Source organism: Limnohabitans parvus II-B4, from assembly GCF_003063455.1.
In the GTDB taxonomy this organism is placed as follows: domain Bacteria; phylum Pseudomonadota; class Gammaproteobacteria; order Burkholderiales; family Burkholderiaceae_C; genus Limnohabitans_A; species Limnohabitans_A parvus.
This window is the reverse complement of the sequence record NZ_NESN01000003.1, coordinates 1-55,216: the sequence shown is the minus strand read 5'-3', so window position 1 is coordinate 55,216 and position 55,216 is coordinate 1. Positions and strand designations below refer to the sequence as shown.

The 55,216-nt window shown below is 60.6% G+C and carries 55 protein-coding genes and 2 pseudogenes (1 of these 57 cut by a window edge); 27 read left to right on the top strand and 30 right to left on the bottom strand.

Annotation, left to right across the window (positions count from 1 at the left end; genetic code table 11):
• From B9Z37_RS08720 to B9Z37_RS08680, 9 genes are all read left to right on the top strand, one after another.
• A protein-coding gene (locus B9Z37_RS08720) for an alpha/beta hydrolase family protein (protein WP_167394354.1) crosses the window boundary here: on the top strand, positions 1-89 show its 3' portion. The gene continues 1,942 nt to the left of window position 1, outside the view; 89 of the gene's 2,031 nt are visible here — the last part of the coding sequence; the start codon falls outside the window, past its left edge; its stop codon occupies positions 87-89.
• A 33-nt stretch (positions 90-122) separates the two neighbouring features.
• The gene (locus B9Z37_RS08715) at positions 123-1,286 is read left to right on the top strand and encodes an acyl-CoA dehydrogenase family protein (protein WP_108312648.1); all 1,164 of its coding nucleotides are present in this window, start codon (positions 123-125) and stop codon (positions 1,284-1,286) included.
• Positions 1,287-1,498: 212 nt separating this feature from the next.
• Entirely contained in the window at positions 1,499-2,173 is a 675-nt protein-coding gene (locus B9Z37_RS08710) for a TetR/AcrR family transcriptional regulator (protein ID WP_108312647.1), read from the top strand.
• Positions 2,170-3,063 carry an SDR family oxidoreductase gene (locus tag B9Z37_RS08705; protein ID WP_108312646.1) on the top strand — a complete coding sequence of 298 codons (894 nt, stop codon included), beginning with the start codon at positions 2,170-2,172 and terminating at the stop codon, positions 3,061-3,063. The genes B9Z37_RS08710 and B9Z37_RS08705 overlap by 4 nt, the downstream gene beginning before the upstream one ends.
• Positions 3,060-4,670 (top strand): acyl-CoA carboxylase subunit beta, encoded by a 1,611-nt coding sequence (locus tag B9Z37_RS08700; protein ID WP_108312645.1) that lies wholly within the window; start codon positions 3,060-3,062, stop codon positions 4,668-4,670. Before B9Z37_RS08705 ends, B9Z37_RS08700 begins: the two co-directional genes overlap by 4 nt.
• Positions 4,671-4,935: 265 nt before the next feature.
• Positions 4,936-6,108 (top strand): acyl-CoA dehydrogenase family protein, encoded by a 1,173-nt coding sequence (locus B9Z37_RS08695; RefSeq protein ID WP_108312644.1) that lies wholly within the window; start codon positions 4,936-4,938, stop codon positions 6,106-6,108.
• A complete protein-coding gene (locus tag B9Z37_RS08690) occupies positions 6,105-6,911 on the top strand; it encodes an enoyl-CoA hydratase/isomerase family protein (protein WP_108312643.1) in 807 nt (268 codons plus the stop codon). Before B9Z37_RS08695 ends, B9Z37_RS08690 begins: the two co-directional genes overlap by 4 nt.
• Entirely contained in the window at positions 6,908-8,923 is a 2,016-nt protein-coding gene (locus B9Z37_RS08685; protein ID WP_108312642.1) for an ATP-binding protein, read from the top strand. The genes B9Z37_RS08690 and B9Z37_RS08685 overlap by 4 nt, the downstream gene beginning before the upstream one ends.
• A complete protein-coding gene (locus B9Z37_RS08680; protein ID WP_108312641.1) occupies positions 8,920-10,089 on the top strand; it encodes an acyl-CoA dehydrogenase family protein in 1,170 nt (389 codons plus the stop codon). The genes B9Z37_RS08685 and B9Z37_RS08680 overlap by 4 nt, the downstream gene beginning before the upstream one ends.
• Positions 10,090-10,162: 73 nt before the next feature.
• Here B9Z37_RS08680 and B9Z37_RS08675 read toward each other — a convergent pair whose 3' ends face one another.
• The 6 genes from B9Z37_RS08675 to B9Z37_RS08650 are packed head-to-tail and all read right to left on the bottom strand — an operon-like array spanning position 10,163 to position 16,808.
• Positions 10,163-11,332: an ABC transporter substrate-binding protein gene (locus B9Z37_RS08675; protein ID WP_108312640.1), complete on the bottom strand. Its 1,170-nt coding sequence runs from the start codon at positions 11,330-11,332 to the stop codon at positions 10,163-10,165.
• Between the two features lie 39 nt (positions 11,333-11,371).
• Positions 11,372-13,228, bottom strand: a complete 1,857-nt coding sequence (locus B9Z37_RS08670) for an AMP-dependent synthetase/ligase (RefSeq protein WP_108312639.1) — start codon at positions 13,226-13,228, stop codon at positions 11,372-11,374.
• 3 nt (positions 13,229-13,231) lie between these two features.
• On the bottom strand, positions 13,232-14,023 hold the full coding sequence (locus B9Z37_RS08665) for an ABC transporter ATP-binding protein (RefSeq protein WP_108312638.1): 792 nt from the start codon (positions 14,021-14,023) through the stop codon (positions 13,232-13,234).
• Entirely contained in the window at positions 14,020-14,850 is an 831-nt protein-coding gene (locus B9Z37_RS08660; protein WP_108312637.1) for an ABC transporter ATP-binding protein, read from the bottom strand. The genes B9Z37_RS08665 and B9Z37_RS08660 overlap by 4 nt, the downstream gene beginning before the upstream one ends.
• Positions 14,847-15,923 carry a branched-chain amino acid ABC transporter permease gene (locus tag B9Z37_RS08655; protein WP_108312636.1) on the bottom strand — a complete coding sequence of 359 codons (1,077 nt, stop codon included), beginning with the start codon at positions 15,921-15,923 and terminating at the stop codon, positions 14,847-14,849. The genes B9Z37_RS08660 and B9Z37_RS08655 overlap by 4 nt, the downstream gene beginning before the upstream one ends.
• A gap of 9 nt (positions 15,924-15,932) precedes the next feature.
• Positions 15,933-16,808, bottom strand: coding sequence for a branched-chain amino acid ABC transporter permease (locus B9Z37_RS08650; protein WP_108312635.1), 876 nt, complete (start codon positions 16,806-16,808; stop codon positions 15,933-15,935).
• Between the two features lie 166 nt (positions 16,809-16,974).
• Here B9Z37_RS08650 and B9Z37_RS08645 point away from each other — a divergent pair, with 166 nt between their 5' ends.
• On the top strand, positions 16,975-18,366 hold the full coding sequence (locus tag B9Z37_RS08645) for an acyclic terpene utilization AtuA family protein (RefSeq protein ID WP_108312634.1): 1,392 nt from the start codon (positions 16,975-16,977) through the stop codon (positions 18,364-18,366).
• On the top strand, positions 18,363-18,761 hold the full coding sequence (locus B9Z37_RS08640) for an AtuA-related protein (protein ID WP_108312633.1): 399 nt from the start codon (positions 18,363-18,365) through the stop codon (positions 18,759-18,761). The genes B9Z37_RS08645 and B9Z37_RS08640 overlap by 4 nt, the downstream gene beginning before the upstream one ends.
• A 15-nt stretch (positions 18,762-18,776) precedes the next feature.
• Here the strand turns inward: B9Z37_RS08640 and pcaF are convergent, their stop codons facing one another.
• On the bottom strand, positions 18,777-19,979 hold the full coding sequence (pcaF, locus tag B9Z37_RS08635; protein ID WP_108312632.1) for a 3-oxoadipyl-CoA thiolase: 1,203 nt from the start codon (positions 19,977-19,979) through the stop codon (positions 18,777-18,779).
• A gap of 145 nt (positions 19,980-20,124) precedes the next feature.
• Between pcaF and B9Z37_RS08630 the strand changes: the two genes are divergently transcribed.
• Complete coding sequence (locus B9Z37_RS08630) at positions 20,125-20,559, top strand: DUF1841 family protein (RefSeq protein ID WP_205872582.1); 435 nt, start codon at positions 20,125-20,127, stop codon at positions 20,557-20,559.
• A gap of 5 nt (positions 20,560-20,564) precedes the next feature.
• On the opposite strand, the gene B9Z37_RS08625 is transcribed toward B9Z37_RS08630, so the two are convergent.
• Positions 20,565-22,310: a proline--tRNA ligase gene (locus tag B9Z37_RS08625; protein ID WP_108312630.1), complete on the bottom strand. Its 1,746-nt coding sequence runs from the start codon at positions 22,308-22,310 to the stop codon at positions 20,565-20,567.
• Between the two features lie 99 nt (positions 22,311-22,409).
• Between B9Z37_RS08625 and B9Z37_RS08620 the strand changes: the two genes are divergently transcribed.
• Positions 22,410-23,027 (top strand): RNA pyrophosphohydrolase, encoded by a 618-nt coding sequence (locus B9Z37_RS08620; protein ID WP_108287734.1) that lies wholly within the window; start codon positions 22,410-22,412, stop codon positions 23,025-23,027.
• Between the two features lie 80 nt (positions 23,028-23,107).
• Here the strand turns inward: B9Z37_RS08620 and proB are convergent, their stop codons facing one another.
• The 4 genes from proB to rplU all read right to left on the bottom strand — a co-directional run bounded on the left by proB (position 23,108) and on the right by rplU (position 26,117).
• A complete protein-coding gene (proB, locus tag B9Z37_RS08615) occupies positions 23,108-24,244 on the bottom strand; it encodes a glutamate 5-kinase (protein ID WP_108312629.1) in 1,137 nt (378 codons plus the stop codon).
• A gap of 60 nt (positions 24,245-24,304) precedes the next feature.
• Positions 24,305-25,429, bottom strand: coding sequence for an Obg family GTPase CgtA (gene cgtA, locus B9Z37_RS08610; RefSeq protein ID WP_108312628.1), 1,125 nt, complete (start codon positions 25,427-25,429; stop codon positions 24,305-24,307).
• Between the two features lie 103 nt (positions 25,430-25,532).
• Positions 25,533-25,793 carry a 50S ribosomal protein L27 gene (gene rpmA, locus B9Z37_RS08605; RefSeq protein ID WP_108312627.1) on the bottom strand — a complete coding sequence of 87 codons (261 nt, stop codon included), beginning with the start codon at positions 25,791-25,793 and terminating at the stop codon, positions 25,533-25,535.
• A 12-nt stretch (positions 25,794-25,805) separates the two neighbouring features.
• Positions 25,806-26,117, bottom strand: a complete 312-nt coding sequence (rplU, locus tag B9Z37_RS08600) for a 50S ribosomal protein L21 (RefSeq protein ID WP_019426390.1) — start codon at positions 26,115-26,117, stop codon at positions 25,806-25,808.
• A 216-nt stretch (positions 26,118-26,333) separates the two neighbouring features.
• Here rplU and B9Z37_RS08595 point away from each other — a divergent pair, with 216 nt between their 5' ends.
• Complete coding sequence (locus B9Z37_RS08595) at positions 26,334-27,317, top strand: polyprenyl synthetase family protein (protein WP_108312626.1); 984 nt, start codon at positions 26,334-26,336, stop codon at positions 27,315-27,317.
• Positions 27,318-27,376: 59 nt separating this feature from the next.
• Positions 27,377-27,684 (top strand): annotated as a pseudogene (locus tag B9Z37_RS14740) (surface-adhesin E family protein).
• Between the two features lie 30 nt (positions 27,685-27,714).
• Here the strand turns inward: B9Z37_RS14740 and B9Z37_RS08590 are convergent.
• From B9Z37_RS08590 to B9Z37_RS08565, 6 genes are read right to left on the bottom strand one after another with little or no spacing between them, the layout of a single operon-like run.
• Entirely contained in the window at positions 27,715-28,458 is a 744-nt protein-coding gene (locus tag B9Z37_RS08590) for a lysophospholipid acyltransferase family protein (protein ID WP_108312625.1), read from the bottom strand.
• A gap of 27 nt (positions 28,459-28,485) precedes the next feature.
• The gene (locus tag B9Z37_RS08585) at positions 28,486-29,781 is read right to left on the bottom strand and encodes a dihydroorotase (protein ID WP_108312624.1); all 1,296 of its coding nucleotides are present in this window, start codon (positions 29,779-29,781) and stop codon (positions 28,486-28,488) included.
• 10 nt (positions 29,782-29,791) lie between these two features.
• Positions 29,792-30,757, bottom strand: coding sequence for an aspartate carbamoyltransferase catalytic subunit (locus B9Z37_RS08580; protein ID WP_108312623.1), 966 nt, complete (start codon positions 30,755-30,757; stop codon positions 29,792-29,794).
• A gap of 16 nt (positions 30,758-30,773) precedes the next feature.
• The gene (gene pyrR, locus B9Z37_RS08575) at positions 30,774-31,274 is read right to left on the bottom strand and encodes a bifunctional pyr operon transcriptional regulator/uracil phosphoribosyltransferase PyrR (protein WP_108312622.1); all 501 of its coding nucleotides are present in this window, start codon (positions 31,272-31,274) and stop codon (positions 30,774-30,776) included.
• Entirely contained in the window at positions 31,271-31,687 is a 417-nt protein-coding gene (ruvX, locus tag B9Z37_RS08570) for a Holliday junction resolvase RuvX (RefSeq protein WP_108312621.1), read from the bottom strand. Before ruvX ends, pyrR begins: the two co-directional genes overlap by 4 nt.
• The gene (locus B9Z37_RS08565) at positions 31,684-32,283 is read right to left on the bottom strand and encodes a YqgE/AlgH family protein (protein ID WP_108312620.1); all 600 of its coding nucleotides are present in this window, start codon (positions 32,281-32,283) and stop codon (positions 31,684-31,686) included. The genes ruvX and B9Z37_RS08565 overlap by 4 nt, the downstream gene beginning before the upstream one ends.
• Before the next feature lie 74 nt (positions 32,284-32,357).
• On the opposite strand from B9Z37_RS08565, the gene B9Z37_RS08560 reads away from it, so the two are divergent.
• Positions 32,358-33,836, top strand: coding sequence for a cryptochrome/photolyase family protein (locus B9Z37_RS08560; protein ID WP_108312619.1), 1,479 nt, complete (start codon positions 32,358-32,360; stop codon positions 33,834-33,836).
• A 32-nt stretch (positions 33,837-33,868) separates the two neighbouring features.
• On the opposite strand, the gene B9Z37_RS08555 is transcribed toward B9Z37_RS08560, so the two are convergent.
• Positions 33,869-34,039 carry a rubredoxin gene (locus B9Z37_RS08555; protein ID WP_019427587.1) on the bottom strand — a complete coding sequence of 57 codons (171 nt, stop codon included), beginning with the start codon at positions 34,037-34,039 and terminating at the stop codon, positions 33,869-33,871.
• Positions 34,040-34,142: 103 nt separating this feature from the next.
• Here B9Z37_RS08555 and thiD point away from each other — a divergent pair, with 103 nt between their 5' ends.
• Genes thiD through B9Z37_RS14475 form a run of 3 tightly spaced genes read left to right on the top strand, consistent with a single transcriptional unit; the run spans position 34,143 to position 36,553 of the window.
• The gene (gene thiD, locus B9Z37_RS08550) at positions 34,143-35,090 is read left to right on the top strand and encodes a bifunctional hydroxymethylpyrimidine kinase/phosphomethylpyrimidine kinase (RefSeq protein ID WP_108312618.1); all 948 of its coding nucleotides are present in this window, start codon (positions 34,143-34,145) and stop codon (positions 35,088-35,090) included.
• A gap of 15 nt (positions 35,091-35,105) precedes the next feature.
• Positions 35,106-36,401, top strand: coding sequence for a glutamate-1-semialdehyde 2,1-aminomutase (gene hemL / locus B9Z37_RS08545; protein ID WP_108312617.1), 1,296 nt, complete (start codon positions 35,106-35,108; stop codon positions 36,399-36,401).
• Positions 36,402-36,409: 8 nt separating this feature from the next.
• Positions 36,410-36,553 carry a hypothetical protein gene (locus B9Z37_RS14475; RefSeq protein WP_167394352.1) on the top strand — a complete coding sequence of 48 codons (144 nt, stop codon included), beginning with the start codon at positions 36,410-36,412 and terminating at the stop codon, positions 36,551-36,553.
• Between the two features lie 19 nt (positions 36,554-36,572).
• Here the strand turns inward: B9Z37_RS14475 and B9Z37_RS08540 are convergent, their stop codons facing one another.
• Positions 36,573-37,076 carry a TA system VapC family ribonuclease toxin gene (locus B9Z37_RS08540; RefSeq protein WP_108312616.1) on the bottom strand — a complete coding sequence of 168 codons (504 nt, stop codon included), beginning with the start codon at positions 37,074-37,076 and terminating at the stop codon, positions 36,573-36,575.
• Entirely contained in the window at positions 37,042-37,326 is a 285-nt protein-coding gene (locus B9Z37_RS08535; protein ID WP_108312615.1) for a hypothetical protein, read from the bottom strand. The genes B9Z37_RS08540 and B9Z37_RS08535 overlap by 35 nt, the downstream gene beginning before the upstream one ends.
• Before the next feature lie 138 nt (positions 37,327-37,464).
• Between B9Z37_RS08535 and B9Z37_RS08530 the strand changes: the two genes are divergently transcribed.
• Positions 37,465-37,800 carry a DUF6172 family protein gene (locus tag B9Z37_RS08530; RefSeq protein ID WP_108312614.1) on the top strand — a complete coding sequence of 112 codons (336 nt, stop codon included), beginning with the start codon at positions 37,465-37,467 and terminating at the stop codon, positions 37,798-37,800.
• A 239-nt stretch (positions 37,801-38,039) separates the two neighbouring features.
• Here B9Z37_RS08530 and B9Z37_RS08525 read toward each other — a convergent pair whose 3' ends face one another.
• Genes B9Z37_RS08525 through dusB form a run of 4 tightly spaced genes read right to left on the bottom strand, consistent with a single transcriptional unit; the run spans position 38,040 to position 42,191 of the window.
• Positions 38,040-39,293, bottom strand: a complete 1,254-nt coding sequence (locus B9Z37_RS08525) for a DEAD/DEAH box helicase (protein WP_108312613.1) — start codon at positions 39,291-39,293, stop codon at positions 38,040-38,042.
• A gap of 23 nt (positions 39,294-39,316) precedes the next feature.
• Positions 39,317-40,903, bottom strand: a complete 1,587-nt coding sequence (gene purH, locus B9Z37_RS08520) for a bifunctional phosphoribosylaminoimidazolecarboxamide formyltransferase/IMP cyclohydrolase (RefSeq protein WP_108312976.1) — start codon at positions 40,901-40,903, stop codon at positions 39,317-39,319.
• 20 nt (positions 40,904-40,923) lie between these two features.
• Entirely contained in the window at positions 40,924-41,163 is a 240-nt protein-coding gene (locus B9Z37_RS08515; protein ID WP_108312612.1) for a Fis family transcriptional regulator, read from the bottom strand.
• Positions 41,160-42,191 (bottom strand): tRNA dihydrouridine synthase DusB, encoded by a 1,032-nt coding sequence (gene dusB, locus B9Z37_RS08510; RefSeq protein ID WP_108312611.1) that lies wholly within the window; start codon positions 42,189-42,191, stop codon positions 41,160-41,162. Before dusB ends, B9Z37_RS08515 begins: the two co-directional genes overlap by 4 nt.
• 155 nt (positions 42,192-42,346) lie before the next feature.
• Here dusB and B9Z37_RS08505 point away from each other — a divergent pair, with 155 nt between their 5' ends.
• The gene (locus B9Z37_RS08505) at positions 42,347-42,829 is read left to right on the top strand and encodes a YqaA family protein (RefSeq protein WP_108312610.1); all 483 of its coding nucleotides are present in this window, start codon (positions 42,347-42,349) and stop codon (positions 42,827-42,829) included.
• A complete protein-coding gene (locus tag B9Z37_RS08500) occupies positions 42,826-43,770 on the top strand; it encodes an alpha/beta fold hydrolase (protein WP_108312609.1) in 945 nt (314 codons plus the stop codon). Before B9Z37_RS08505 ends, B9Z37_RS08500 begins: the two co-directional genes overlap by 4 nt.
• 100 nt (positions 43,771-43,870) lie before the next feature.
• On the opposite strand, the gene ychF is transcribed toward B9Z37_RS08500, so the two are convergent.
• Positions 43,871-44,962, bottom strand: a complete 1,092-nt coding sequence (gene ychF / locus B9Z37_RS08495; protein ID WP_108312608.1) for a redox-regulated ATPase YchF — start codon at positions 44,960-44,962, stop codon at positions 43,871-43,873.
• A gap of 263 nt (positions 44,963-45,225) precedes the next feature.
• On the opposite strand from ychF, the gene B9Z37_RS08490 reads away from it, so the two are divergent.
• The 4 genes from B9Z37_RS08490 to B9Z37_RS08475 are packed head-to-tail and all read left to right on the top strand — an operon-like array spanning position 45,226 to position 49,397.
• Positions 45,226-46,389, top strand: a complete 1,164-nt coding sequence (locus B9Z37_RS08490) for an FAD-dependent monooxygenase (RefSeq protein WP_108312607.1) — start codon at positions 45,226-45,228, stop codon at positions 46,387-46,389.
• A 42-nt stretch (positions 46,390-46,431) separates the two neighbouring features.
• A complete protein-coding gene (locus tag B9Z37_RS08485; RefSeq protein WP_108312606.1) occupies positions 46,432-47,148 on the top strand; it encodes a DsbC family protein in 717 nt (238 codons plus the stop codon).
• Positions 47,145-47,603 carry a DUF3429 domain-containing protein gene (locus tag B9Z37_RS08480; RefSeq protein ID WP_108312605.1) on the top strand — a complete coding sequence of 153 codons (459 nt, stop codon included), beginning with the start codon at positions 47,145-47,147 and terminating at the stop codon, positions 47,601-47,603. The genes B9Z37_RS08485 and B9Z37_RS08480 overlap by 4 nt, the downstream gene beginning before the upstream one ends.
• A 12-nt stretch (positions 47,604-47,615) precedes the next feature.
• Positions 47,616-49,397, top strand: coding sequence for a M61 family metallopeptidase (locus tag B9Z37_RS08475; RefSeq protein ID WP_108312604.1), 1,782 nt, complete (start codon positions 47,616-47,618; stop codon positions 49,395-49,397).
• Positions 49,398-49,436: 39 nt separating this feature from the next.
• Here the strand turns inward: B9Z37_RS08475 and paaK are convergent, their stop codons facing one another.
• The 3 genes from paaK to B9Z37_RS08460 all read right to left on the bottom strand — a co-directional run bounded on the left by paaK (position 49,437) and on the right by B9Z37_RS08460 (position 52,152).
• The gene (paaK, locus tag B9Z37_RS08470; protein WP_108312603.1) at positions 49,437-50,738 is read right to left on the bottom strand and encodes a phenylacetate--CoA ligase PaaK; all 1,302 of its coding nucleotides are present in this window, start codon (positions 50,736-50,738) and stop codon (positions 49,437-49,439) included.
• A gap of 173 nt (positions 50,739-50,911) precedes the next feature.
• Positions 50,912-51,349 (bottom strand): hydroxyphenylacetyl-CoA thioesterase PaaI, encoded by a 438-nt coding sequence (gene paaI, locus B9Z37_RS08465; protein ID WP_407067230.1) that lies wholly within the window; start codon positions 51,347-51,349, stop codon positions 50,912-50,914.
• Positions 51,349-52,152 carry an enoyl-CoA hydratase-related protein gene (locus tag B9Z37_RS08460; protein ID WP_108312601.1) on the bottom strand — a complete coding sequence of 268 codons (804 nt, stop codon included), beginning with the start codon at positions 52,150-52,152 and terminating at the stop codon, positions 51,349-51,351. Before B9Z37_RS08460 ends, paaI begins: the two co-directional genes overlap by 1 nt.
• 152 nt (positions 52,153-52,304) lie before the next feature.
• Here B9Z37_RS08460 and B9Z37_RS08455 point away from each other — a divergent pair, with 152 nt between their 5' ends.
• The gene (locus tag B9Z37_RS08455) at positions 52,305-53,084 is read left to right on the top strand and encodes an enoyl-CoA hydratase (protein WP_108312600.1); all 780 of its coding nucleotides are present in this window, start codon (positions 52,305-52,307) and stop codon (positions 53,082-53,084) included.
• On the opposite strand, the pseudogene B9Z37_RS08450 reads toward B9Z37_RS08455, so the two are convergent.
• Positions 53,074-55,216: pseudogene (locus tag B9Z37_RS08450) on the bottom strand (hypothetical protein); the annotation flags it as partial. The gene B9Z37_RS08455 and the pseudogene B9Z37_RS08450 overlap by 11 nt on opposite strands.

The window sequence follows — 55,216 nt, the reverse complement described above, 5'->3', positions numbered from 1 at the left end:
CCATGTGGCGCGAGATCGAGGACTTCTTTGCCGATTGCCTGGGCGGTCAAAGCGCCGGTTTTGACTATTACCAACTCATGCCCCGCTGAACCACTTTCACACTGACTTTGACCGGAGAAACCATGATTGAACGCACACTCTTCACCGCCGACCACGAAGCTTTTCGCGACAGCTTTCGCCGCTTCATGGACAAAGAAATCGCCCCCCACCACGACGCCTGGGAAGAGCAGGGCTTCGTGGACCGCGCCGTGTGGGACAAGGCCGGTGAAAACGGCTTTTTGTGCATGACCCTGCCCGAGGCCTATGGCGGCTCGGACGCGGACAAGCTGTATTCGGTGGTGCAGATGGAGGAACTTGCACGCGCCGGTTTCAGCGGCATCGGCTACGGCTTACACAGCGAGATCGTGGCCCCTTACATCTTGCATTACGGCACCGAGGCACAAAAGCAAAAGTACCTGCCCAAGCTGGCCAGCGGCGAGATGGTGGGCGCGATTGCCATGAGCGAACCCGCAGCGGGCTCGGACCTGCAAGGCGTCAAAACGACAGCGATGCTCCAGCCAGATGGCACTTACCTCATCAACGGCAGCAAGACCTTCATCACCAACGGCTGGCACGCCGACTTGGTCATCCTGGTGGCCAAGACCGACCCAGCCGCTGGCGCCAAAGGCACCAGCTTGTTCCTCATTGAACGCGGCATGCCCGGCTTTGAAAAAGGCAAGCGCTTGAAAAAGCTGGGCCTCAAAGCGCAAGACACCTCGGAGCTGTTTTTTGACAACGTCAAGGTCAGCGCCGACCAACTGCTGGGCGGCACCGCCATGCAGGGCAAGGGCTTCATTTGCCTGATGGAGCAGCTGCCTTGGGAGCGCCTGCAAATTGCGATTGGCGGCATTGCGGCTGCGCAAGCGGCGATCGACTGGACCGTGCAGTATGTGAAAGACCGCAAGGTGTTTGGCCAGGCTGTGGGCAATTACCAAAACACCCGCTACACCCTGGCCGAGTTGCAGACCGAGGTGCAGGTGGCGCGCGTGTTTGTGGATAAATGTTCAGAGCTGTTGCTGCAAGACAAGCTCGACACTGCGACCGCCAGCATGGCCAAGTACTGGTGCTCGGATTTGCAATGCAAGGTGATGGACGAATGCGTGCAGCTGCACGGCGGCTACGGCTACATGTGGGAATACCCCATCACCCGCGCCTATGCCGACGCGCGTGTGCAACGCATTTATGGCGGCACCAACGAGATCATGAAAGAAGTGATCTCGCGCAGCATGGGTTTGGCGGGGCGCTGAAGCGCGTACACCGTGTCACACCCCTCATATGTCACTCCGGCCGTGACTCTTCCCTTTGTCACCCCGGGCTTGACCCGGGGTCCATTCTTGTTCACCCATGGATGCCGGATCAAGTCCGGCATGACAAGTCACAGCGTCACCCCGGGCTTGACCCGGGGTCCATCCCCCTTCGCACATGGATGCCGGATCAAGTCCGGCATGACAGCTAAAAAATGATCAGCTCTCCCACCCACGTTGCGCCCAAGCGCACACGCGGCCGCCCCCGCAAGACCGAGGGCGAGCGCGACGATGGCAACCGCCGCCAGGCGCTGATTGCAGCCGCTGCGCAGCTCTTCCACCGCAAAGGTTACGACGCCACCAGCACCCGCGAAATCGCAGCGCAAGTGGGCATGCAGCCCGGCTCGCCCTTCTACCATTTCGGCAACAAGCAAGACCTGTTGTTGGCCGTGATGGTCGAGGGCATGAGGCAAGCCGCCGTGCGACAAAACGCTGCCATCGCTACGCTGAGTGCACAAAAAACTGACCGCGACCGTTTGCGCGTGCTGATCCGCAACCAGTTCGATGTGCTGCTGGGACCAGACAGCGATTTCATCCCGGTGATGCTGTACGAGTGGCGATCGCTTAGCGCAGAACAGCGGCAGACCATCACGCAGATCAAGGACGACTACGAAGCCGTCTGGATACCGGTGCTGCAAGCCCTGCACGACAGCGGTCAACTGCAAGCGCCGGTCGGTCTGGCGCGGCTGATGATTTTTGGCGCACTCAATTGGTCGGTGCAGTGGTACCAGCCACCGTCCCCAAAAACATCCGCCAAAAAAAACCAACGCGCCACCTTGGATGACCTGACCGAGGCCGCGCTGGCCTTGTTTTTGAGAGACCCCGCATGAGCACACACACACATTACCAATCCGTATTCACCCCCGGCCTGCTGAAGGGGCAAGTGATCATGGTCACCGGCGGTGGCTCTGGCATTGGCCGCTGCACTGCGCACGAGCTGGCCAGCCTGGGCGCACATGTGGTGCTGGTGGGCCGCAACCCCGACAAGCTGAGCGCCACCTCGCAAGAGATCATCGGCGACGGCGGCCAAGCCAGCTGGCACAGCACCGACATCCGACGCGAAGACGATGTGAAAGCCATGGTCGCGCAAGTGCAGCAGCAGCACGGCCGCATCCACGGATTGGTCAACAACGCGGGCGGGCAATACATCTCGCCCTTAGCCAGCACCAGTGCCAAGGGCTGGCAGGCGGTCATCGACACCAACCTCACCGGCGGCTTTTTGGTGGCACGCGAGTGCTTCAACCAAAGCATGCAACAGCATGGCGGCGCGGTGGTCAATATCGTGGCCGACATGTGGGGCTCGATGCCCGGCATGGGCCACAGCGGCGCAGCGCGGGCGGGCATGGTCAGCTTCACGGAAACCGCGGCACTGGAGTGGGCAGCAGAGGGTGTGCGCGTCAACGCCGTGGCTCCGGGCTACATCGCCAGCAGCGGCATGGACCACTACCCGCCCGAGGCAGGCCCGATGTTGCGCGAGATGCGCAACACGGTTCCCCAAGGCCGCTTTGGCACCGAGGCCGAAACCTCAGCAGCCATTGTGTTTTTGTTGTCACCCGCTGCCAGTTTCATCAGCGGCAGCGTGCTGCGTGTGGACGGTGCCCGCCCGCAAATGCGCATGGGCTGGCAACAAGGTGTGGCCCAAGCCGATGTGCAAGAACGCGACGCCGTCAAACCTTTTAACGGCTTTCACCGCGCCGTGACCCCCAAGGTTTTCCAATGAATTTCGAATCCACCTGGAACCCGCACAGCCCTGTGGCCCAGCAACGGCGCGACGCAGCACTGTCCCGCTTGGCGCAGTGGCAGGCCCTGCAAGACCGCGCAGCGCTTGCCTCGGCCCAGTCCAAACCCGTGTTTGACAAGCGCGGCCAGTTGCTGCCGCGTGAACGCGTGGCTTTGCTGCTCGACCCCGGTGCGCCCTTCTTGCCGCTGTGCGCCTTGGCGGGCTTCATGCAAGACACGCCTGACCCGGCCAAGTCGGTGCCCGGCGGCGGCATGATCGCGGGCATCGGCTTCATCAGTGGCGTGCGCTGCATGGTGGTGGCCAGTGACTCGGGCATCGAGGCCGGGGCCATTCAGGCTCGGGGCTTGGAAAAGATTTTGCGGGTGCAAGAACTCGCCCTCGAAAACAAACTGCCTTTTGTGCACCTGGTCGAAAGCGCCGGGGCCAATCTGATGCAGTACAAGGTCGAGGGCTTTGTACTGGGGGGCAGCCTGTTTCGCAACCTCGCCCGTTTGTCAGCCGCAGGCTTGCCGGTGCTCACAGTACAACACGGCTCGGGCACCGCAGGCGGGGCCTACATGCCGGGCCTGAGTGACACGGTCATCATGGTACGCGGCAGGTCGCGGGCTTTTCTGGCCGGGCCGCCTTTGCTCAAAGCGGCCACGGGCGAAGTGGCCACCGAAGAAGAGCTGGGCGGTGCCGAGATGCACACCAGTGTGTCGGGCCTGGGCGAATACCTGTGCGAAGACGACCGCCACGCGCTGGGCACGGCACGCGATGTGGTGGCGCGTTGGGACTGGGCCGCGCACTCAACACAAAGACAAGCCAAGCCTCCGCGCTGGGATGCCGAAGAACTGCTGGGCCTGATGCCCGCCCACCACCGCGAACCGATCGACATGCGCGAGGTCATCTTGCGGCTGGTGGACGATTCGGATTTTCTGGAATTCAAGCCATTGTTCGGCGCGGCCACCGTGTGTGCGCAGGCGCGCATCGGCGGCCATGCGGTGGGCATCATCAGCAACAACGGCCCCATCGATGTGGCCGGGGCCAACAAGGCCACGCACTTCATCCAGTGGATGTGCCAGCTGGGCCACCCCATCATTTACTTGCAAAACACCACCGGCTACATGGTGGGCAAAGACAGCGAGCAAGGCGGCATGATCAAACACGGCTCCAAGATGATCCAGGCCGTGACCAGTGCCACGGTGCCGCAAATCACCATCCAATGCGGGGCATCATTTGGAGCGGGCAACTACGGCATGTGCGGCCGGGGTTATGCGCCACGCTTTTTGTTCAGCTGGCCGGGGGCCAAGACGGCGGTGATGGGCGGCGAGCAAGCCGCCCGCACCATGCAGATCGTGGCCGAAGCCGGCATGGCACGCAAAGGCATCACGCCCGACCCCGACAAACTGCAGGCGCAGTTCGACAAGATCGTGGCCTTGTTTGAAGCGCAAGCCGATGCCTTCTACACCAGCGGCCTGGTGCTGGATGACGGCGTGATCGACCCGCGTGACACGCGCAGCGTGCTATCTTTTTGCCTCGACACCTGTACCGAGAGTGCAGCCCGCCAACCCCGCGCCACGAGTTTTGGCGTGGCGCGAATGTGAGCGCCATGACCATTCACAAGCACATTCCGCTTTGTCACCTCCGGCTTGACCAGACTCCCTGTCACCAGGAGCTTGACCACCTTCTCTGTCACCCCGGGCTTGACCACCTTCTCTGTCACCCCGGGCTTGACCCGGGGTCCATGCCTGTTCACACATGGATGCCGGATCAAGTCCGGCATGACAAGCTTTTGCATCATGCGCGGCATGACAAGCCTTTGCGTCAGCCGACATAACAGAAACCCAACAAAGTACCAGGAGACAAGCCATGCAATACACCCACGAGCACCGCGAAATCCAGAACACGCTCAAGCGTTTCATAGAGACCGAGATCAACCCCCATGTGGACGAATGGGAAGCGGCCGAGATTTTTCCAGCGCACGAGGTCTTTAAAAAGATGGGCGACTTAGGGCTGCTGGGCCTGACCAAGCCTGAGGCTTACGGCGGTGCGGGCTTGGATTATTCGTACAGCATGGCCATGGCCGAAGCGCTGGGCCACATCGACTGCGGCGGCATCCCCATGGCCATTGGCGTACAGACCGACATGGCCACGCCCGCCTTGGCGCGTTTTGGCAGCGACGAGTTGCGCGCACAGTTTTTGGCCCCGGCCATTGCGGGCGACATGGTGGGCTGCATTGGCGTGAGCGAGCCGGGTGCAGGCAGCGATGTGGCGGGCATCAAAACCGTGGCCCGCAAGGACGGTGACGACTACGTGATCAGCGGCCAAAAAATGTGGATCACCAACAGCCTGCAGGCCGACTGGATGTGCATGCTGGTCAACACCGGCGAGGGGCCAATCCACAAAAACAAGAGTCTCATCATGGTGCCGATGCGCGAGAACGGCAAGCTGTTGCCCGGCATCGAGGTGGGCAAAAAGATCAAAAAAATCGGCATGAACAGCAGCGACACGGGCCTGATTTATTTTGACGAGGTGCGTGTGCCGCAGCGCTACCGCATCGGTGCCGAGGGCCAGGGCTTCATCTACCAGATGCAGCAGTTTCAGGAGGAACGCCTGTGGTGCGCGGCCAGCACGCTGCAGTCGTTGACCAACTGCATTCAGTGGACCGTGGACTGGGCACAAGATCGCAAGCTGTTTGGCAGCACACTGGCCGACCAGCAGTGGGTGCAGTTCAAGCTGGCCGAACTCAAAGCCGACGTGGAGTGCCTTCGCGCCCTGACCTACCAAGCTTGTGAGCACTACATCGCAGGCGAAGACGTGACCGAATGGGCGACCATGGCCAAACTCAAAGCCGGACGCCTGAACCGCACAGTGCCCGACACCTGCCTGCAGTTCTGGGGCGGCATGGGTTTCACTTGGGAGAACAAGGTTTCACGCATGTACCGCGATGGCCGACTGGCGTCCATTGGCGGCGGGGCGGACGAGGTGATGCTGGGCATCTTGTCCAAGATGATGGGTATTGCCAAACGGCCCCAGAAATGAGCAGCACTTTATTGATCGAGCGCCAGGGTGCGGTCGAGACCTGGACGATGAACGACCCGGCCACACGCAACGCTTTGAGCGATGCCGTGGTGGACGGCTTGCTGCAAGCCTGTGCGCGGGCGGCACAAGACGCCTCGCTGCGCATTGTGGTGCTGACCGGCGCAGGCGGTGCCTTTTGCGCGGGCGGCAGTTTGGGCGGCTTTGCCAGCCTGATTGGCCAACCCTTGCAAGAGGGGCAAACCGACCCGCTGCTGGCCATGAACCGTGGATTCGGTGACCTGCTGCATGCCTTGAGCGCCCTGCCCCAGTTGCTGGTGTGCCGGGTGGATGGCGCGGCCATGGGTGGCGGCTTTGGCCTGGTGTGCTGCGCCGACCATGTGGTGGCCACAAAACGTTCGGTGCTGGGCACGCCCGAGGTCACGCTGGGCCTGCCGCCTGCGCAGATTGCGCCATTTGTGTGGCAACGCCTGGGCGAGAGCGCGGCATGCCAGTGCCTGCTGCAAGGCCTGAGCTACTCCGCTGCCCAAGCGCACCAAGTGGGCTTGGTGAACGAAGTCTTCGAAGAGGACAGCGATGAAGCCTGGCAACAAACAATCACGCGCCTGATGCGTGCAGCACCCGGCGCAGTGGCCAGCACCAAACAACTGCTGCGCAGCTTGCGCGGCCCTGTGCCCGATTTGCGCGATGCCGCTGCGCAGGCCTTTGCACACAGCCTGCGCAGCGCCGAGGCAGCCCAAGGCTTGGCCGCGTTTGCACGCAAACAGCCCGCGCCCTGGACATTGAGCCAAGAGAAACACCCATGAGCAGCACCCTCCCCAACAGTGTCACCCGCCTGCTGATCGCCAACCGAGGCGAGATCGCCCTCCGGGTGATCCGCACTGCACGCCACATGGGCATCCAGACGGTGGCCGTTTATTCAGACGCCGACCGCGACGCCTTGCATGTGCACGAAGCCGATACCTCGTTCGCCTTGAGCGGGACGCTCTCGGCCGATTCGTATTTGCGCATCGACAAACTGCTGGCGGCAGCCCTGGCCACCGGGGCCGATGCGGTGCATCCGGGTTATGGTTTTTTGAGCGAGAACGCCGACTTTGCACAAGCCGTGATCGACGCGGGCCTGACCTGGGTCGGGCCGCCGCCTGCGGCCATTCGCGCCCTGGGCAGCAAGTCGGCCGCCAAAGCACTGGCCCTGCAGCACGGCGTGCCTTGTCTGCCGGGCTACTTTGGTGCGGACCAAAGCGATGCCACCTTCACCGCACAAGCTGAGCAGTTGGGACTGCCGCTGATGGTCAAGGCCGTGGCCGGGGGTGGCGGGCGCGGCATGCGCTTGGTGACCGACATGGCCCAGCTGCTGCCCGCCCTGCACAGCGCCCGCTCCGAAGCACTGGCCGGTTTTGGCAACGGCGACTTGCTGATGGAGCGCGCCTTGCTGCGCCCCCGCCACATCGAAGTGCAGATCATGGCCGACACACAAGGCCACTGCATACACTTGGGCGAGCGCGATTGCTCGGTGCAGCGCCGTCACCAAAAAATCATTGAAGAATCACCCAGCCCGGCCGTGAGCGCTGCGCTGCGCGAGCAACTTGGGCAAGCAGCCATCGCACTCGCACAATCGGCGGGCTATGTGGGCGCGGGCACGGTGGAGTTTTTGCTGGACGAAGCCCAAGCGGACAAACCGTTTTATCTGATGGAGATGAACACCCGGCTGCAGGTGGAGCATCCGGTGACCGAGATGCTCACGGGGCTCGACTTGGTCGAGTGGCAACTGCGCATCGCACGCGGTGAGCCGCTGCCGCTGGCACAAGCCGATGTGCGCATGCAAGGCCACGCCATCGAGGTGCGGCTGTGCGCCGAAGACGAACACTTCACACCGCAGACTGGCACGGTGTTGGCCTTTGCAGAGCCAACAGGTTTGCGCTTTGACCATGCGCTGCATGCAAGGGCCGTGGTCACGCCGCATTACGACTCGATGCTCGGCAAGCTGATCGCGCATGCGCCCACCCGCCTTGAAGCCATTGAACGCCTGAGCGCTGGCCTGCAGCGCACCACCCTGCTGGGCCTGCCCACCAACCGCGCTTTTTTGGCTGCATGTTTGCAGCACCCGGTTTTCTGCGTGGGTGATGCCTTGATTCCTTTCCTGGCCGAGCAGGCCGACACCGTGCGTGAACGCTTGCAAGCCAGCGCCGATGCACACACCGTGGCCGCGCTCGCGGTGCTGTACGCCCAAAACCCGCCCGCGCAGCACATGGCCAGCCCCTTTGCGCGTCCGGTGCGCATGGGCTTTTCGGGCCAGGCCAACGCTTGGCAAGCGGCAGTGCATGAACTTGGACACGGCCTGGTGCGGGTGCGGGTGCACCAAGGCGATGACACACACACAGCACAGATCCAACATGCCCCCAACAAACACACCAGCGGTTCCCATCACCACACGCTCTTGATCACCCTGAACGGTGTGCATTGGCAAGCGCAGGCAGTCAACACAGGCGGCACGCCAGCGCGTTGGCATGTGCAAATGCAAGGCCCACACCACGCGGAGCTCTGGCTGAGCGACCAAAGCCACAGCGCCCCTGCCAGCGGCCCCAACGCACAAGCGGCCACAATGCTGCGGGCGCCCTTCAATGGCAAGCTCATCGCGCTGCATGTGCGTGAGGGGGACAGCGTCAAACAAGGTGACGCGCTGTTGGTCATTGAATCCATGAAGCTCGAACACACCCTGACCGCCACACGCGACGCCGTGGTACACAGCGTGCCGGTGTCAACAGGCCAACAAGTGAGCCCCGGTCAGGTGCTGGTGCAATGGAAGGACGCAGCATGAACACCGCCGATATCACTCTCCCATTCACTGCAGACGACCTGCAAAGCCTGCACACCACAGTCGAGCGTTTTGCCAAGCAGGCCATCGCGCCCCATGTGGCCGCTTGGGAAGAATCCGGTCAGTTTGACCGTTCGCTGTACACCCAGGCCGCGCAGTTGGGCTTGCTGGGCCTGGGCTACCCCGAGCACTTGGACGGTACACCCGCGCCTTGGCGCGCGCGCAACCTGCTGTCGCAAACTCTGGCGCGTTACGGTGGCAGCGGTGGCGTGATGGCCAGCTTGTTTTCACACAACATCGGCCTGCCGCCGCTCATGGCGCACGGCAGTGCCGAGCTGCAGGCCGAAGTGGTGCCGCCGGTGTTGCGCGGCGAGCGCATCGCGGCACTCGCCATCACCGAGCCCGGCGGCGGCTCGGACGTGGCCAGCCTGCGGACCACGGCCCGTGCCGACGGAGCCGACTATGTGATCGACGGTGAAAAGATCTTCATCACCTCGGGCCTGCGTGCCGACTGGATCACGTTGGCCGTGCGCACTGACCCGGCCAGCAAAGGGGCCAGCGGCATCTCGATGGTCGTGGTGCCGGGTGACACGCCGGGCATCACGCGCACGCGCCTGCACAAGATGGGCTGGCACAGCTCGGACACCGCGCAGCTGCACTTTGATGGCGTGCGCGTGCCGCAGCGTTACCGCCTGGGCGAAGAAGGCGCGGGCTTCAAGATGATCATGGGCAACTTCAACGGCGAGCGACTGGCCATGTCGGCCATGGCGCTGGGTTTTGCAGAGGCTTGTTTTGACGAAGCGCTGGACTGGGCACGCCAGCGCCAGACCTTTGGCGCGGCTTTGATTGAACGCCAGGCGATTCGCCACAAGTTGATGGACATGCAAATGCGCATCTCGTCCACCCAAGCCTGGGTGGACGCCGTCACGCAGCAAGCCGATGCGGGCCAGACCGGTGCCGAGTGGGTGGCGCAGGTGTGTTTGCTCAAAAACCACGCCACCCAGACGATGCAGTTTTGCACCGATGCCGCCGTGCAAATGCTGGGCGGCATGGGCTACATGAGAGGCACCGTGAGCGAGCGGGTTTACCGCGAAGTGAAAGTGATGATGATCGGCGGCGGCGCCGAAGAAATCATGAAAGAGCTGGCGGCCAAGCAATTGGGGATTTGATCCAATCCAAGAAAAAACCGCCAAGCCCTTTCGGGCATTGGCGGTTTTTTTCATGCAGCCGAAGCTGCATGGGTCACTTGGCTTTGGGGTAGTCGGCAACGACTTTCCAACGACCATCCTGGATCTGCGACATGCGCGAGATGTTGCTACCAAGGCGCTTGGTCGGGCTGAAGGTCATTTCAGGGCTGCCGAACATGTCGGTCGGGATCTTCATGGTGTCCATGGCCTTGATGAAGGTTTCGGTGGTCAGGTTGGCACCGGCTTTTTCAACCGCACGCAAGTAGGCATCCAGGGCGTTGTAGCCATAGACCGAGAACACGGTGGGGTCTTCGTTGAACTTGGTCTTGTACTTGTTGGCCCAAAAACGGATGTTCTGCGCGGCTTCGTCCAGGTAGGGATGCTGCACAGTCATGGTGGCATAAAAGCCGTTCATGGCGGGGCCACCCAGTTTGTGGATCAGATCGGTGTAAGCAGCGCTCGAGCCGATGAAGGTCGGGTTAAAGCCCAGGCGGCGCGCAGTGGCAATGCCACCAATCGTTTCGCGGATGATGGTGCCCATGACCACCAGGTCACACTTGGCCGAAGCCAGCTTTTGCATCTGCGAGGCGAAATCGGTCGCGCCACGTTTGTAGGTGGTGACTTCAGCAAACTGCATGCCAGCGTCTTTCAAGCCAGCTTCTGCACCACGGAAAACCTCCAAACCAAATTCATCGTCTTGGTACATGGCGCAAATTTGCTTGGCACCCTTTTCCTTGACCATGGTCGGCACGGCATAACGCATCTGGTCGAAGTAGGTCGACGCGAAAGAGTACTTGAGCTTGTGGAAAGGCTCATACATTTCGCGCGCTGCAGTCACAGGGAAAAAGTTGACCACATTCTTCTGGAACTGCACGGGCATCGCGGCCATGTTCTGGGCCGTGCCGATGTGGGCAATCATGCCGAAAATTTTGTCCTGGTTGACCAGCTTTTGGGCGGCCAGCACCGCACGGCGTGGGTCATAGCCCGAGTCTTCCACCAAGAGTTTGATCTTGCGACCGCCGACACCGCCTTGTTCGTTGGCCTCATCTGCGCGCAGCATCATGCCCAGGCGCACTTGCTTGCCAAAGCCTGCCAGTGGGCCGGACAAATCCTGAATGGACCCCAGCACGAGTTCGTTTTTGCTCACACCTTGAGTGGCTTGGGCTGAGGCCGCGCCTGCGGTCAAGGCCATCGCCGCAGCGATCAGACTGAGTTTGATTTTCATGGGTTTTGTCTCCTGTTTTGAAAGTGAAAGGTGAATCGGTCAGCGGTACATCGCCTCGATTTGAGGGGCGTATTTTTTCTCCACCAATTTGCGTTTGAGCTTCATGGTGGGGGTCAGCTCTTCATCTTCGGCCGAGAGTTGGGTGTCGAGCAACCAGAATTTCTTGAGCTGTTCAACGCGGGCAAACTTCTTGTTCACACGCTCCATCTCGCCCTGAATGAGGGCCTGCACTTCGGCTGCATGCGTCAAGCTGGCGTAATTGGAGAACGGCACATCGTTGTCTTGTGCGTATTTCTCCACGTTTTCTTGATCGATCATGATGATCACTGTGAGGTAAGCCCTTTTATCGCCAATCACCACCGCGTCGGTGATGTAAGGGGAGAATTTCAATTCGTTTTCGAGTTCGCTGGGGGTGATGTTTTTGCCCCCTGCTGTGATGATGATGTCTTTCATGCGATCGGTGATGCGGAAAAACCCTTCCTCATCCACCACGCCCACATCGCCCGTGTGCAACCAGCCATCGGCATCGATGGTCTCAGCCGTTTTGTCAGGCAGGTTCAGGTAACCCATGAACACGTTGGTGCCGCGCACCAAGATTTCGCTGGTCACTGGGTCCAGTCGCACCTCATTGAAGTCGGCCGCCGGGCCAATCGAGCCAGGCTTGATGTGGCTGGCGGGCACGCCAGTGGCGGCACCACAGGTTTCGGTCATGCCCCAAACTTCGAGCATGGGCAGACCCAGCGCCAAGTACCAGCGCACCAAATCAGGTGAGATGGGGGCTGCGCCCGTGACCAAAAAGCGGGCGCGGTGGATGCCGATCATCTTGCGCACGTTGTTGAGTGCCAACCAGCGGGCGACATGAAAACGCAGTTTCAAGTGCGCGGGCACGGGTTGACGTTGCAACACCAATTCAGCCACCTGCTGGCCCACACCAATGGCCCAGCCATAAACAGCTTGCTGAAAACCGCCCGCTTCTTTGAGAGCGATCATCACACCAGAGTAAAACTTTTCCCACACACGCGGCACACCCGTGAACACGGTTGGCGCAATCTCGCGCACGTTCTCAGGCACAGTTTCGGGGTTCTCGACAAAGTTGAGTTTGGCCCCGGTGTACAGCGAGAAATACTCACCGCCCATGCGCTCGGCAATGTGGCACAGGGGCAAGAAACACATGCACTCGTCGGTCTCGTCACGCGCAATCAGGGTGTTGTAACCCCGCACGCTGTAGACCAAACCCCGGTGGCTGTGCATGCCGCCTTTGGGCTTGCCGGTGGTGCCGGATGTGTAAACCAAAATGGCGAGGTCTTCGGGTCGGCAAGCGGCGGTGCGCTGCGTCAGCATGTCGGGGTGCGATGCCAGATGCTCTCGGCCCAAAGCGCGCAAGTCATCCAGGCTGATCACCTGCGGGTCTTTGAACTCGCGCAGGCCATCCATGTCGAACACGACGATCTTCTTCAGAAGTGGCAGCCTGTCGCGCACCGCCAGCGCCTTGTCGAGTTGCTCGTCGTCTTCAACAAATAAAACCGAGGTGCCCGAGTCTTCACTCAGGTAATGCACCTGATCGGCGGCGTCCGTGGGGTAGATGCCGTTGGACACACCGCCCGCACTCAGCACAGCCAAGTCGCACAACACCCACTCGATGTTGGTGTTCGACAAAATGGACGCGGTGTGGTGGGGCTCAAAGCCCAGCGACATCAGGCCGTGTCCTATCTCACGCACAGCCTTGGCGGTCTCGTTCCAAGTCCAGCTGCGCCAGATGCCCAGCTCTTTTTGGCGCATCCACACGTTGGGGCCACGGGCAGCCACCGCGTTCCAGAAAATCGCGGGGATGGTCTCACCCGCCATGACAATGTTTTTGTTGGGCAAAATGCCCGAGGCGTCCCAGAGGTTGCTCATCTCTTATCTCCAGGTTTTCTTCTTTTTCCAGCGGCGGTCGGCGCGCACGCCTTCTTCCTTCATGCCCAGATAGAACTCCTTGATGTCGTCCTTTTCACGCAAGCGGGCACAGGTGTCTTCCATCACGATGCGGCCGTTTTCAAGCACATAGCCGTAGTCCGAGGCATTGAGCGCCATGTTGGCGTTTTGCTCGACCAACAAGATGGTGGTGCCGCGTTCGCGGTTGATGCGCACCACGATCTCAAAAATCTCTTTGGTCAGCTTCGGACTCAAGCCCAAGCTGGGTTCATCGAGCAAGATCAGATCGGGGTTGGCCATGAGCGCACGGCTGATCGCCAACATCTGCTGCTGGCCGCCCGAGAGCAAGCCTGCGTCTTGTGCGGCACGTTCGCGCAAGATCGGGAAGTAATTGAACACCACTTCCATGTCGCGGGCCACGCCATCGCGGTCGTTGCGGGTGAAAGCGCCCATCAGCAAGTTGTCGCGGATCGACAGCAGCGGGAACACTTCACGGCCTTCAGGCACATGCATGAGCCCACTTTGCACGATAAGCGCCGGGTCCATCGCAGTGATGTTTTGGCCTTTGAACTCCACCGAGCCCTTGCGCGGATCAATGATGCCGCTGATGGTTTTGAGGATGGTGGTCTTGCCCGCCCCGTTGGAGCCCAGCACGGTGGCGATTTCGCCTTTTTTGACCTGCAGGCTCACGCCCCGGATGGCCTTGATCGGGCCATAGGCGCTTTCCACGTTGAGCAGTTTGAGGACGATGTTGTCGTCGTTCACGGCGGTGTTCATGCGGCCTCCGCTGTGTGGTTTTCGCGGCGCAGGCTGGACACATCGTCCACCGAGCCCAGATAGGCTTCGATGACACCGGGGTCGCTTTGCACCTGAGCGGGCGTGCCCGTGGCCAGCTCTTGGCCCTGGCTCATGGCCAGCACGCGGTCAGAGACTTTGGACACCAGGCCCATGTCGTGCTCGACCATCAGCACCGAAATGCCGAGTTCATGCTGGATGTCAGAAATCCAGAAAGCCATGTCTTCTGTTTCTTCGACGTTCAGACCCGATGAAGGCTCGTCCAGCAACAACAGCTTGGGCTCTGTGCACAGGGCACGGGCCAACTCGACCACCTTGCGCACACCGTAGGGCAAGCCCGCCACCATTGAATCGCGGTGGTGTTGCAGGTCCAAAAAGTCGATGACTTCTTCAACCTTTTCACGCGCTTCGATTTCGGCCGCGCGGGTTTTTCTGCTGAAAAACATTTCGCTCCACAAACCCGTTTTGCGGTGCGTGTGGCGACCAATCAACAGGTTTTGCAGCACGGTGGCGTGCTCGAACAGCTCGATGTTCTGGAAGGTGCGGGCAATGCCCAGTCCTGCGATGTTGTGCGCCGGCTGGTCGGTCAAACGCAGCGTGCCCTCAGGCCCCGCATAGTCGATGGTGCCGGTGGTGGGGGTGTAGATGCGGCTGATCAGGTTGAACACCGTGGTCTTGCCTGCACCGTTGGGGCCAATCAGGGTGAAGACTTCGCCGCGCTTGACGTCAAAACTGACGCTGTTCACGGCGAGCACACCGCCAAAGCGGACGCTCAGGTTTTGAGCAGAAAGGAGGATGTCGTCGTTCATTTGAGGCGGTCCGACTTCTGGAAGGATTTCTGGCGTTTGAACATGCCACGGCGGTAAAACGGGAACAACTGGAACCAGGTGCGCACCTTGAGCCAGCGGCCATACAGACCCAGCGGTTCAAACAACACAAAGGCAATCAGCACGATGCCGTAGACCGTGCCCTGCAAGCCTGTGGCACCACCGATGGCGGCGGGCAAAAAGTCTTTGCCCATGGCAATCAGTTGGGGCATCACGATCAAAAAGATCGCGCCCAGGAAGGCCCCATGCACCGAGCCCAAACCACCAATCACCACCATCAACAGCAAGTCAATCGACTGAATGATGTTGAACTGGTCGGGCGAGAGGAACTGGATCTTGTGCGCATACAAAGCGCCACCAATGCCCGCCAGCGCTGCCGACAAGGCAAATGACAAGGTTTTGTAGCGGGCCAGGTGGATGCCCATGCTTTGCGCCGAGATTTCGGAATCGCGAATGGCCACGAATGCCCGCCCAGTGGACGAGCGCAGCAGATTCAGGATGGCCAGCGTGGCCCCCACCGCCACCACCAAGCACAAGAAATAAAACTCTTCCGTGCTGTCCAGTGTCCAGCCCAGCATGGCCGGGGGGTTGACGCTCAGGCCGGCGTTGCCGCCAGTCATGTGTTCCCAGCGGGCAATGCCTTCTTCAACGATGAAGCCAAACGACAAAGTGGCCATGCCCAGGTAAATGCCTTTGACACGAAGCGCGGGCAAGCCCACCACCACACCCGCGATGGCAGAGAACAACCCGGCGCAAATCAGCGCCAGCGGAAAAGGCACACCGGCATTCACCATCACCGCTTCGGTGTAAGCCCCCACCCCCAAAAAGGCCGCATGCCCCATGGAGAACAAGCCCGTGAATCCTGCCAGCAGCATCAGCCCGAGGCCCACCACCGCGTAGATCAACACAAAGGTCAATTGGGCCAGCCAGTACTCGGCCACTACCCAAGGAGCCGCAATCAGGAACAGGGCCAGCAAGCTGTACCAGAAGACATGACCACCATGCTTGGCGAGCGTGATGTCTTGGTTGTATTGGGTTTTGAATATGAATCGCATGCTCGGGCCTCAGACTTTCTTGCGCAGTTTTTCGCCGAACAAGCCGTTGGGCTTGAGCACCAGCATGAGCAAGACCACGATGTAGGGGGCGATGTCCTTGAAGCCTTCGGGCAGGTAAAACCCCGACAGCGATTCGACGATGCCGATCACCAAGCCACCCACGATGGCGCCCGGCAAACTGCCAAAGCCTCCCACGACGGCCGCAGGAAAAGCCTTGAGACCGATGAAGCCCATGTTGGCGTGCACAAAGGTGATGGGTGCCAAAAGCAAACCCGCCACCGCCGCAACACCGGCCGCCAAGCCCCAGACCAAGCCGTTGAGGCTTTGGACCGGAATACCCATGTAATAGGCCGCCAACTGGTTCTGAGAAGAAGCCTGCATGGCGATGCCCAGCTTGCTGTACTTGAACATGGCAAACAGGCCCAGGCACAACACCGTGGTGAAGGCGATCACCACCAGCTGCTCGGCCGCGACCACCAATGAACCCATCTGCAAGACCTGCCCGGCATAGGGCACGGGCATGGTGTGGGTGTCGGTGCCCACATCGGGGATCATGGTGATCAGGCCGCGCAGCACATAGCCCACCCCAATGGTCAGCATCACGATGGAAAAAGCGGGTTGCCCCAAGATGGGGCGAATGACCAAGCGTTCGAGCAAGACGCCAAACACGCCCATGGCCACGATGGCGGCAGGCACCGAGACCCAGAACGGAAAACCCAGCCACGTCATGGCGCCAAGGCCCGCGAAGGCCCCGACCATCATCAGGTCGCCCTGGGCAAAGCTCACCGTTTCAGTGGCCTTGTAGATCAGCACAAAACCCAGGGCAATGAGTCCATAGATACAGCCCTGAGCTATCCCGCTGATCAGCAGTTGCAGCAATTGCACGCTTGTCTCCTTTTTTGTACTTCTGCCGTTTTACCTTGCACGTTGCGACTTTGAAAAGCCGCAACTGCATTTGCGAACGGTCGTGCGATTGTGTATGTCTTTCACGAGACTGACCCTAGGGGTTGTCCCCCATCCACAGTCACATGAGAGGCAGCAAGATGGGCGCATGACGCAATCCATACGCATTGGTTCTGGCTTGGGGTTTTATGGCGACAACTGGGAGCCCGTGGTCGCCAGCATCGAGCGCGGGGAAGTGCAATTCATCGCCAGCGACCATCTGGCAGAGCTCACCCTGGCCATCCTGCAAAAAGACCGGCAACGAGACCCGAGCCTGGGTTACGCCCGCGATGTGGTGCCCATGCTCCTGCGTCTGTGGCCCTTGATGCAATCGCGTGGTGTTCGCTTTGTTTGCAACGCAGGGGGCTTGAACCCGATGGGTGCAGCACATGCCGTACGCACTGCCTTGGCAACGCAAGGCTGGCATCCACGCATTGCCGTGGTGTCGGGTGACGACGTGCTGGACAAGCTACAAGATGGGCAGACTCGCTTTGACCACATGATGAACGGTGCCGATGTGAACAGCGTGCGCGAGCGCCTGGTCTTTGGCAACGCTTACTTGGGCGCACAACCCATCGTTGACGCGTTGGACCAGGGGGCCGACATCGTGATCACAGGGCGTGTGGCCGATGCAGCACTTTTTTTGGGACCGTTGGTCCATGCTCTGGGCTGGAAGCTGAGCGACGCCGCTTCTGCGCAAGATTTCAACCGACTGGCCCAGGGCCTCACGGTGGGACATTTATTGGAATGTTCGGGTCAGGGCAGCGGCGGCAATTTTGGCGACCAAAGCCATTGGCAAAACATCCCCGATCTGAGCCACATCGGCTACCCGATTGCCGAGGTTTTTGCCGATGGCACAGCCATCATCACTAAAGCACCCGGCACAGGCGGTTTGGTGAACTTTGACACCGTGCGCCAACAACTGCTGTACGAAGTGCACAACCCACACGCCTATTTTTCACCCGACGTCGTGCTCGACATGGGGCAGATTGAATTGGCTGATGAGGGCGACAACCGCGTGCGCTTGACGGGTGCTCAAGGCAGCGCACCCACTCCACAGCTCAAGGTCGTGGCGGGCTTCAAAGAGGGCTTCAAAGCCGACGTCACCTGGGGATTTTCTTGGCCTGATGCCTGGGACAAAGTGCAAGCGGCTGAAGCGATCGTCCGCACGCAGTTGCGTGAACGAAAAATCCCTTTTGATGAATTGTTTGTGGAGTACCCAGGCCTGAACTCCGCGCATGGTGCTTTGGCACCTTTGCCCACCACGGCCGAACTCAACGAACGGCATGAGATCTGGGTGCGCATGGTGTTGCGCACACCCAGCAAGACCGCTGCGGATGGCTTTGGCAGGCTCTTTCCCTGGATGGCCCTGAGTGGGCCGGCCTACACCTGCGGCTTTCAGGGCATGAACAGCAGCAGTGAATTGTTGGGCATTTGGCCTACGCTCATCGATCGACATCTTGTGAAAGCACACGTTGAAATGCTGGAGGTGCAAGCATGAACACCGCCCTGCGCATTCCGCTGGTTCAACTGGCCCACGCCCGCAGCGGCGACAAAGCCGACTGGGTGGACTTTGGCCTGTTCGCCTGGAACGAAGCGGGCTACCGCATCCTTGCACGAGAAGTGACCGCCGCCAAAGTACAAGCCCACTTTGCGCCCTGGCTGCCCGGCCAGGTCGATGCTTGGCCATTGCCCAATATCCTGGCCATGAAGTTCGTTTTGCATGGCGCATTGCAAGGCGGTGGCGCTCGCAACCTGCGTCTGGACAACTTGGGCAAAGCCATGGGCGCTGCCCTCTTGCGCATGGAAATCGAAGTCAGCCCCGAAGAACTCGAGCAGGCACAAAAAAGCCCCAGAAGGGGCTGGTGGCCAGAGGTCACTTCACCCCGGACTTGATCCGGGGGCCGTGCATCAAACGCGCTCGATGATCAACGCGATGCCCTGCCCTACGCCGATGCACATGGTGCACAGCGCGTAGCGGCCCGCTGTCTGTTGCAGGCGGTTGATAGCCGTGGTGGCCAATCGGGCGCCAGATGCACCCAGCGGGTGACCCAAAGCAATCGCACCACCCCAGGCGTTCACGCGGGCATCATCGTCTTTCAGACCCAACATGCGCAGCACGGCCAACCCTTGCGCGGCAAAGGCTTCGTTCAGCTCGATCACGTCCATGTGGTCGATGGTCAGGCCGGTTTGCGCCAGCACCTTGAGCGTTGCGGGCGCGGGGCCAATGCCCATCACACGCGGGGCCACACCGGCTGTGGCCATCCCCACGATGCGGGCTTTGGGTGTCAGGCCGTTTTTGGCGGCCGTGGCTTCGTCGGCCAGCAGCAAGGCGCAAGCGCCGTCGTTGACGCCAGAGGCATTGCCTGCGGTCACCGTGCCGTCCGGGCGCACCACGCCTTTGAGCTTGGCCAGTGCTTCAAGGCTGGTTTCGCGGGGGTGTTCGTCGGTGTCAACAATGATCGCGTCCCCCTTTTTCTGGGGAATGCTCACGCCCACAATCTCGCGGGCCAAGTGCCCGGCCTTGATGGCGGCCACGGCGCGCAGCTGGCTGTTGTAGGCCATCAGATCTTGCGCTTCTCGTTCAATTTTGTAGTCGGTGGCCACGTTCTCGGCCGTCTCGGGCATCGAGTCCACGCCGTACTGGGCCTTCATCAACTTGTTGACAAAACGCCAGCCAATGGTGGTGTCGTAGACCGCGTTGTTGCGGCTGAAGGCCGTTTCGGCCTTGGGCATCACAAACGGGGCGCGGCTCATGCTCTCGACACCACCCGCGATCATCAAACCGGCTTCACCGGCCTTGATGGCACGCGCGGCGGTGCCAATGGCGTCCAGACCCGAGCCGCACAAGCGGTTGATGGTTGCACCAGGCACGTCGATGGGCAAACCGGCCAGCAAGCTGGCCATGTGGGCCACGTTGCGGTTGTCTTCACCGGCCTGGTTGGCGCAGCCGTAAAGCACATCGGTCACAGCAGCCCAGTCCACATTGGGGTTGCGGGCCATCAGGGCGCGCAGGGGCACGGCGCCCAGATCGTCGGTGCGCACGCTGCTCAAAGCGCCGCCGTAACGGCCAAAGGGGGTACGGATGGCGTCGCAAATGTAGGCTTGGTTCATGTTTTAAGTCTCCGGAATTAAGTTGGATGCATTTTATTGCATGCTTCGGTGTTCGACTGAATTGATTCTAGGTCTTAACCCGTCTGAACAGAGGCTGGCGCTGCCCGCAGGCTACCCCGCCAAGACAGAGGACAATTCCCCCATGCTGATCCAACCCTCACAAGCCGATGTCCGGCGCTTTTTTTGCGGCGTCTATGCCAAGGCCAAGACCGCTGCTCCGCTCGAACCCATGGAAATGCTCGTCAGCCAGTGGATCGACGAACACCCCGAATACCATGCCGAACTGGCGGATGTCGATGCGGCGCTGGCCAGCATGCACCATGTCGATCCCAGCCGCGAAAACGCGTTTTTGCACCTATCGATGCACCTGTCCATCAGCGAGCAATGTAGCATTGACCAACCACGTGGAATTCGTCAGTCGGTCGAATTGCTCACACACCGACTCAACTCATTGCACGACGCCCACCACCGAGCCATGGACTGCCTGGGCCGGATGGTCCACGAAAGCCAGCGCTCAGGGCGCATGCCTGACGGCGAAGCCTATATCGCGTGCGTACAGCGCCACGCGACCAAAGACTGATCAGATCAAGCCGACATGCGGCTCTTGATGTGCGCCAAGATGTCTGAAACAGCCACCTTGGACGCTTCAGCATCGCGGCGGTGCTGGTATTCAACCAACCCGTCTTTCAGTCCCTTGTCGCCAATGGTGACGCGGTGCGGCACACCGATCAGTTCCCAGTCTGCAAACATCGCTCCGGGGCGCTCGCCACGGTCGTCCAGGATCACGTCCACGCCGTCGGCCAACAAGGCAACGTAGATGCGCTCGGCCTCGTCCTTGACCGCTTCGCTGCGGTCCATACCGATGGGACAGACCACCACCGTGAAAGGTGCAATCGCGTCGGGCCAGATGATGCCGCGCTCGTCGTGGTTTTGCTCGATGGCGGCTGCGGGCAGGCGTGTCACGCCAATGCCGTAGCAACCCATTTCTAGGAACTGAGGCTTGCCGTTTTCGTCCAAGAAGGTGGCGTTCATGGCCTTGGAATACTTGGTGCCCAAATAAAACACATGGCCCACTTCGATGCCGCGCTCAATGGCCAGCTCGCCTTGGCCGTCGGGCGACTTGTCGCCTGCCACCACATTGCGGATGTCGGCCACCAAAGCGGGCTCGGGCAGGTCGCGGCCCCAGTTGACGCCGGTGATGTGAAAGTCTGGCTCATTGGCACCACAAATCCAGTCGGCCATGACGGCCACGTCGCGGTCTGCCACCAGATGCACGGGCTTCTTCAGGTTCAGGGGGCCGAGGTAACCCGGCTTGCAACCGAAGTGCTCTTCGATTTCGGCCAGGGTGGCAAAACGGAAACCGCCTTCCATGCCGGGCAGCTTGCCGACTTTGACCTCGTTCATGTCGTGGTCACCGCGCAGCAGCAAGAGCCAAACTTGGGATTTGACGATCTCGCCCTGCTCGTTCAGGGTGTCGGTGGCCAACACCAACGACTTGACGGTGGTAGACAGCGGCACGTTCAGCAAGGCGGCCACGTCTTCGCAGGTGCTCTTGCCGGGCGTGGGCGTTTTGCTCAGAGCTTGGGTGGCTGCGCCGCGTGGCTGGCTGGGTGCCAGGGCCTCGGCTTTTTCGATGTTGGCGGCGTAGCTGCTGGTCGGGCAGTAGACGATGGCGTCTTCGCCGGTGGCGGCAATCACCTGGAACTCTTCGCTCAGGTCGCCCCCGATGGCGCCGCTGTCGGCGGCCACGGCGCGGTAAGTCAGGCCAAAGCGGTCAAAAATCTTGCGGTAAGCGGCGGCCATCACCTGGTAGCTGGCCTTGGCGCTGACCATGTCGCGGTCAAAGCTGTAGGCATCTTTCATGATGAATTCACGGCCACGCATCAGGCCAAAACGCGGGCGGCGCTCGTCGCGGAACTTGGTTTGGATTTGGTAGAAGTTTTTGGGCAGCTGCTTGTAGCTGCGCACTTCCTGGCGCACCACGTCGGTCACGACTTCTTCGCTGGTCGGTTGGATCACGAAATCGCGGCCGTGGCGGTCCTTGATGCGCAGCAATTCCGGGCCCATCTTGTCAAAGCGGCCGGTCTCTTGCCACAGCTCGGCGGGCTGCACCACGGGCATGGTCATCTCAATCGCGCCTGCGCGGTTCATCTCTTCACGCACAATGGCCTCGACCTTGCGGATCACGCGCAAACCCATGGGCATGTAGTTGTAAATGCCTGCGCCCAGCTTCTTGATCATGCCGGCGCGGGTCATCAGCTTATGGCTGACAACTTCCGCGTCCGCTGGGGCTTCTTTGAGGGTGGAAATGAGGAACTGGGAGGCTTTCATCGCGGCAGACTATCTTGACAAGGGCATCAGGGAAACATCCAAGAGCGAGCGCTGGTGCGGCGTGCATAATGGACACAATTTAAAAATTTGAGGTTGATTATGCTTGACCGTGAAGGCTTTAGGCCGAACGTCGGCATCATTCTGCTCAACCAGAGAAATCAGGTTTTCTGGGGCAAGCGCATACGCACCCACAGCTGGCAGTTTCCGCAGGGTGGCATTGACCGGGGTGAAAGCCCTGAACAGGCCATGTTCCGTGAACTGCACGAAGAAGTGGGGCTCCACCCGGAGCATGTGCGCATCGTGGCCCGAACCCGTGACTGGTTGCGCTATGAGGTGCCAGACCGCTTCATCCGAAGGGATGCACGCGGCTTTTACAAAGGCCAGAAACAGATCTGGTTTCTGCTGCAGATGGTCACGCACGACCACCACTTGAACCTGCGCGCCACCGACCACCCCGAGTTCGACGCCTGGCGCTGGAACGACTACTGGGTGCCACTGGATGTGGTGGTGGAGTTCAAGCGCGGCGTGTACGAAATGGCGCTGACCGAGTTGGCGCGCTTTCTGCCTCGCAATGACCGGCAAAACCGTTATTTGCGCGGCGGCTCTCGTGGTCCACGCGAAGGCATGGATGCAGACAACGGCAGCATGGAAATGCAGCCTCCACCGCACATGGAGTTGCCTCCGGGTGCCAGCTTTGATCCCAATCCGCAAGGGTGATCGAGGCGAGCAGACATTAAAAAGCCCACTTCAAGTGGGCTTTTTTGCGTGCCATCGGCGGCAAGCCGTCATGGTTGGTGTCAACGACTGAGGATCAGGTTGTCGCGGTGCACCATTTCCGGCTCGGCGGTGTAACCCAGCAAAGCTTCGTATTCGTGCGAGGGCTTGCGGCACAACAAACGGGCCTCGGCGCTGGCGTAATTGGCCAGACCGCGGGCGATTTCAGCGCCCTGTTCATCGCGGATGGCGATCACGTCACCGCGCGAAAAATCACCCGACACCCCATTCATGCCGATGGGCAACAAACTCTTGCCTTCGTTCAGCACCTTGTGGGCGGCCCCAGCATCCACCGTGACCGAACCGCGCAACTGCAAGTGGTCGGCCATCCACTGCTTGCGCGCTTGCTGCTTGGCGGTTTGGGCCACCAGCAAAGTGCCCATGTTGTCGCCCTGACACAAGCGCAGCAGGGCATCGGGTTCGCGCCCCCAGGCAATCACCGTGGATGCCCCAGAGCCTGCAGCCCGTTTGGCCGCCAGGATTTTGGTGATCATGCCGCCCTTGCCAATGCTCGAACCCGCACCGCCCGCCATGGCTTCGAGCGCCGGGTCACCGGCACGGGCCTCGTGCACAAAGGTGGCTGCAGGGTCTTTGCGCGGATCAGCGGTGTACAGGCCCTTTTGGTCGGTCAGGATGACCAGTAGATCGGCTTCGATCAGGTTGGCGACCAATGCACCCAAGGTGTCGTTGTCGCCAAACTTGATCTCGTCGTTGACGACCGTGTCATTTTCGTTGATGACCGGCAACACACGGTGCTGCAACAAAGTCAGCAAGGTGGAGCGGGCATTGAGGTAGCGCTCACGATCAGCCAAGTCTGCATGCGTCAACAAGACCTGGGCACTGCCCATGCCGTTTTCGCGCAGCTTGGTTTCGTACATTTGCGCCAGGCCCATTTGGCCCACGGCTGCGGCCGCCTGCAAGGCGGGGACTTCGCTCGGGCGGGTGGTCCAGCCCAGACGCTTCATGCCTTCGGCAATCGCGCCACTGGAGACCATCACCACCTCTTTGCCCTGAGCGCTGAGCAGCGCCATCTGGCGACACCATTCACCAATCGCACCCTCGTCCAAGCCCCGGCCCTCGTTGGTCACCAAGCTGGAGCCCACTTTGACAACGATGCGACGGGCGTCACGCAACAGGGTGGAAACGGCAGGAGAGGTCATGCTCGGGTGTGTGCTTGGCGTTGAAACAGCAGGCGGCAAAATCCGGCGCGAAACGCCGTGTTACTCGGAGTCCGAAGGCATGGCCTTGAACCGTGGATCATCGGCATCGGGCTCTTGCGGCTTGTCCTGCTCCTTGAATCGGGGGTCAATGTCCACAACACCTTGCTCAATGATCTGCTGGGCACGGATGTGCTTGTAGATTTCTTTGATCAGCGGCTCGCAACCTTCGCGTGTCAAGGCCGAAATCTGGAAAACCGGGCCTTTGTAGCGCATGCGCTTGATGAAGTCCTTGACACGGGCTTCACGCTCGTCGGCGGGCACCATGTCCAGCTTGTTGAGCACCAGCCAGCGCGGCTTGTTGTAAAGACCTGGATCGTATTTTTTGAGCTCGGCCACGATGGCTTTGGCTTGTTGCACTGGGTCAACGTTCTCATCAAACGGCGCGAAGTCAACCACATGCAGCAGCAAACGGGTGCGCTGCAAGTGGCGCAAAAACAAGTGCCCCAAGCCTGCGCCTTCGGACGCACCTTCGATCAAACCTGGCACATCGGCCACCACAAAACTTTGCTCAGGGCCCACGCGGACCACACCCAAATTGGGGTGCAAGGTGGTGAAAGGGTAATCGGCAATCTTGGGGCGGGCGTTGGAGACGGCCGCGATGAAGGTCGACTTGCCCGCGTTGGGCATGCCCAGCAAGCCGACGTCGGCCAGCACCTTCAGCTCCAGCTTGAGTTCTTTCTTTTCACCGAGCCAGCCGGGCGTTTTCTGACGCGGGGCACGGTTGATGGCGCTTTTGAAGCGCATGTTGCCAAAACCACCGTCACCGCCCTTGGCGATCATGATGGTTTCGCCCGGCACCAGCAATTCATAAAGCACTTCGCCGGTTTCGGCGTCAGTGATGATGGTGCCCACGGGCATTTTGAGGGTGACGTCATCTCCGGCAGCACCAAACATGTCAGAGCCCATGCCGTGCTGGCCACGCTTGGCTTCGTGGCGACGCGAATAGCGGTAATCCACCAAGGTATTCAGGTTGATGTCGGCAAAGGCGAACACATGCCCACCACGACCGCCATCGCCCCCGTTGGGGCCACCGAATTCCTTGTACTTTTCATGGCGGAACGAGACGCAGCCGTTCCCGCCGTCACCTGCGGAGATGTCAATATAGGCTTCGTCAACGAACTTCATGAGATTTCCAGTGTAGCTTGGGGCTTGCCGTCAAATTACCAGCGAGCCAAAATGCGAAAAGCCCCGGCTTGCGGGGCTCCTCTTCGCAATGGGCGAGACAGGCTTAAACAGCCGGCGTCACGTTGACCATGTGCTTGCAGAGCTCACCTTTGGTGGAAAACGACACGTGGCCGTCAACCAGGGCAAACAAAGTGTGGTCTTTGCCGATACCGACATTGTTGCCAGCATGGAACTTGGTACCACGTTGACGAACGATGATCGAGCCAGCGCTGATCAGTTCACCACCGAAAGCCTTGACACCCAGCATCTTTGGCTTGGAATCACGACCGTTGCGCGTAGAGCCGCCGCCTTTTTTCTGTGCCATGACCTATTCTCCTCAGGCAGAGATCGCGCCGATTTGCAGTTCGGTGAACTGCTGGCGGTGACCCTGACGTTTCTGATAGTGCTTGCGACGGCGCATCTTGAAGATGTGCACTTTGTCGTGCTTGCCATGCGCCAAAACTGTGGCTTTGACTGTGGCGCCGGACACCAGGGGCGTGCCGATCTTGAGTTCAGCGCCGGTACCGACGGCCAAAACTTGATCAATCACGATTTCCTGGCCAACGTCCGCAGCAATCTGTTCTACTTTAATTTTTTCGCCAGCGACAACACGATACTGTTTGCCACCGGTTTTTATGACCGCGTACATAAATGACCTCTTTGAATGGAAGTTTCCAAGGGCTAATCCCCAAGGAACCGAAGATTCTAGCACGATCCAACCCATCAGGCAAATTCTGCGGCCCCGCCGATCTCTCAAAGCAGGACTGACAAACGCGGTCCCTATAATGTGTGCACATTCAAAACGTGTCCCACCCTCGTCCTTTCCAGACTCGGCCCAGCCGGGTAACCCAGCCGGATATTCCATTTGTCTGCCTCCGATCACAGCACCGCCACCGTTCTAGAACTGGTGGCACCCGACATGGCCGAAGTCGACCGGGTTATCGCCCAGCGACTGGATTCAGGTGTGCCCTTGGTTGGCGAGGTGGCACGTTACATCATTTCAGCTGGCGGCAAACGCCTGCGTCCCGTGCTTTTGCTGTTGACTTGCGGCGCCTTGCGTTTTACCGGGACACAACGCCACAACCTGGCTGCCGTGGTTGAGTTCATTCACACGGCGACCCTGCTGCACGACGATGTGGTGGACGAATCCACCCTGCGACGCGGCCGTCCCACGGCCAACGAAAGCTTTGGCAACCCGGCCAGCGTGCTGGTGGGCGACTTTTTGTATTCGCGTGCCTTCCAGATGATGGTGGACGCCGAAAGCATGCGGGTCATGCAAACACTGGCCGATGCCACCAACGTGATCGCCGAGGGCGAAGTGCTGCAACTGATGAACATGCACGACGCCTCACTCGACGAAGAAGGCTATTTGCGGGTGATCCGCTCCAAAACAGCCAAGTTGTTCGAAGCCAGTGCCCGTTTGGGGGCGATTTTGGCAGGCAGCTCGGCCGCTGTTGAGGCGGCTTGCGCTGACTACGGGCAGGCTTTGGGTACGGCGTTTCAAGTCATCGACGACGTGCTCGACTACGACGGGAATGCCGCTGAAATGGGCAAAAACTTGGGGGATGACTTGCGTGAAGGCAAGGCCACCCTGCCGCTGATTTTGGCCATGCAACGCGGCAGCGAGGCCCAGCGCAAGACCGTTCGCGAAGCCATCGAAACCGGCAGCGTCGAGCAGTTGGCTGAGATCGCGGCCATCGTGCGCGAAACCGGCGCATTGGAAGCCACACGCAATGCCGCGGCATCGGAGGCCCAACGCGCCATCGATGCCGCCATGCAACTGCCAGACAACGCACACCGCCAGGCCATGGTGCTGCTGGCCTCTCAATTGCTCAACCGCCGGACCTGATGGTTTTGTCGCTTTTCTTGTGTCGAGGCGCTGAGGCCAGCACCAAGTGAGAGGCCCTCATGCTCAATGACCAAGGCTTGTTCTACATCGACGCTCAATCCATCACCGAAGAAAATGAGCGAAAAACGGTGTGGAGTGCCTTGGATTACAAGAAACCGCAAACCACAGGCGACGGTAAGCCCACCTGTCCATCCACTCACAAGTTCAGCTCAATTACCGTTTGAAAATGGCCCGGGTTTTGCACTTGACTTATTACACCGGCCCGATACTCACGGGCAAAGCGGTGATTCGGCAAGGCATGCTGCACGAATGGCTGGACATTGACCCGTCCTCGCCCATTCAGAAAATCGCACGACGGATCTGTTGAACAGCGCCATTGACGAGCAGGTCATGGCCCTCAATTGACAGCATCCCGCAATCGGATCACCTCTTCGCGCAAGGCATGGGCCCAAGCGCGGCGATCACGGCCTTCGGCATGTTGCAACTCACCAAAATGGACCACCGCCGTGATGCGCGGGGCGGTCAGCGTGCGCCAGATGGAGCCCAACAAAGTGTCATCGCCGATGTAGCAAGGCGCAAAACTCGGCTGCCCACTTTGGGCATCGATGAACTGGAGTGACATCGGCTGCACAGGGGCTTCGGCCTGAATCGCTGACTGAATCAGGTTGGCGTGAAAGGGCAGCAAATCGCGACCGTCGCTGGTTGTGCCCTCAGGAAAAACCGCCACAACATCGCCATTTTTCATGGCATCGGCCATGTCCTTGACCATGCGCAGGGCGTCTTTGCGACTGGTGCGTTCAATATAGAGAGTCCCTGCGCCTGTGGCCAAAGTACCCACCAAAGGCCACTCCCGGATGTCTGACTTGGAGACAAAGCGGCAATGCCGGGCCGCATGGATCACGGAAATGTCCAACCATGAAATGTGGTTGGACACGATCAATGCCGGACCATTGAGCACCGGCTTGCCCCGCACCTGAAGGTGAATATTCCAAAGCGCCAAGAACTGCAAAGCCCAAGCTTGCACCCGCATTTCACGCTGCCCGGGGCCGAGCTGGGGAAATCGGACGTAAATCGTCCACATGCCGATCAGCACATGCCACAGGCCGCGCACCAGTTTCCAGATGGCGCTCAGCGTTCGCATGTCACTCCGAAATCGCAAAACAAACGATCAATGCGCATCAAACGCCACATGGCCACCGACCAAGGTGACCACAACGCGGCCAGGCAGCTCGTAACCCGAGAAAGGCGTGCTCTTGCCCTGGCTGCGCAAAGCAGCAGAAGTCACAGGCCAATGGCCTTGGTCTGACAGCAGACAGACGTCGGCCACGCCCCCCACCGCCAACTGGCCCACAGAGCCTTGCAAAGTGCCCAGCGACTTGCCCAGCACACGCGCAGGATCTGCGGTGATACGCGAGATGACCTGGGTCAAGGACAAGCCAGCATCCTGACCCCACTTGAGCGCCAGACTCCAAAGCAATTCCATGCCAGTGGCACCGGGTTCGGCTTCGGCAAATGGCAGGGCTTTGGCATCGGCATCAACCGGGGTGTGGTCAGACACCAATGCATCCAGCGTGCCATCGGCCAGACCCGCACGCAGAGCGTCACGGTCACGCTGCTGGCGCAGCACAGGCGTCAGGCGCGCGCGGCTGTCAAAGTAGCCCATGTCGGCATCGGTCAGGTGCAGCGAATTGATGCTCACGTCAGCGGTGACCGGCAAGCCCTCGGCTTTGGCCTGACGCACCAGCGCCACGCCCGCTGCACTGCTGATGCGGCACAGGTGCACACGGGCTTGCGTGGACCGGACCAGTTCAAAAATGGTGTGCAAGGCGATCGTCTCGGCCGCCACCGACACACCCGACAAACCCATGCGCGTGGCCAGCGGTCCGCTGGCGGCCACGCCCTTGCCCAGGTGCAGCTCTTGTGGGCGCAGCCACACGGCATAGCCAAAGGTGCTGGCGTATTGCAAGGCGCGTTGCAGCACCTGGGTGCTGGCGATCGGCACCTCGGCCTGGCTGAAGCCCACGCAACCGGCGGCCGTGAGCTGGCCCATTTCGGTCAGCACATCGCCTTTGAGGCCCACGGTGAGTGCACCCAAAGGCAGCACACGGGCCTGGTGCAGTTTTTCTGCGCGGTAACGCAGCATCTCGACCAGGCCGGGTTCGTCCAATACCGGCTCGGTGTCGGGCGGGCAGACCAGGCTGGTCACACCCCCAGCGACAGCCGCAGCCATTTCGCTCTCCAGCATGCCCGCGTGTTCCTGCCCGGGTTCGCGCAGGCGCGCCGCCAAGTCCACCAACCCAGGGGCCACGATGCAGCCCTTGGCGTCGATCACGCGGTTGGGCGTGAAGTCGGCAGGCGCTTGGCCTACCGCCACGATGCGACCCGCCGCGATCGCCACATCGGCGGTTTTATCGAAGCCGCTGGCGGGGTCGATGACGCGGCCGTTTTGAATCAGGATCTTCATGTTCTTGTCCTTATGCCTCGTTGCCGGCCACGATGCTCATCACCGCCATGCGCACGGCGATGCCAAAGGTCACCTGCGGCAAGATCACGCTTTGCTGGCCGTCGACCACCGCCGAGTCGATTTCAACCCCGCGGTTGATTGGGCCGGGGTGCATGACGATGGCATCGGGCTTGGCCAGTTGCAGCTTCTCGGGCGTGAGGCCAAAGCTCTCGAAATATTCTTGGCTGGAGGGCAGCAGCGCGCCACTCATGCGCTCGTTTTGCAGGCGCAGCATGATGACCACATCACAGTCCTTGATGCCCTCTTCGAGGTTGTTGAAGACACGCACGCCCATCTGAGCCATGTCGGCGGGCACCAGCGTTTTGGGGCCGACCACACGCACTTCGGCGCAGCCGAGCGTGGTCAGCGCGTGGATGTCCGAGCGGGCCACACGCGAGTGCAGCACATCGCCCACGATGGCCACGGTGAGGTTGGAGAAGTCTTTTTTGTAGTGCCGGATGGTGTACATGTCCAGCAGCGCCTGGGTGGGGTGGGCGTGGCGCCCGTCACCGGCGTTGACCACGTGCACATGGGGCGCCACGTGCTGGGCGATCAGGTAGGGTGCGCCCGACTCGCTGTGGCGCACCACAAAGATGTCGGCGGCCATGGCGCTCAGGTTGGCGATGGTGTCGAGCAGCGACTCGCCTTTGCTGGCCGAAGAGCGCGCAATGTCGAGCGTGTAGACATCGGCCGACAGGCGCGTGGCCGCGATGTCAAAAGTGGTGCGGGTGCGGGTGCTGTTCTCGAAGAACAGGTTGAACACGCTCTTGCCACGCAAGAGAGGCACCTTCTTGACCTCGCGGTCGTTGACACTCACAAAGCCCTGCGCCGTGTCGAGGATGTGGGTCAGGATGTCCTTGGACAGGCCTTCGGTGGAGAGCAGATGGATCAGCTCGCCGTTTTTATTGAGTTGGGGGTTGTTGCGTTTGTAGAGCATGTTGTTTTCACCTCAGTCAGGCTTTGTTCTCCACTTCAAAACTGAACCACCCCTCTGCGTCGCGGGCCAGCGCCAGCGATTGCGTCTCGGGCAGGGCCACTCGGGCGGCGGCGTAGTCGGCTTGCACCGGCAACTGGCGGCCACCTCGGTCCACCAACACGGCCAGCTGCACGCGGGCGGGTCGGCCGTAGTCGAAGAGTTCGTTGAGCACGGCGCGGATGGTGCGGCCGGTGTAGAGCACATCGTCAAGAATCAGGATGTCTGCGCCATCGACCTCAAAGGGCAGGCTGGTCTGACCACCGGCCGACAGGCCGCGCTGGGCGTAATCATCGCGGTGCATGACCGAGGACACTTGGCCTGATTCCCCGGCCAAGCCCAGGTCGCGCTGCAGACGCTGAGCCAGCCAGGCGCCACCCGAGGTGATGCCCACCAAGCGGGTGTCGGTCTGGCACAGGCTGCGCGCCCCGCGCAGCAGTTCTTGGTACAACGCCTCGGCGTTGAGAGCGAGGGCACTCATGGGAGGCTCCTTAGAAATTGTTCAAGAATGATGGCCGCCGCCGCGGCATCGGCGTCTTTGGCGCCTTGCGAATGGGCCTCGGTGGTGCTGTAACGCTCGTCCACCTCGTACACCACCAAGCCAAATCGACCACGCAGTTGGCGACCAAACTTGCGAGCACGCAAGGTGTTCTCGTGTTCTCCGCCATCGGGGTGGGTAGGCACGCCGATCACCAGCGCGTCGGGCTGCCACTCTTTGATCCGTTTGGCGATGTGCTCAAAACGGGCATCGCCCTCAGCGGCAATCGTGCCTTGCGGCGTGGCACTTTTCATCAGCCGGTTGCCCACCGCCACGCCTGTGCGCTTGAGGCCGTAGTCAAACGCCAGAAAGGTTTGCTGATTGGCGGGAACGGTGTTTTCAGGCAAGGCGCTCATGCGTGCCCCGCTTCTGGCGAGAGCATCCAGCTTTTGAGGCCCAACAGATCCAGCGCACGATCGTAGCGCTCGGCCATGGGCACATCAAAAATCACCTCGGCAGACGCCGGCACAGTGAGCCAGGTGTTTTCGCCCAGCTCGGACTCCAACTGACCCTCACCCCAAGACGAATAACCCAAGGTGATCAACACCCGGCGAGGCCCAGCCCCGGAAGACAAGGCTTCAAGCACATCGCGCGAAGTGGTCATCTCCAGACCACCTGGCACGGTCAGGGTCGAGGCGTAAACGGAGCCCCCCCCCTCTTCGGTCTTTTCCACCACCACGGGGTCGTGCAGCACAAAACCCCGTTCTGTCTGCACCGGGCCGCCCTGAGACACCGGGTTTGGCACCAGGTCTTCGCGGCGCAAAGGCAAATCCACCTTGTCAAACAAGAGGCGCATGCTGATGTCGGCGGGTTTATTGATGATCAGGCCCATGGCACCACGGGCGCTGTGTTCGCACATATAGATCACGCTGCGGGCAAAAGTCTCGTCCTCCAACCCGGGCATGGCGATCAGGAAATGATGCTTGAGGTCGATGGAGGCACAATCTGTCATGCACCGATTTTAGCGGTCTGGCCCCTGAGGGTTGGGCTGAAGGTGCCTTGATTGATCCAACCTGGCAAACCCTGATGGAAACCCCTTTTTCTTGTGGTCTGGTCTGGCTGCGGCGCGACCTGCGCGTGAGTGACCATGCCGCCCTGCACCAGGCCCTGAAGCACTGCCAGCGCGTGCATGTGGTGTTCGTATTCGACACAGAGATCCTGGACGCACTGCCCCGCACCGACCGCCGGGTCGAATTCATCCGCGAGTCGCTGGTCGAAGTCGATGTGCAATTGCGCGAGCTGGCCGGCCACCCCCAGGCAGGCCTGATCGTGCGCCACGGCGTGGCCCAAGACAAAATCGTCAAATTGGCCCAACACCTGCAAGCCCAAGCGGTGTTTGCCAACCACGACGACGAGCCCTTGGCGCTGGCACGCGACATTCAGGTGCGCGGCCACCTGGCCGACCACGGCATCGTGCTGCACACCTTCAAGGACCATGTGGTGTTTGAGCGCAACGAGGTGCTCACCCAAATGGCCAAGCCCTTCAGCGTGTTCACGCCCTACAAAAATGCCTGGCTGAAGAAAGTCACACCTGAAGACTTGCAGGCTTTTGACGTGGCCCCGCTGACCAAACGCCTGGCACCACGGCCTGACGACCTGGCGCACCCCGTGCCCAGCCTGCAAGCCATCGGGTTTGAGCCCACCAACCTCAAAGCCCTGAAAATTCCGACGGGCGAGTCGGGTGCCCAGGCCTTGCTGCAAGACTTTTTGACGCGCATCGACCAATACGAAGACACGCGCAACTTCCCGGCTGTCAAAGGCCCCAGTTATTTGAGCGTGCATTTGCGCTTTGGCACCGTGTCGATTCGCCAATTGGCCCGCGAGGCGCACCCGCGCATGCTGGCGGGCAGCACAGGGGCCAGTGTTTGGCTGTCCGAGCTGATCTGGCGCGACTTTTATGTGCAGGTGCTGCACAACTTTGCCCATGTGGGCCATGGCCAGAGCTTCAAACCCGACTACAACGCGATCCATTGGGAACACGGCCCGCACGCCCACAAACTGTTTGACGCTTGGTGCGAAGCGCGAACGGGCTACCCTTTGGTGGACGCAGCCATGCGCCAACTCAACCAGACCGGCTACATGCACAACCGCCTGCGCATGGTGGTGGCCAGCTTTTTGGTCAAGGATTTGGGCATCGACTGGCGCTGGGGCGAAAAGTACTTCGCCACCCACCTGAACGACTTTGACCTATCAGCCAACAACGGCGGCTGGCAATGGGCCAGCTCCAGCGGGTGCGATGCGCAGCCGTATTTCCGCATCTTCAACCCCATCAGCCAGAGCGAGAAGTTTGACCCTGAAGGCAAGTTCATCCGTCGCTACGTGCCCGAATTGGCCGCTTTGTCCACCAAAGACCTGCATGCGCCTTGGCTGACCAAGCCGCTTGAGTTGCAAGCGGCCGAAGTGGTCATTGGAAAAACCTACCCCTACCCCATCGTGGACCATGCCGAAGCCCGTGAAAAAACACTGGAAAGGTATGCGGTGGTCAAGAAAAAGCCGTCTGAATAGACGGCTGGGTGTGGGTGGATGATCTGTTCAGATCAGATCGCCACCATCTCGAAATCTTCTTTGCGGGCAGCGCACTCGGGGCATGTCCAGTTCATGGGCACGTCTTCCCATTTGGTGCCCGGCGCAATGCCGTGCTCGGGGTCACCCTCGGCTTCGTCGTAAATCCAGCCGCAAATCAGGCACATCCAAGTTTTGTGTTCCATCACAGTGTCGCAATCAAAGAGTCGAATAGAATGATTTGATTGTATCGGGACCAGCCGAGTACCCGGCTGAAGACCATCTGAAGCCCCCTGCAATTCGCCTTCCATGACCGATCACAAACCCGAATCCCCACTTGAAACCGAGATGCTCCTTGATGAGGATGAATCTGCCGGTCTGGCCTGCGTGTTGTCCTTCAACGCCAACGACCCCAGCGGTGCAGGCGGACTGACTTGCGACGCCACGGCCATGGCCTCGGTGGGCGCGCATTGCCTGCCCGTTTGCACCGGCACCTATGTGCGCGACACCAGCAGCATCACCGATTTCTACCCACTCGACGAAGAAGCCGTGAACGACCAGGCCCGCGCCGTGGCCGAAGACGTGCCGGTGCAAGTGATCAAGGTCGGCTTTGTCGGAACGCCTGAAAGTTTGGCCGTTATTGCCGCGCTTGCCGACGATTACGACGGCGTGCCGGTCGTGGCCTACATGCCCAATCTGTCCTGGTGGGAAGACGACAAGATTGACGCTTATCTGGACGCGTTCCGTGAGTTGTTGTTGCCACAAACCAGCGTGTTGGTGGGTCATCACAGCACCCTGCGCCGCTGGTTGTTGCCCGAATGGACAGGCGAGCGCAACCCCGGCCCCCGGGACATCGCCAAAGCCGCCTCCGAATTGGGAGTGCCCTACACGCTGGTGACGGGCCTGCCACTGCCCGAGCAACACATCGACAACGCCCTGGCCTCCCCCGAAACCGTGCTGAACCACGAAAAATTCGAGCGCATCGAGGCCGTATTTGTCGGGGCTGGCGACACATTGACCGCCGCGCTGGCCGCTTTGTTGGCCACCGGCATGGACTTGCCCGAAGCCACCAGTGAAGCGCTGCATTACCTTGACCGCTGCCTGGACGAAGGTTTTCGGCCCGGCATGGGCCAAGTCATTCCGGACCGCCTGTTTTGGGCCTTGCCTGAAGACGAAGAAACCGATGAAGAAGAAGGCCCAGAAGTGCACCCCGGTGCCGATTACTTTGAAGTGCCCTTCAACGAAACCAAACATTGAGCTTTGAGACCTGACATGACCGATCGCAACCAAACCCTTTTTGACCGCGCCGCCCAAGTGATCCCTGGTGGCGTCAACTCGCCCGTTCGCGCCTTTCGTGCCGTGGGCGGCACACCCCGCTTTGTGCAGCGTGCACAAGGCGCTTATTTTTGGGACGCCAACGGCCAGAAATACATCGACTACATCGGCTCTTGGGGCCCGATGATCCTGGGCCACGGCCACCCCGCCGTGCTCGAAGCGGTGCAAAAAGCAGCGCTCGACGGTTTCTCTTTCGGCGCACCCACCGAACGCGAAATCGAGTTGGCCGAAGAAATCCTGAAGCACGTCCCCTCCATGGAGATGGTGCGCTTGGTCAGCTCGGGCACCGAAGCAGGCATGAGCGCCCTGCGCCTGGCACGCGGTGCCACAGGCCGCAGCAAGTTCATCAAGTTTGAAGGCTGCTACCACGGCCACGCCGACGCGCTGCTGGTCAAAGCCGGTTCGGGCTTGGCCACCTTTGGCAACCCGACCAGTGCGGGCGTCCCCCCGGAAGTGGTGCGCGACACCCTGGTCCTCGAATACAACAACATCACGGCACTGGAAGAAGCCTTTGCCCTGCACGGCAAGGACTTGGCCTGCGTGATGATCGAACCCATTGCAGGCAATATGAACTTTGTTCGCGCCAGCGTCCCCTTCATGAAGCGCTGCCGTGAGCTGTGCTCAGAACACGGCGCACTGCTGGTGTTTGACGAGGTCATGTCCGGCTTTCGCGTGGCTTTGGGCAGCGCGCAAAGCGTTTACGCCCAAGCCATTCCCGGCTTCAAGCCCGACATGACGGTGCTGGGCAAGGTGATTGGCGGCGGCATGCCTCTGGCTGCTTTTGGCGGCCCCCGCGAGATCATGCGCCAACTGGCTCCCACCGGACCGGTCTACCAGGCAGGCACGCTCAGTGGCAACCCCGTGGCCACTGCTTGCGGCCTGACCACGCTGCGCGAGATCGCCAAGCCCGGCTTCTGGGACGCCCTGAGCGCCCGCACGCAAAGCCTGGTGGATGGTCTCAAAGGCGCTGCGGCGTCGGCTGGCGTGCCGTTCAGCGCCGACTGCCAAGGCGGCATGTTCGGCTTTTTCCTGCTGCCCGAGCTGCCACAAAACTACGCCAAGGTCATGACCAGCGACAGCCCCAAGTTCAACATGCTGTTCCATGGTCTGCTTGATGGCGGCGTCTACATTGCCCCCGCGCTCTACGAAGCTGGTTTTGTGAGCGCAGCCCACACCGAAGCCGACATCGCTGAAACCGTGCGGGTGGCGGCAGACGTGTTCAAAACCCTTTGAGCTGAACCATGAAGCGCCTGGCCGTCATCCCGACCGCCAGTCTGGAAAGCGGGCACTGGGGCCTGAATGTGGCGCTGGTGCCACCGCTGAAAGACCGGCTCTATGGCGCTTTGAGCTTTCAGCTCAAGTACCGGTTTCAGTCGGGGCGCTGACCGGCCAGGACCAAGGGGTTCACTCCCTTTGCAAAATCAGGCAACGCTCCAGACCGAAACGCTCGAAATCTCGGTCAAAGGTGACCATGCGCAGGCCTGCACTTTGGGCGGTCGCCGCCAGTCCCAAGTCGGTCCACAAGCGAATGGGTTGGGGTTCGCCTCGTCGCCCCAGCAGCTGCTCAATCGCGTCATCCAAACCTGGGGGCTCGGCCAACAAACCCACTGCAGGCGTGTCCAGCCATTGCCGGTACAGGGTCATGGCTTGCGTCAAATTCAAAGCATTGGGCCCCATTGCACGGGGCTGAGAGAGCACCCGCACCAAGCCCATCATGGTGGTACGGCAAAACCACAAAGGCGTTCCAGCCTCGCAAGCCGATTGCCAATAGCGCATGGCCGCCGCATGAAACGGGTGCGCTGCGCTGCACAACCCCACCCAGACATTCACATCGGGTAAATCGCCCGGTGCCAGACGCCAATTGGCAGAGGCCTCAGCCACGCCCCAAGAGCTGGATGGTTCGCTCATCGTCTTCCTCGTTGATCAGGTCGTACAGATCGGCATTGGTCAATTTGCTCAGATCCAGCTGCAATGGCCCCTGGTTTGGAATGACCGGGGGCCTGGCTTCAAACCGCTTTTGTGGGTCCACCACCTCACGGGCGGTCAAACCCCGTTCGACCAGCTCAATGACCAGGTCGCGCAGGGTTCGACCTTCTTGGGCGGCCCGGGTTTTGAGGTGCTTGAACAGCGGATCAGGAATGTCAAGTGAAGTGCGCATATCTACATTTTTGCATGAATGCATCAATATGCACAAGCCCATCGGCCTGACCGCGCAGGGCAAGCCGACTAAACCGGCGATAATTCGCCCCTGCATTCACGTCCGGACCGGGCGCTTGCCTATTCCCTTGGACTCCCCATGAAAAAGAACTTCCCCCTGCAAGCCGAAGGCAAGCACCCCGACCGCGTGCTCGAAGCCGTCAAGCACGAGATCCGCAAATACTTCAAACGCGAGCGCAACCGCGATGTGCCCAAGGGCGTGGACTTTTGGGACTTTGACTGCAAAGTGGGCCTGAACGCCGACACCGCCGAGGTGGTGCGCGTGAGCGCCGTGATCGAGGCGGTGGACGCTGCAGCCAAGGCGGGCGCAACGTCGGTCTATGTGGAAATTTTGAGCAAGCACGGTGTACGCGTCCTCAAAGCGCAAGACCAAGCTGATGGTGAAGACCATTTCGACGATCTGAACAACGCCTGATTTTCCAGGCTAGCACCCTCAGAAAACCCGAAGAAATGGATGCCCGATCAAGTCGGGCATGACAAGAAACTGTCACACCCGTGGATACGGGTATCCATGACCCCCAACCCCTAGATGCCCGATCAAGCCGGGCATGACAAGAAGCTGTCATACCCGCGCATGCGGGTATCCATGACCCCATAACCCTGGATGCCCGATCAAGTTGGGCATGACAAAACCGGAGGGGGCGATTCCTCGCCCTAATCGGGCTTGTTCGAAGCCTCAGCTGCCGCAGCCCGCAATTTGTCTTTCTTGCTGGGGCGCGAACCCTTGATGCCCCCATTGCCGGGTGAAGGCGGTGGCGGGGTTTCGGTTTGCTCAAAGCCTGCGACCTGCTCCAGTGGCAGTTCCAGGCTTTCGCGTTTTTGAATCAGCTGCCAGTGCGCCAGCGCGGCGGCGGTGACAAAGCTCACCGCGTCACCATGCGCACCGGCACGGCCCGTGCGGCCAATGCGGTGGGTGTAGTCGGTGGCCGAACGTGGCAAGTCGTAGTTGACCACCACGGGCAGCATGGCGATGTCGATCCCGCGTGAGGCCAAGTCGGTGGTGACCACCACGTCCCAGCGCCCTGCTTTGAATTCGCTCAGCACTTCCTGGCGTGCGCCTTGGCTCATCTCGCCGTGGAAGGGCGTGGCAAACACGCCCGCTTTGTAGAGCTTGTTCGCCACATGCTCGCAGGCGTAGCGCGTGGCCACAAACACCAGCACCTGCTTCCAGACGTTTTCTTTAATTAAATGGCGCAGCAAGGCGGTGCGGCTTTTCTCATCGACCGCGATGGCGCGTTGGCTGATGTCGGGCTTGTGACCCTCAAAGGCCTCCACGGTGATGCGCACGGGCTGGCGCAGCAACTTGGCCGCCAAAGCTTCGACTTCGGGCGCAAAGGTGGCCGAAAACAACAAGGTCTGGCGCTTGGCAGGCAGCAGCGCCAGCACGCGTTGCAACTCATCCGAAAAACCCAAATCCAGCAGGCGGTCGGCTTCGTCCAGCACCAGGTGCTGCACATCGGCCAAGCGCACGGCGTTTTGGTCGATCAAGTCGAGCAAGCGGCCGGGCGTGGCCACCACGATGTCGGCCCCGCCGCGCAGCGCCATCATTTGCGGGTTGACCGAAACGCCGCCAAACACGGTGTTCACTTTGAGCGACTGCGGCAGCTTGTAAGCCAGATTGGCCAGCACATCGCCCACTTGCACCGCCAGCTCACGCGTGGGCACCAACACCAGCGTGCGCACGGGGCGGCGAAAGTTGGTCTGGCGCGGGGAGGCCAGCAAGTGTTGCAACAGCGGCAAGGCAAAAGCCAAGGTCTTGCCCGAGCCGGTGGGCGCAGTGGCCCACACGTCGGTAGATTTCAAGGCAGCAGGAATCGCCTCGGCCTGGATGGGGGTGGGGGCGTACAAGCCCATGTCGCCCACAGCGCGCAAGAGCGCGGGGGTCAAGCCGAGTTGGTTAAAGTTCAAAATAGTCCGATCAGTGGCGCGAATCAATGGCGGAAGTGCCGCACGCCTGTGAACACCATCGCCACGCCACGCTCATTCGCCGCGTCGATCACTTCCTGGTCGCGCATCGAGCCACCGGGCTGTGCCACGCAGGTCGCGCCCGCATCCACCACCACATCAAGGCCATCGCGGAAGGGGAAGAAGGCGTCGCTCGCCACCACGGTGTTTTGCAGGCTCAGCTTGGCGGCTTCGGCCTTGATGCTGGCGATGCGAGCCGAGTCGAGGCGGCTCATTTGGCCAGCGCCCACGCCCATGGTCATGCCGTTTTTGCAGAACACGATGGCGTTGGACTTGACGAACTTGGCCACTTTCCAGGCGAACAGCAGGTCATTCAACTCTTCAGGCGTGGGTTGTTTGACGGTGACGATTTTCAGGTCAGCCAGAGCCAACTCGTGGTTGTCCGCGCTTTGCAGCAACAGGCCTGAGCCCACGCGTTTGGTTTCGAGTGCGTTGCGCACGTCGCCGTAGTTGGCGGGCAAGGCAATTTTCATCAAGCGCACATTCACTTTGCTCTTGAACACTTCCAGCGCTTCAGCGCTGAAGTCAGGGGCCATCAGCACTTCGACGAATTGCTTGCTCACCGCCTCGGCAGCGGCTTTGTCCACGGGGCGGTTGAAAGCGATGATGCCGCCGAACGCGCTGGTGGGATCGGTCTGGAAGGCCTTGCTGTAGGCCTCCAGCGGGTTGGCACCCACGGCCACGCCGCAGGGGTTGGCGTGTTTGACGATCACACAAGCCGAGCCATCAAAGCTCTTCACACACTCCCAAGCCGCATCGGCGTCGGCGATGTTGTTGTAGGACAGTTCCTTGCCTTGCAACTGCACGCCCGTGGCCAATGAACCGGCCGCAGGGGCCAGGTCGCGGTACCAAGCGGCTTGTTGGTGGCTGTTTTCGCCATAGCGCAGGTCTTGCACCTTGACGTATTGCTCGTTGAACTGGCCGCTGAACTGGGCACGCTCGGGCACATATTCTTCGCTCAGTTTCTCTGCTTCAAAGTTGACGCTCGACAAGTAGTTGCTGATCGCGCCGTCGTATTGGCTGATGCGGTTGAACGCGGCCACCGACAGCGCAAAGCGCAGCTTGTCGCTGAGTTTGCCGTTGGCTGTGAGTTCGGCCATCACGGCCGGGTATTGGCTGGCGTCGGTCACGATGCCCACGTCTTTCCAGTTCTTGGCGGCAGAGCGGACCATGGCGGGGCCGCCGATGTCGATGTTCTCGATCGCGTCGGCCAGTGTGCAACCGGGCTTGGCCACGGTGGCTTCAAACGGGTAGAGGTTGACGATCAACAGATCAATCGTGTCGATGTTGTGCGCTTTCAAAGCGGCCATGTGCTCGGGCGTGTCGCGGCGGGCCAGCAGGCCACCGTGCACTTTGGGGTGCAGGGTTTTCACACGGCCATCGAGCATTTCGGGGAACTGGGTGACTTCGGCCACTTCGGTCACGGGCAGGCCTTGCTCGGCCAGGAGTTTGGCGGTACCGCCGGTAGAGATCAGGCTCACGCCCAGGGCGTGCAGGTCTTTCGCCAAGTCGACGATGCCGGTTTTGTCAGAGACGGAGATGAGGGCTCTCATGGGGGGACTTTCTTCAAAATTCATTTCAACAAATCGTGTTCGAGCAATTTCTTGCGCAGGGTGTTGCGGTTCAGGCCCAGCCATTCGGCAGCACGCGACTGGTTTTGGCCCGACTGGCTCATCACCACGTCAAGCAGGGGTTTTTCCACCAGCTTGACCAGCATGTCGTACAGACCTGTCGGGTCGGTGCCGTCCAGGTCGCGGAAGTAGGTTTCCAGGTTGGCCCGGATGCAGGTTTCAATCGATTGGGGTTCGCTCATTGCAATGTCTCCAAAACCGGCTGTGCACGCTGCGCGGGCAAGCGGTCCATCTGGCTGGCCAAGCCGTCCAGGTAATGGGCCACCGCAGCCAACTGCTGCGGGGCGGTGTTCAAGGTGTTCATGTGTTCACGAAATGCGTCGCCGCCGGGCAGATGGCGCACATACCAGCCGATGTGTTTGCGGGCCGAGCGCACCCCGGTGTATTCGCCATACAGGCCGTAGTGGTCTTGCAGGTGCTCCAGCAGGGCCCGGCGCACCTCGGCCATCAAGGGTGGCGCCAAGTGTTCGCCCGTGGCCAAAAAGTGGCCGATCTCGCGAAAGATCCAGGGGCTGCCTTGTGCGGCACGCCCGACCATCACGGCATCGGCGCCGGTGAACTGGAGCACATCGCGGGCTTTTTCGGGCGAATCGATATCGCCATTGGCCACGACCGGAATGCGCAAAGCGGCTTTGACGGCGGCCACGGTGTCGTATTCGGCCATGCCTTTGTAGCCCTGCTCACGCGTGCGCCCGTGCACGGTGACCATCTGTACCCCGGCACTTTCGGCAGCGCGGGCCAGGCTCAAGGCATTTTTTTCGGCGTCGCACCAGCCGGTGCGCATCTTCAGGGTCACGGGCACGCCGTGCGGCTGGGCGGCGGCCACCACGGCAGAAATGATCTCCAGCGCCAGCGGCTCGTCCTGCATCAGGGCAGAACCCGCCCATTTGTTGCAGACTTTTTTGGCCGGGCAACCCATGTTGATGTCGATGATTTGCGCGCCCCGGTCGATGTTGTAGCGGGTGGCGTCGGCCATCATCTGCGCTTCGGTGCCCGCGATCTGCACCGCGATCGGGCCGGGCTCGCCGTCGTGGTTGGCGCGGCGCGAGGTTTTGAGCGAGGCCCACAGGTCTGGCCGTGAGGTCACCATTTCGCTCACCGCATAGCCCGCCCCAAACTGCCTGCACAACTGGCGGAAAGGCCGGTCCGTCACCCCCGCCATGGGGGCGACAAACAAATTGTTGGGCAAAAGGAAGGAGCCAATCTGCATGACTGGAGGTGGTTACCGAAATGGGGAATGCTTAAAAAGGAGGCACGATTGTAGTTGCTTAATATTTCAGCAGCTGACATGTGAATGTGCTAAGCGCTGATGCAGCGCAAACGCCCACCACCCACCGCCTTGTGCACCTCGCTACACTGAGTCCGATGGAAATCTGGCTCAATCAATTGCTGCAATGGCTGGCACTGCCCCAGCACGGCCTCAGCACCGTGTTTGTGGTGTCTTTCATCTCGGCCACCTTGTTGCCCCTGGGCTCGGAACCTGCCGTGTTTGGCTTGGTCAAACTCAACCCCGAACTGTTCTGGTACGCCATCGGGGTGGCCACTGCGGGCAACACGCTGGGCGGCATGCTCAGCTGGTGGATGGGCTGGGGTACGCACCAAGCAGTGGACCGCTGGAAACAATCCAGCACAGACCGGCAGGCCCTGAAATGGCTTCAAAAACTCGGGCCCAAAGCCTGTTTGCTGTCCTGGCTGCCGGTTGTGGGTGACCCGATTTGCGCCGTGGCGGGCTGGCTCAAAATGCCGTTTTGGCCTTGCTCGCTGTACATGGCCATCGGCAAATTCGTGCGCTATCTGGTCATGACGGGTGCATTGCTCTGGGTTTTCCCTCAAGGCGTGATGACATGAGAATCTCCCAAGGACTTCGGTGGCTGGCTCTGGCTGTTTTTTTGATATTGGCCGCAGGCATCGGCCTGTCGTGGGCAACTGATCGCAGCGCAGACAGCTTGAAGGCCCGCTGGGCAACTGCGCCCTCCCAATTCTTGGAGGTGCAAGGCATGCAGGTGCACCTGCGCGACGAAGGCCCCAAGGACGACCCCGAGCCCATCTTGCTGATCCATGGCACCTCGGCCAGCCTGCACACTTGGGATGGGTGGACGGCGGCCCTGACAAGCCAACACCGCGTGATCCGCATGGACTTGCCCGGCTTTGGTCTGACGGGCCCCGCGCCGGACAACGACTACCGAATCGAGCGGTATGCCGACTTCATCGTGGCCCTGATGGACAAACTCCAGATCCGTCAGGCGGCATTGGCTGGCAATTCACTGGGCGGCGGCATCGCGTGGCGCACGGCGGTGCAGCACCCCGAGCGGGTCAGCCGCCTGGTGTTGGTGGATGCCATCGGTTACCCGCTGCAATCGACTTCGGTACCGCTGGGCTTTCGGCTGGCGCAGATCGACTGGCTCAAACCGGTCATGCGACAACTCCTTCCCCGCCGCATGATCGAGGGCAGTGTTCGCAATGTGTACGCCAACCCGGACAAGGTCAGCCCCGAACTGGTGGACCGCTATTACGAACTGACCCTGCGCGCAGGCAACCGCGAAAGCCTGACTCAGCGCATGAAACTGCGCGAGACCGATGCCCTGTCCGCCGGGCTGATCAAAACCATTGGGCAGCCCACGCTGATTCTGTGGGGTGCGCAGGACAGGCTCATCACCGAACCCTCTGGCCAGCGTTTTCACCAGGACATTGCAAGCAGCCAATATGTGGTGTTCGAAGGGCTGGGCCATGTGCCGCAGGAAGAAGACCCCGAACGGACCGTTCAGGCTGTGAAAGCGTTCCTGAACTGACATGGCAGGCCATCACGGGATGGCCCTTGGGAGGATGGCCACCGAATGCCCATGAAAAAACCGCTCCTGGGAGCGGTTTTTTCATGGCGAAAGCACCCAATCAGGAGCTGAACAGGAAGTTCATCACGTCGCCATCCTTGACCACATATTCCTTGCCTTCTGCGCGCATCTTGCCCGCGTCTTTGGCACCTTGCTCACCCTTGAAGGCGATGAAGTCATCAAACGCGATGGTCTGAGCGCGGATGTAGCCTTTTTCAAAGTCGGTGTGGATCACGCCCGCTGCTTGTGGACCGGTGTCGCCCACATGGATGGTCCAGGCACGCACTTCTTTCACGCCTGCGGTGAAATAAGTTTGCAGGCCCAGCAAGGTGTAAGCCGAGCGGATCAGGCGGTTCAGGCCGGGTTCGTCCTGACCGATTTCCTTCAAGAACTCCAGGCGGTCTGCGTCATCCATCTCGGACAACTCGGCTTCGATCTTGGCGCAGATGGCCACCACAGGCGCGTTTTGCTTGGCCGCAAAAGCCTTGAGGCGGTCGAGGAAAGGGTTGTTCTCGAAGCCGTCTTCCGACACGTTGGCCACGAACATGGCGGGCTTGGCGGTGATGAAGAAGAACTGCTTGAGTTCAGCACGCTCTTCTTTGCTGAAGTCGATGGTGCGCACCGGTTGGGTGTCGTTCAGGGCGGCTTGGCACTTTTCCAAAATCGCCAGTTGCTTGACGGCTTCTTTGTCACCCGAGCGGGCAATTTTGCTCACGCGGTGGATGGCCTTTTCGGCAGCGGCCAAGTCGGCCAGGCACAGCTCGGTCTGAATGACCTCGATGTCGGCAATCGGGTCCACCTTGTTGGCCACGTGGATCACGTTGTCGTCTTCAAAGCAGCGCACCACGTTGACGATGGCGTCGGTTTCACGGATGTGGGCCAGAAACTTGTTGCCCAGGCCTTCACCCGTGCTGGCACCAGCCACCAGGCCGGCAATGTCCACAAACTCGACGATGGCGGGCACGATGCGCTCGGGCGTGATGATCTCGGCCAGCTGCTGCAAACGCGGATCGGGCACCTCGACCACGCCGGTGTTGGGTTCAATGGTGCAAAAAGGGTAGTTCTCGGCGGCAATGCCGGCTTTGGTCAGGGCGTTGAAAAGGGTGGATTTGCCAACGTTGGGCAAACCCACGATGCCGCATTTGAGGCTCATGGAAGGCTTTCGGTGATTCGGGAAACAACTGGCGATTTTAACGGGTGGCCCGACCCTGCTGACTTTGCCAGCATCCACGTCGGCATTCACTTTGTCATGCCCGCGCACGCGGGCATCCATGGTGGCCGAAGGCAGCAGGCATGGCCCCCCGATCGAGTCGGGGGTGACAAAAGTCTAAGTCGGGGGTGACAAAGGTCTAAGTCTGGCGAGGCAAGTGTCGGGAGGGAAAGACCGAACAAAGGGCTGCCACCTACAATACTGGCATGGCAAACCCTCCCGATATTTGCATCCGTGGTGCTGGCATTGTGGGCCGCACTTTGGCCCTGTTACTGGCCCGTGAACGTCTGAACGTGGCCTTGGTGGAGGCCCCCACCCCAGCGGCCACCGCTGACGTGCGGGCTTACTCGCTCAATGGTGCCGCCATGGCTTTGCTGCAAGACCTGCGATGCTGGCCCGACAGTCCGGCCGTGACCCCCGTGCACCAGATGCAGGTGTGGGGCGACCACGGCGGCCAGCTGAACTTTGGTGCCACCGAACAAGGCGTGGACGAACTCAACTGGATGGTGGATGTGCCGGTGCTGGAAGAGCGCTTGGCGGCAGCGGTGAAGTTTCAACCCCAGATTGAAGTGGTGCAGGCCCCGCTGGCCGCACCGCTCACCGTGGTGTGCGAAGGCCGCGCCAGCCAGACCCGGGCCGAGCTGGGTGTGGGCTTTGACATCACCCACTACGAACAGCATGCCGTGGCAACCCGCCTGGTCTGCGAACAGGCGCACCAAGGCATCGCCCGGCAATGGTTTGGCTGGGGCCAGGTGCCCGGTCTGTCACAGCCCCAAGCCGAAATTCTGGCTTTGTTGCCTTTGGGTGGCGAAGGCGGGCACGAGGTGGCACTGGTCTGGTCGGTGCACTCCTTGCGGGCACAAGCGTTGATGTCACTGGACTCAGAGGACTTTGCGGCCGAATTGGGCCAAGCCTGCAGTTTGGCACTGGGCCGCATGAGCCTGTCGGCCGTGCGGGCCGTGTGGCCGCTGCAACTGGCCCGCGCCGAGCGCTGGATCGGTGCCATGCCGGGCACGACAAAACAGTCTTTTGCCCTGGCGGGCGATGCGGCACACGCCCTGCACCCCCTGGCAGGCCAGGGCCTGAACGTAGGACTGGCCGATGTGGCCGAGCTGGTGCGCGTGATCAAGGCCAAGGAATTCTGGCGGCCCCTGAACGATCTGAAACTGCTGCGCCGCTACGAACGAGCCCGACAGGCCGACGTGCAAGCCATGGGCCTGGTGACCGATGGCTTGCAGCGCCTGTTTGCCCAACCCAGTCCGCTGTGGCAAAACCTGCGCAACTGGGGCATGCGCGGCTTTGACCGCAGTGGCCCGCTGAAAAACTGGATGACACAACAAGCCATGGGGCAATCACCTGGTTCGCGTTGACCCCACACTGAAACCCCACTTTTTGAACCCGAAAGAAATCCAATGAAGTTTGTCCGTTTGATGCTGGTGTCGCTCGTGGCGCTGGCATCCCTGTCCGCCAGCCTTGCTTGGGCACAGGAAGCCACCATCCGTAAAAATCTGAGCGAGCGCTTGGCCAATCTGCCCAGGATTGACGAGATCAGCAAAACCCCCATGAACGGCTTGTACGAAGTCCGCATGGGCAACGATGTGATGTACAGCGATGCCGAAGGCAACTTCCTGATCCAGGGTGCACTGATCGACGTGAAGCAAAAGCGCAACCTGACCGAAGAGCGCATGGAAAAATTGTCATCCATCCCATTTGACCAATTGCCCCTGAAAAACGCCTTCACCCAGGTGCGCGGCAACGGCAAGCGCAAGCTGGTGGTCTTTGCCGACCCCAACTGCGGCTACTGCAAGCGCTTTGAAAAAGACCTGCAAAAGCTGGAAAACGTGACGATTTACCACATGCTTTACCCGATTCTGGGCGACGACTCCAAAACCAAATCCAAAAACATCTGGTGCGCCAAAGACAAGGCCAAGGCCTGGAACGACTGGATGATCAACGGCACGCCCCCTGCGGCGGCCAACTGTGACACAACGGCCGTGGACGCCAACGTCGAATTTGGCAAAAAACAACGCATCACGGGCACCCCCACGCTGCTGTTTGCCGATGGCTCACGAGTGCCCGGTGCCGTGCCGATCGCACAAGTCGAAAAAATGCTGGCAGAAATCAAATGATGAACACCCCCCACCCCGAAGACCCCACCTGGCACCTGATCCGCCGCCTTGGCTACGCCGGTTTGATTCCGTTTGTCTTTTTGGCGCTGTGCCTGTGGTCGGTTGGCCCGGACATTCATCCTTATGTGGCGCTGTCCATGCAAAGCTACGGCGCGGTGATCGTGTCCTTTTTGGGCGGCATCCATTGGGGCGTGGGTTTTCGCAACGCGCTGATCACCCCCAACGCACCACGCATCCATTTCACCTGGGGTGTGGTGCCCACCTTGCTGGCGTGGGTGGCGGTGATGATGCCCGCGTTTGCCGGCTTGCCACTGCTGGGCTTTGTGTTGATCGGCTGTTATGTCATGGACCGCCGCACCTGGCCTGCCGCAGGGCTGGCACCGTGGCTGCCCATGCGCTTGCAGCTGACCATCGTGGCCAGCCTGAGCTGCTTTTTGGCAGCGGGTGCAACCTGAAAACGGCCACGCATGACCGCCATCCACTACACCGTTGAAGCCGCTGACCTGCATGCCCACCTGTTTCGGGTCACGCTGACCATCCCCGAACCGGCGACGCAGCAAACCGTGTCGCTGCCAGTCTGGATTCCGGGCAGTTATCTGGTGCGCGAGTTTGCCAAAAACCTGCAACACCTGACGGCCAAACAAGGCCGCCGCTCGGTGGCAGTGGGCCAACGTGACAAGTGCACTTGGGAGATGGCCTGCAAGCCGGGCCAGCCGCTGGTGCTGAGCTACGAGGTCTACGCCTTTGACAACTCGGTGCGCACCGCCTGGCTGGACAGCCAACGCGGTTTTTTCAATGGCACCAGCCTGTGCCTGCGCGTGCACGGGCAAGAAACACAGCCGCACCAACTGCAGCTCAATCCCGTCAAGGGCCAGGCCGACTGGCAAGCCGCCACGGGCCTGACCCCGGTCAAAACCGACAAAAAAGGCTTTGGTCTGTACCAGGCCGCACACTACGACGAGCTGGTGGACTGCCCGGTGGAGCTGGGCACGTTCTGGAGCGGCAGCTTTGTGGCCTGCGGCATCCCGCACCGCTTTGTGGTGGCCGGGGCCCTGCCCTCGTTTGACGGCGACCGCCTGCTGGCCGACACGCAAAAGATCTGCGAAGCCGAAATCCGCTTCTGGCACGGCACGGGCAAACAAGCGGGCAGCAAAGCCCCGCACAAAAATTACCTGTTCATGCTCAACGCCGTGCACGACGGCTACGGCGGGTTGGAGCACCAAAACAGCACCGCCCTGATCTGCAACCGCGCCGACTTGCCGCGCCAAACAAACCAGCATGCCACCCCGCACACCAACGAGGGCTACACCACCTTGCTGGGCCTGATCAGCCACGAGTACTTTCACACCTGGAACGTCAAGCAACTGCGCCCCGACGCCTTGGCCCGTTACGACTACACCCAGGAAAACTACACACAGCTGCTGTGGTTTTTCGAAGGTTTCACCAGCTATTACGACGACCTGCTGCTGCGCCGGGCAGGCCTCATAGACGAAGCCACCTACCTCAAGCTGCTGGGCAAAACCATTGCGCAAGTGCAGCAAACCCCGGGCCGCCATGTGCAGACCGTGGCGCAGGCCAGCTTTGACGCCTGGGTGAAGTACTACCGACAAGATGAAAACACCCCCAACGCCACCGTGAGCTACTACACCAAGGGCTCTTTGGTGGCGCTTTGCCTGGACCTGGCACTGCGCCAAGAAGGCCAGACGCTGGACGCCGTGATGCGCGGCCTGTGGAAGCGCTGCAAAGCAGGGCCCATGCGCGAACAAGACCTGCTGGACGAGTTGCAGGCCCTCACGGGCCGCAGCTGGCAAGCTGAAATCAAAGCCTGGGTGCACAGCACCACCGACCTGCCCCTGCGCGAGCTGCTGGCGGGGCAAGGCATTGAAGTCAGCGCCGAGATCGCCAACATGGCCCAACGCCTGGGCCTGCGCGTGAACGAGGCCGGGGGTAGCGTGCAAGTCAAGGGCGTGCTGCGCGGCAGCGCCGCCGAAGCGGCAGGGCTGGCCGCTGGCGACGAATGGCTGGGGCTGGATGTGTGTGCAAGCCCTGCAGCGCGTGCCCAAGGTGGCAGCTGGCGTCTGAACAAACTCGACGACCTGCCCGCGCTGCTGGGCAAAGAACACCAGCTGGTGGCGCTGGTCTCACGCGACAAACGCCTGCTGCGCCTGTCCCTGAAAGTGCCCGAACAGGCCAGTGGCTGGAAACTGGCGATGCCTGCAGGCCGAAAAACGGGCTGGCCATCGGTCTGATTGGATCCGCAGGAACCGGCCTCCTGGCGATGTCGAACGTCACTTCTTGCGCAAATCCACCACGCGTTTGGCCTTGCCTTGGCTGCGCTCGACGCCGCCTTCGGCCTTGAGCTCAATCGCCACGCTGGAGCCAATGAACACCTTGATCTCGTGCTGCAGCAGCTTGGCGGCAGCGCGGGCTTCGATGCTGTCGGGTGACACACCGGGCTTGGTCTCGATGACGACCTTCAAATCGTCCATTGGGCCTTCACGGGTCAGCACGCACTGGTAGTGCGGGGCCAGTTCGGCGCGTTTCAAGATCAGCTCTTCGATCTGGCTGGGAAACACGTTCACGCCGCGAATGATCATCATGTCGTCGCTGCGGCCCGTGATCTTTTCCATGCGGCGCATGGTGCGGGCCGTACCGGGCAGCAGGCGCGTCAGGTCGCGCGTGCGGTAGCGGATGATGGGCAGCGCTTCCTTGGTCAGGCTGGTGAACACCAGCTCGCCCATTTCGCCATCGGCCACCGGCTCACCGGTCTCGGGGTTGATGATCTCGGGGTAGAAATGGTCTTCCCAGATGGTCGGACCGTCCTTGGTCTCGATGCATTCGCTGGCTACACCGGGGCCCATCACTTCGGACAAACCGTAGATGTCTACCGCGTCGATGGCCATGCGCTTTTCGATCGCGGCGCGCATGTCGTTGGTCCAGGGCTCGGCGCCAAAGATACCGATGCGCAACGAACTGCTCTTGGGGTCGATGCCCTGACGCTCAAACTCGTCGGCAATCGCCAGCATGTAGCTGGGCGTGACCATGATGATGTTGGACTTGAAATCCTGGATCAGCTGCACTTGGCGCTCGGTCTGGCCGCCACCAAAGGGCACGACCGTCAGGCCCAGTTTTTCGGCACCGTAGTGCGCGCCCATGCCGCCGGTGAACAGGCCGTAGCCGTAGCTCACATGCACCATGTCACCGGGTTTGGCACCACCTGCACGGATGCTTCGGGCCACGACGTTGGCCCAAGTGTCGATGTCTTTGAGGGTGTAGCCCACCACCGTGGGCTTGCCCGTGGTGCCGCTGGACGCGTGGATACGGGCGCAGTTTTCACGTGGCACGGCGAACATGCCAAACGGGTAGCTGTCGCGCAGGTCGGCCTTCGTGGTAAAGGGGAACTTGGCGATGTCGGCCAGCGTTTTGCAGTCGTCCGGGTGCACGCCTGCGGCATCGAACTTGGCGCGGTAGACGGGCGAATTGGCATAGGCATGCTGCAAGGTCTGTTGCAGGCGCTTGAGCTGCAGGCTGCGCAGCTCGTCGATGCTGGCCTTTTCAATCGGCTCCAGGGGGAAGGCTTTTTCAGTCATTTGTGACTCCGAATTCAACAATCAATGGGGGCGGTGTTCAGTTTGGGGCGCGTGGAGGCATGGATTCCCGCCTGCGCGGGAATGACAAGCCAACACGCAGGAATGACAAAGGGCATGCGGGAATGACAAGCCAACACGCGAGAATGACAAAGGACACGCGGGCATGACACAAGTCATTCCGGCACCACAGAGCCCGGAATCTGCGCGCTCTTGCCACGGAACATGGCGATCACGTCGCCGTTCTGGTTGGTGACTTTCATGTCGTAGATGCCGTGACGTCCGCTCAGGGTCTGCTCGATGCCTTCGCAGGTCAACACATCGCCCAGCTTGCCGGGCTTCAAAAACTCGATGCTGCAACCCGCAGCCACCGCGTTCTTGTTGTAGCTGTTGCAGGCAAAGGCAAAGGTCGAATCGGCCAACGTGAAAATGAAACCGCCGTGGCAGATTTGGTGGCCGTTCAAGTGCAGCGGTTTCACCAGCATGCGCATCAAGGCGCGGCCGGGCTCGCAGGCCAGCAACTCCATGCCCATGGTGTCTTTGGACGCCACATCCACGGCGAACATGGTTTCGCCCACCTGGCGGGCAAGGGTTTGAGGGTCGGGTGTGCTCATCATTCGCCTTTGAATTGGGCAGGACGTTTTTCGAGAAAGGCCTGAACCCCCTCGAAATAGTCGTGCGTGCGACCCAGGGCCGACTGGGTGTCGCGCTCTGCATCCAGATGTTCTGACAAAGTGCGCGTGGTTGCCGCTTGCATGAGGGCGCGTGTGGCCACCAAGGCTTTGGTTGGCATCTGCGCCAGACGCTCGGCCAGCACCAGCGCGGCGGCCAGGGCATCGTCGGCCACGTCCCAGATCATGCCCCAGTCCTTGGCCTGCTGCGCACTGAGTTTGTCACCCGTCATGGCCAATGCCATGGCTCGAGCCAAACCCAGACGCTCCACCAGCAGCCAACTGCCGCCGGCATCCGGAATCAAACCGATCTTGCTGAACGCCTGAATGAAGCTGGCACCAGGTGCCGCAATGGCGATGTCGCAGGCCATGACCATCGATGCGCCTGCACCTGCGGCCACGCCATTGACCGCCGCAATGGTCGGCATGCGCAGCGTCTGCAAACGGCGCGTGCTGGGGTTGAAAGCCTGATCGATGATGGGACCAGGATCAGCACGCTCGACACGGTTGGGGCCGGGGGTGAAATCAAAGTCTGACAAATCAGCACCGGCGCAAAAACCACGGCCGGCTCCGGTGATGACCGCAGCCCGGATGGCCGGATTGGCTTCGGCTTGATCCAGTGCAGCCCACAGATCGTGGTGCATCTGGCGGGTGAAGCTGTTCAGGGCTGTCGGCCGATTCAAAGTGATCACGGCGACAGCACCGCGCGCTTCATACAACACGGTGGGGTTGGCGGCTTCGGTCATGGAAATTCTCCTCAATCAGCGAATTTACCATTAACCGACCGATCGGTTGGTTAATGTTTTCCCCTAGTTTCAAGCTGGACTGCGCCCAGTTTGACAGGTCCCATGCAGACAGCTTGGTTATAGTGGCCCGATTCATTCGCAGGAGAAACTCCATGAGCTACGAAACCATCGAAGTCCGCACCGAAGGCGGCAAAGTCGGCATCATCACCCTGAACCGCCCCAAAGCCCTGAACGCGCTCAACAGCCAACTCATGGACGAGCTGGGCGCGGCCCTCAAGGCCTTTGACGCCGACGAAGCGATCGGCTGCATGGTCATCACCGGCAGCGAGAAAGCCTTTGCCGCAGGGGCTGACATCGCTGCCATGGCCAAATACAACTTCCACGAGGTCTACAAAAACGACTTCATCACCCGCAACTGGGAAACCATCCGCACCATCCGCAAGCCCGTGATCGCCGCAGTGGCCGGCTTTGCGCTGGGGGGTGGCTGCGAGCTGGCCATGATGTGCGACTTCATCATTGCCGCCGACAACGCCAAGTTCGGCCAACCCGAAATCAAGATCGGCATCATCCCCGGCGCCGGTGGCACCCAGCGCTTGCCCCGCGCCATGGGCAAGTCCAAAGCCATGGACCTGGTACTGACGGGACGCATGATGGACGCCCAAGAAGCCGAGCGCGGCGGTCTGGTCAGCCGTGTGGTGCCACTGGACAAGCTGATGGACGAAACCCTGGGCGCAGCCCTGATGATTTGCGGCTACGGCCAACTGGCCACCATGGCCGCCAAGGAAAGCGTCAACCGCGCGTTTGAAAGCGGTTTGTCGGATGGTGTGATGTTCGAGCGCCGCATGTTCCACGGCTTATTTGCCACCGCCGACCAAAAAGAAGGCATGGACGCCTTTTTGAACAAACGGGCACCGAATTTTGTCAACGGATGACCGCAGCATCTTTCACTGATTTCTGGACATTGGCTTCAGGCGCACATCGCTCCTCTTCGACTGAAGTGCAATTGACAGAAATCAGGTCTCCCACCTCAACAGTAGGCGCTTGTCCAGCACGCTGATCCAGATCGAGTTCCATCAACTTGGCTTCAGACGCCTTGCTGATTTCGCGCAATTTGACCCATTCAGACAGTTCATTGGACTCCGATGCAATCACAGCACCTGACGACCTCAATGCACTGATGGTGGCCGAGGAGGGTCGATTGGCAAACTTGATCCTTGGCGCGCCTCCGCTGGCGGACACCAAACCCCCTTGACCCACCGAAAAGCCCACATCACCAGAGGTCGAATTGAATTCCAAAGCGGTACTACCAGAAGATGTATCAATCACAAAGCGATTAGCCAAATAGCTTTGCAGACCTGACGTCGCCACATTGCCTGCGAAACGGATGGTCCCAACATTCGGCGTTGTCGGCATGCCAAACCGCACCTCTTGGTCACGTGGTTCCCCAGTAAGGTCACTGAAACGATCCGGAAGAATGCCATCGAGACGCGCCACGGTCGCGACAAGCCCCGCCAACTGTCTTCTTGACCCCACATCGGCCGCAAAAAAGATTTCAGGTTCAGGCAAACGAATGTCCAAACTGATGGCACGGGCATCCAGGGTATAGACACCATCGGTCCCGCCATAACCATCTACAGGACCATTGAACGTGATTTTAGGATCCATCGAATAGACGCGACGATAAGTACCGTTGTAGGCTGTGCCTCCCACATAGGTCGAACCATTGAATGCAATTTCTTCATACGCCGCAATATCACCTAAGAGATTGATGATGGGAGCAGTTACATCGAGGCGATAAATGCCAAAGTGGCGGGTGTAGTTGTCAAGCAAAGACGAACTTCTGTCGAGCGCGGCATCAAAGCCCACTTTGTCTTTGAAGGTGATCTGACCGGCCGCATTGAGTTGCAGACTGCGCATATTGGTTTTTGCGAAAACACCACCATCGACCTTGCCCAAAAAGTTCAAATCACCTGCGGACGAGGACATGCGAACCGGATAGACCATAGCCGTGCCACCGAACTCAGTTGTTACCAGAACACCTGTTGATCCACTGTCGGTTCGCATGTCGCCACTCAATGTCACATCGCCGGCATAGGTCTGCGTGCCACTGGTGTCGATGTCCGCACCAATGTTCGAAGCACCGCTAATGCTCAAGGTCGTGAGGCCGGTGTACGCCGCATCAATGTCTGCTGCACCGGCGATCGTCAACGCATTGCCGCCGCCAACCAAAGTGCTCTGGGTATGCACCGTGGAGGCGGTAAGGGTGCGGTCGCCACCACTGAGCGTGACTGCTCCGGCGTAGGTCTGTGTGCCGCTGGTCGTGATGTCCGCGCCAATGTTCGATGCACCGGTCACGCTCAGATTCGTAACACCAGAGACCGTGCCATCGATGTCTGCAACGCCGGTAATCGTCAGTGCATTACCACCACCATCCAAGGTGCTTTGCGTGTTCACAACAGAGGCCGCCAGAATGCGGCTTCCACCGCTGAGCGTCACTGCCCCAGCGTAGGTCTGCGTGCCGCTGGTGGTGACGTCTGCACCAATGCTCGATGTACCGGTCACGCTCAGGTTGGTGAGGCCAGTGACAGCGCCATCGATGTCTGCCGCAGCCAAGATGGTCAACGCATTGCCGCCTCCCACCAAGGTGCCCTGAGTGTTCACTGTGGACGCTGTCAAATTGCGATTTCCACCGCTCAAGGTGACTGAGCCAGAGTACGTCTGCGTGCCGCTGGTGGTGATGTCCGCACCGATATTCGATGTGCCTGTCACGCTCAAATTCGTAACGCCGGTGACTGTGCCATCAATGTCTGCTGCACCGGCGATCGTCAACGCATTGCCGCCGCCAACCAAAGTGCTCTGGGTATGCACCGTGGAGGCGGTAAGGGTGCGGCCGCCACCACTGAGCGTGACTGCTCCGGCGTAGGTCTGTGTGCCGCTGGTCGTGATGTCCGCGCCAATGTTCGATGCACCGGTCACGCTCAGATTCGTAACACCAGAGACCGTGCCATCGATGTCTGCAACGCCGGTAATCGTCAGTGCATTACCACCACCATCCAAGGTGCTT

What these genes read in the sequence shown, in the direction of transcription:
- B9Z37_RS08715 (WP_108312648.1), top strand. Translation starts at nt 123, where the DNA reads ATGATTGAACGCACACTCTTCACCGCCGACCACGAAGCTTTTCGCGAC.
- B9Z37_RS08710 (WP_108312647.1), top strand. Translation starts at nt 1,499, where the DNA reads ATGATCAGCTCTCCCACCCACGTTGCGCCCAAGCGCACACGCGGCCGC.
- B9Z37_RS08705 (WP_108312646.1), top strand. Translation starts at nt 2,170, where the DNA reads ATGAGCACACACACACATTACCAATCCGTATTCACCCCCGGCCTGCTG.
- B9Z37_RS08700 (WP_108312645.1), top strand. Translation starts at nt 3,060, where the DNA reads ATGAATTTCGAATCCACCTGGAACCCGCACAGCCCTGTGGCCCAGCAA.
- B9Z37_RS08695 (WP_108312644.1), top strand. Translation starts at nt 4,936, where the DNA reads ATGCAATACACCCACGAGCACCGCGAAATCCAGAACACGCTCAAGCGT.
- B9Z37_RS08690 (WP_108312643.1), top strand. Translation starts at nt 6,105, where the DNA reads ATGAGCAGCACTTTATTGATCGAGCGCCAGGGTGCGGTCGAGACCTGG.
- B9Z37_RS08685 (WP_108312642.1), top strand. Translation starts at nt 6,908, where the DNA reads ATGAGCAGCACCCTCCCCAACAGTGTCACCCGCCTGCTGATCGCCAAC.
- B9Z37_RS08680 (WP_108312641.1), top strand. Translation starts at nt 8,920, where the DNA reads ATGAACACCGCCGATATCACTCTCCCATTCACTGCAGACGACCTGCAA.
- B9Z37_RS08675 (WP_108312640.1), bottom strand. Translation starts at nt 11,332, where the DNA reads ATGAAAATCAAACTCAGTCTGATCGCTGCGGCGATGGCCTTGACCGCA.
- B9Z37_RS08670 (WP_108312639.1), bottom strand. Translation starts at nt 13,228, where the DNA reads ATGAGCAACCTCTGGGACGCCTCGGGCATTTTGCCCAACAAAAACATT.
- B9Z37_RS08665 (WP_108312638.1), bottom strand. Translation starts at nt 14,023, where the DNA reads ATGAACACCGCCGTGAACGACGACAACATCGTCCTCAAACTGCTCAAC.
- B9Z37_RS08660 (WP_108312637.1), bottom strand. Translation starts at nt 14,850, where the DNA reads ATGAACGACGACATCCTCCTTTCTGCTCAAAACCTGAGCGTCCGCTTT.
- B9Z37_RS08655 (WP_108312636.1), bottom strand. Translation starts at nt 15,923, where the DNA reads ATGCGATTCATATTCAAAACCCAATACAACCAAGACATCACGCTCGCC.
- B9Z37_RS08645 (WP_108312634.1), top strand. Translation starts at nt 16,975, where the DNA reads ATGACGCAATCCATACGCATTGGTTCTGGCTTGGGGTTTTATGGCGAC.
- B9Z37_RS08640 (WP_108312633.1), top strand. Translation starts at nt 18,363, where the DNA reads ATGAACACCGCCCTGCGCATTCCGCTGGTTCAACTGGCCCACGCCCGC.
- pcaF (WP_108312632.1), bottom strand. Translation starts at nt 19,979, where the DNA reads ATGAACCAAGCCTACATTTGCGACGCCATCCGTACCCCCTTTGGCCGT.
- B9Z37_RS08625 (WP_108312630.1), bottom strand. Translation starts at nt 22,310, where the DNA reads ATGAAAGCCTCCCAGTTCCTCATTTCCACCCTCAAAGAAGCCCCAGCG.
- B9Z37_RS08620 (WP_108287734.1), top strand. Translation starts at nt 22,410, where the DNA reads ATGCTTGACCGTGAAGGCTTTAGGCCGAACGTCGGCATCATTCTGCTC.
- proB (WP_108312629.1), bottom strand. Translation starts at nt 24,244, where the DNA reads ATGACCTCTCCTGCCGTTTCCACCCTGTTGCGTGACGCCCGTCGCATC.
- cgtA (WP_108312628.1), bottom strand. Translation starts at nt 25,429, where the DNA reads ATGAAGTTCGTTGACGAAGCCTATATTGACATCTCCGCAGGTGACGGC.
- rpmA (WP_108312627.1), bottom strand. Translation starts at nt 25,793, where the DNA reads ATGGCACAGAAAAAAGGCGGCGGCTCTACGCGCAACGGTCGTGATTCC.
- rplU (WP_019426390.1), bottom strand. Translation starts at nt 26,117, where the DNA reads ATGTACGCGGTCATAAAAACCGGTGGCAAACAGTATCGTGTTGTCGCT.
- B9Z37_RS08590 (WP_108312625.1), bottom strand. Translation starts at nt 28,458, where the DNA reads ATGCGAACGCTGAGCGCCATCTGGAAACTGGTGCGCGGCCTGTGGCAT.
- B9Z37_RS08585 (WP_108312624.1), bottom strand. Translation starts at nt 29,781, where the DNA reads ATGAAGATCCTGATTCAAAACGGCCGCGTCATCGACCCCGCCAGCGGC.
- B9Z37_RS08580 (WP_108312623.1), bottom strand. Translation starts at nt 30,757, where the DNA reads ATGCTCTACAAACGCAACAACCCCCAACTCAATAAAAACGGCGAGCTG.
- pyrR (WP_108312622.1), bottom strand. Translation starts at nt 31,274, where the DNA reads ATGAGTGCCCTCGCTCTCAACGCCGAGGCGTTGTACCAAGAACTGCTG.
- ruvX (WP_108312621.1), bottom strand. Translation starts at nt 31,687, where the DNA reads ATGAGCGCCTTGCCTGAAAACACCGTTCCCGCCAATCAGCAAACCTTT.
- B9Z37_RS08565 (WP_108312620.1), bottom strand. Translation starts at nt 32,283, where the DNA reads ATGACAGATTGTGCCTCCATCGACCTCAAGCATCATTTCCTGATCGCC.
- B9Z37_RS08560 (WP_108312619.1), top strand. Translation starts at nt 32,358, where the DNA reads ATGGAAACCCCTTTTTCTTGTGGTCTGGTCTGGCTGCGGCGCGACCTG.
- B9Z37_RS08555 (WP_019427587.1), bottom strand. Translation starts at nt 34,039, where the DNA reads ATGGAACACAAAACTTGGATGTGCCTGATTTGCGGCTGGATTTACGAC.
- thiD (WP_108312618.1), top strand. Translation starts at nt 34,143, where the DNA reads ATGACCGATCACAAACCCGAATCCCCACTTGAAACCGAGATGCTCCTT.
- hemL (WP_108312617.1), top strand. Translation starts at nt 35,106, where the DNA reads ATGACCGATCGCAACCAAACCCTTTTTGACCGCGCCGCCCAAGTGATC.
- B9Z37_RS14475 (WP_167394352.1), top strand. Translation starts at nt 36,410, where the DNA reads ATGAAGCGCCTGGCCGTCATCCCGACCGCCAGTCTGGAAAGCGGGCAC.
- B9Z37_RS08540 (WP_108312616.1), bottom strand. Translation starts at nt 37,076, where the DNA reads ATGAGCGAACCATCCAGCTCTTGGGGCGTGGCTGAGGCCTCTGCCAAT.
- B9Z37_RS08535 (WP_108312615.1), bottom strand. Translation starts at nt 37,326, where the DNA reads ATGCGCACTTCACTTGACATTCCTGATCCGCTGTTCAAGCACCTCAAA.
- B9Z37_RS08530 (WP_108312614.1), top strand. Translation starts at nt 37,465, where the DNA reads ATGAAAAAGAACTTCCCCCTGCAAGCCGAAGGCAAGCACCCCGACCGC.
- purH (WP_108312976.1), bottom strand. Translation starts at nt 40,903, where the DNA reads ATGAGAGCCCTCATCTCCGTCTCTGACAAAACCGGCATCGTCGACTTG.
- B9Z37_RS08515 (WP_108312612.1), bottom strand. Translation starts at nt 41,163, where the DNA reads ATGAGCGAACCCCAATCGATTGAAACCTGCATCCGGGCCAACCTGGAA.
- dusB (WP_108312611.1), bottom strand. Translation starts at nt 42,191, where the DNA reads ATGCAGATTGGCTCCTTCCTTTTGCCCAACAATTTGTTTGTCGCCCCC.
- B9Z37_RS08505 (WP_108312610.1), top strand. Translation starts at nt 42,347, where the DNA reads ATGGAAATCTGGCTCAATCAATTGCTGCAATGGCTGGCACTGCCCCAG.
- B9Z37_RS08500 (WP_108312609.1), top strand. Translation starts at nt 42,826, where the DNA reads ATGAGAATCTCCCAAGGACTTCGGTGGCTGGCTCTGGCTGTTTTTTTG.
- ychF (WP_108312608.1), bottom strand. Translation starts at nt 44,962, where the DNA reads ATGAGCCTCAAATGCGGCATCGTGGGTTTGCCCAACGTTGGCAAATCC.
- B9Z37_RS08490 (WP_108312607.1), top strand. Translation starts at nt 45,226, where the DNA reads ATGGCAAACCCTCCCGATATTTGCATCCGTGGTGCTGGCATTGTGGGC.
- B9Z37_RS08485 (WP_108312606.1), top strand. Translation starts at nt 46,432, where the DNA reads ATGAAGTTTGTCCGTTTGATGCTGGTGTCGCTCGTGGCGCTGGCATCC.
- B9Z37_RS08480 (WP_108312605.1), top strand. Translation starts at nt 47,145, where the DNA reads ATGATGAACACCCCCCACCCCGAAGACCCCACCTGGCACCTGATCCGC.
- B9Z37_RS08475 (WP_108312604.1), top strand. Translation starts at nt 47,616, where the DNA reads ATGACCGCCATCCACTACACCGTTGAAGCCGCTGACCTGCATGCCCAC.
- paaK (WP_108312603.1), bottom strand. Translation starts at nt 50,738, where the DNA reads ATGACTGAAAAAGCCTTCCCCCTGGAGCCGATTGAAAAGGCCAGCATC.
- paaI (WP_407067230.1), bottom strand. Translation starts at nt 51,349, where the DNA reads ATGAGCACACCCGACCCTCAAACCCTTGCCCGCCAGGTGGGCGAAACC.
- B9Z37_RS08460 (WP_108312601.1), bottom strand. Translation starts at nt 52,152, where the DNA reads ATGACCGAAGCCGCCAACCCCACCGTGTTGTATGAAGCGCGCGGTGCT.
- B9Z37_RS08455 (WP_108312600.1), top strand. Translation starts at nt 52,305, where the DNA reads ATGAGCTACGAAACCATCGAAGTCCGCACCGAAGGCGGCAAAGTCGGC.